This is a genomic window from Rhizobium sp. ZX09 (assembly GCF_017357485.1).
Taxonomy (GTDB): Bacteria; Pseudomonadota; Alphaproteobacteria; order Rhizobiales; family Rhizobiaceae; genus Agrobacterium; species Agrobacterium pusense.
In genome coordinates this window covers 2137414-2193270 of sequence record NZ_CP031363.1, presented here as the reverse complement: position 1 = coordinate 2193270, position 55857 = coordinate 2137414, and the positions used below count along the sequence as shown (strand labels likewise).

Here is a 55857-nt window from a genome sequence, read left to right as displayed (position 1 = left end):
ATGACACCTGACGTTTCCTTGTCCAGCCGGTGTACGATGCCCGGGCGCTTGACGCCGCCAATGCCGGAGAGGCTGTCGCCGCAATGATGAATGAGGGCGTTGACCAGCGTTCCTGTCCAGTTGCCGGCGCCGGGATGCACGACGAGGCCGGCGGGCTTGACGAGCACGATCAGGTCTTCATCCTCATATTCCACGTTGAGGGGAATGTCCTCGCCCTTGGGTTCCGGGTCTTCCGGCTCGGGCATGACGATCTCGATACGGTCGCCGGGATGCACCTTCTTTTTCGGCTCGGTCACCGGCTTGCCGTTGAGGGAAACCGCGCCCTGTTCGATCAGCGCCTTCAGGCGGCTGCGGGAGAAGTCGCTGCCCACTTCGCCCGCCAGCCAGGAATCGAGGCGGCCTTCGGCGTCTTCCCCGGCAATCAGGACTTTCCTTGCGTCTCCGCCTTGTTTAAAGGGGTCGTTCATTCTTATTTTTCCGATCCATCAGCATTTCAGGGAACCCGATGACGCAGATCGAGCAAGACGAACAGGAAGACAAGCCGCTTGATCCGGCCATGGAAAAAGTTCGCCGCAAGATGATCCGTTTGCAGATCGTGTCGGGCTCCGTGATGTTTATCAGCCTTATGGCTGTCTTCGGTGCGGTTGTCTACAAGGCGATGGGGCCGTCGAAGGCCGTTCAGACGCAGACGGAAGCGCCGAACCTCGCCGTTCCCACTGGTAGTGGCCCGATGGCCGTCACCGCCAGCCTGCCGCAGGGCTTCACGATCGACAATGTCAGCTATTCCGGCGGTGACATGCTGTTTTACGGCCGGCTGGCCAACGGCACGCGCAAGGCGCTGGTCTTCAACGTCGCCAGCGGCCGGTTCCTGGCCGACGTGACTGTTGATGGCCAGTGAGGTCAATAACCTGCTGGATGGCCGGGCGCTGATTCCGGTCGATGACCCGGCCGATCCGCGCATTGCCGCCTTTCGCGATATTCGCGAGCGTGATCTCACCGGCCGGCAGGGGCGTTTCATCGCCGAAGGCACGGTGGTGCTGCGCATGCTGGCCGCCGCTCACAAGGCGGGTGGGGCCTTTGCGGCGGAGAGCATCCTGATTCTGCGCAACCGGCTTTCCGGCGTTGCGGATATTCTTTCCGATTTCCCCGAAGATGTGCCCGTTTATGTGGCCGAAGCGCCGGTACTGGATGGTATCGTCGGTTTCCACCTGCATCGCGGCATTCTGGCGCTCGGGCGGCGGGTGCGCGATGATGGCCTGGAAGAGATGACGGCAGCACTTCCCGCGTCCTCCCTGGTGCTCGTTGGCTGCGGTATTTCCAACCACGATAATCTCGGCGCGATGTTTCGCAACGCCGCAGCCTTTTATGCCGATGCGGTGCTGCTGGACGAGACGTGCTGCGACCCGCTCTATCGCAAGGCGCTGCGGGTTTCCGTGGGGTCGGTGCTGTCAGTCCCCTATCATCGCGGCGGCGGGGCAGTGGAGATGCTGGAGCGGCTCGCGGCAGCCGGTTTTGCGATCTGGAGCCTTTCGCCCGGTGGCGAGACCGAAATCCGCGATATTCCCCGCGCTGAACGCATGGCGCTCGTCATCGGCACGGAAGGCGAGGGGTTGCCGCAATCGGTGCTGTCGCGGTTTCATACGGCGCGGATTGCGCAGTCGCCGCAGCTGGATAGCTTGAATGCGGGGACGGCTTCGGGGCTGGCGCTTTATCAGATGGCGGGGGTGATCGGGCGAGTGTGAGGAGTGCTTAACGCCATCTTTGCGGATGAAGTTTACGCTTGCCTTGGTGAGTGGGGTTTACCCCCCTCTGTCCTGCCGGACATCTCCCCCACAAGGAGGGAGATCGGCAAGACGCGATATCGCCACTTCATTCTCTAACGTTGAGATGGGCAAAACCTTGCCGCATATCGATCTCCCCACCTGTGGGGGAGATGCCCGGCAGGGCAGAGGGGGGGTGAAGCGGCATACACAGAGTACCTAACGCTTCCGCTTCTCCATCACCACCTTCGCCCGCTTCGCAAGGCTCTCCCGCCCCGATGAGCCAGACGCCTTGGCCAGCAGCCCTGGAATAGGCGATGCCTCACCCTCCTGCGCGGCTGTCAGCGCGATCATTTCGGCAGCGATCCTCGCGATTTCGCGGCGGATGGGCTCGTCATTACCGGTACCGCGTACATTCAACAGGCGCTCGGTGAGCGCTGTGCCCTGATTGCGGATATCCTCGATTTCCTGTTCCAGACCTTCCGGTGCCAATGCGCCCGGCTGTGCGCTCGGCTCCTCCTGCGGGAAGGCGGGGGCGGCATCCTCTGGGGCTGCCGTCTGTTGTGCGTCCGTCTCGATGGTGGGCGCGGTTTCGAGCGTGGCGGCAGGGGCCGGCGCTGCGGCTTGCTGCCGCTCAACCGGCTTTTCGGCGGGAACGGCGGGGTTCGGCAGGCGGATGATCATGTCGTTGCTGCGGCCGCCGGTTGCGGCCAACTGTTCCTTAAGGCGCGCGACCTCCTGGTTGCGCAGGGTCAGCATCGTGTCAAGGTCGGCGTTTTTGGCGATGGTGCTGGCCAGTTGCTCCTCAAGCCTCGTTACCTTGCGGCTTTCGCGCGCCACGGCTTCCATCGCTTCCCGGTTGCGGCTGGCGATATCCTGAAGCTCGCGGGTGACGGTCTCGCCTTCCTTACGGAAGCGTGTGGCGCTTTGTTTGGCCTGTTCGGCTTCGAGATCGCGGGTGGCGGCGAGGATTTTCGAATCATCCAGTTCGCGCGTCAGGTTGGTGAGGCGGGCGGTGAGATCGGACATCTGGCTGGCGCGCTCATTGGCAGCCTGCTCCTGCTGCAGGAGGTTGGCCTGGATGATGCCGGCGCGCTCTTCGCTGGCGTCAAGTGCGGCGCGCAATTCGCCGATCTCCAGCGTCAGCTCTTCGATCTTCAGGGAAAAGCTGCGGTTCTGCTCGCCGAGGCGATAGGCATCGCTGGAAGCGGCCTCGTTGGCGAGGCGGAGCGAGGTGTTCTTTTCCCGCTCCGTTTCCAGTTCCTGGCGGACCTTGGCGTTTTCGGCGGCGTAGAGCGCGCGCGCCATGTCCTTCTGGGCGCGGACTTCCTGCGGGCTGATGGGCATTGTCGCGCGTATGCGGTTTTCCGTATAAGCGACGATGCGGCGGTGGATCGCAGGTGCGATCAACAGGGCCAGCAGGGTTGCGGTGAGAAAACCCAATCCGAAGAGAATGGCATATTCGATCACGCTTTACAGTCTCCGAAACTCAGATACGCGCGCATTCGGAAAGAGGGGCGCGAAAACACGTTACGCTATTATTGCAACCGTGGGGAGGGGTTTCCCTTTGGCAATTCGTGGGCGGGACCTTGCCGCTTGTTTCTTCTCCCCGAGGGGGAGAAGTCCGCGGCAGCGGTATGAGGGGGCGAGGGTTACGAGATACGGCAAGGTTGCCCGCTCATCCGACCCTTCAGGCCACCTTCTCCCCGGCGGGGAGAAGAAATCCGCCGCACCGTCTCGTCCTATCAACCCCTCTTATCAGAAGGGGTTCCAGGTCGGTTGCTGGGTGAGCTTCAGGTAACCGACATTGATGCCGAGGCGTGCGCCGATGCCCGTGCGGATGGGGGCGAGCGTGACTTCGCTGCTTTTCAGATAGGTCATGCCGACGCCGGCGACGATGAAAGCGGAGCCGCTGACGCCGCCGTAACGGCGATAGAGCGAATCAACCGAGGGCAGATTGTAGACCAGCATCATGGCGCGGGTGCCCTGGCCGCCGTAATCGAGGCCGAGCGACGGTCCCTGCCAGAAGACGGGGTGCTGGCCGGCATTCTTGGTGTAAAGCGTGCCCTCGCCATAGGTGAGGCCGGCAACGAAGGCGCCGGAGCCCTCCTGGCCGAGAATGTAACCGTTCGGAAGACCGTATTGCTGGAAGGCGCGCTCCACCACCTTGGCAAGGCCGCCGGTGGTTTCGCCGAAGAATCCGTGGCCTGCATCCACGACTTCCTGGAAAGAATATTGATCGCTGTTCTGGGCCGCGGCCGGTGCGACCCATATCAGCAGGCTCGCGAGGAGCGCGACGATCTTTCCCAGTCCGAGGCGTGCAATGGTGCGGGTTTTCTTAAGGCGCATCGTCATGTCCGTCCGTCTGTTTCGTTAGCGCGTCGGTTCGAAAATCCGAATCGGTTTTTCGAAAGGGCCGACGCGCAGAGTCAAAGTTCTACAGCATGTTTCGCGCATCCTGGCGGATACACGGGGCTCCAGTGTGGCCTGTTAAGGCATTTGGCATTTTGAAACCATCCTATTAACAATCGGTTTACCAAATATGGTGTCATTATGGCTTAACAATTTCCACACCGTCCGCGCCTCCCTTGCGCAGGAGAGAATTTTATGACCAGCAAACTCAATATCACGCTGTCCGGTCCCGATCTGGCGGCTCTTCTGTGCAGCCGTGTGTGCCATGATGTGATTTCTCCTGTCGGCGCCATCAATAACGGCCTCGAACTGCTGGACGAGGGCGGCACGGATGACGATGCGCTCGATCTCATCCGCACGTCAGCCCTTAACGCATCCGTGCGGCTGAAGTTCGCCCGCCTTGCTTTCGGTGCTTCCGGTTCCGCCGGCGCGTCGATCGATACCGGCGAGGCCGAAAAGGCCGCCAAGGATTTTGCAGAGGCCGAAAAGAAGGCGGAAGTCAGCTGGAACGGCCCGCGCGCCATCGTTGCCAAGAACCGCGTCAAGCTGCTGCTCAACCTCTTCCTCGTGGCCTATGGCGCGATACCGCGCGGTGGCAATGTGGATGTGCTGCTTGAAAACCCCGATGGCGACGCCAAGTTCGAAATCACCGTCAAGGGCCGGATGATGCGCGTGCCGGGCAAGTTCGTGGAAATCTACGAGGGCAGGCTGGAAGAGGCGGTCGACGCCCATTCCGTTCAGCCCTATTACACGCTGCTTCTGGCCGAGGAGGCCAATATGACGGTGGAATACAAGGTGCATGACGATCGTATCGTCTTCACGGCAAAGACGATCGCGGCGTGATCGTTTCAATGCAACAGTGATGCCATCAGGGGTCGGGCCGGTTTTGCCAGCGCCCGGCCCTTTTTCGTTTCCAGGGGAGGTCTCATGATTCGTGTCGAAACCGCGCGTCTTTGTCTTCGGCCGCATGCCATCGAGGACGAAGCGCGTTATTGCGCTTTCTGGAGCGCGGCGGTTCAACCCATTCCGGGGGTGAACTCAATAGCGCCGCTCGATCCCGAACTCGCTTTCGCGCGGCTTTTGCGTTTCATCGGCCACTGGTCCGTCTTCGGTTTCGGGCCTTTCGTGGTCGAGGAAGTGTCCACGGGACGAATCGTTGGCGAGGTGGGTCTCGCCCATATGCGCCGCGGACATGGCGCGGATTTCGACACCGCACCGGAGGCCATGTGGAAGATCGACAGGGATCTGACGGGCAAGGGCGTGGCGAGCGAAGCCGTGCAGGCCGCGCTTGGCTGGTTCGACACGCAGGGCATATCGAACCGGATCGTGTGCATGATCGATCCGCTCAACGTACCCTCCCTCGCAATCGCCACCCGCTTCGGCTTCCGCCCTTTCCGGGAGACGACCTTCCGGGAAAGCCCCGTGCGGCTTTTCGAGCGGGTCGTTCAGACCAACTGATTTGGGTCAATCAGCCCTGATTTCCCCGCAAATGGCGATAGACCAGATCGGACGGCAGCGGGCGCGGCGCGACAGGGTCCAGCAGCCCGCCGATTCGCTCCGCAACGGCGGCGGATTGGCGGTTGCCTGCGCCGACATAGCTGACGAGGGTTGGAAGCTTCAGCGTATCGAAGGCCCAGTCCCGCAGCGCCGTTGCGGCTTCCGCAGCATAACCCCTGCCTTCATGACCGTCGTAAAGCAGCCAGCCCAGTTCCTTCTCGGGATAGAGGGGGCCGTGATTGATGCCGACCTGACCGATGCATTCGCCGCTCTCGGCGAGATCGATCATCAGCGCGCCGTGACCGAAGAACGACCACAATGCCCTGTCCTGACAGAACATGGCCCATGCGGCGGCAAGATCATGCGGTCCGGCGACGCCGGTGGAGCGCGGTGACGCCATGAAATCACGATAGGCCGGGAAATCCTCCAGTCGCGGTGGGCGAAGGTTAAGGCGATTTGTCACGAGGGTGGGGATTGTGTCCGTCATTTATTGTCCTCTCGCGCCTCCGCCTGAGCGGGACGCCGTTGCCGACCTGCCGCGACCCGCAGTCAACAAAAAACCCGCCGTTTCCAGCGGGTCTTTTAAAACAGCCCTGTTCCAGCAGGAATCAGGCGGTTTCGAGATATTCCGTCGAGCCATCCGGCTCGCGCAGAACATAACCGCGGCCCCAGACGGTTTCGATGTAGTTCGCGCCGCCGGCGGCGTTTGCCAGCTTCTTGCGCAGCTTGCAGATGAAGACGTCGATGATCTTCAGTTCCGGCTCGTCCATGCCGCCATAAAGGTGGTTCAGGAACATTTCCTTGGTCAGCGTCGTGCCCTTGCGCAGCGAAAGCAGCTCAAGCATCTGATATTCCTTGCCGGTCAGGTGAACGCGCTGGCCGCCCACTTCAACCGTCTTGGCATCGAGATTGACGATCAGCTCGCCGGTGGAGATGACCGACTGCGCATGGCCCTTGGAACGGCGGACGATTGCGTGAATGCGGGCAACAAGCTCGTCCTTGTGGAACGGCTTCGTCATGTAATCGTCTGCGCCAAAGCCGAGGCCGCGAACCTTGTCCTCAATGCCGGCCATGCCGGACAGGATGAGGATCGGCGTCTTGACCTTGGAAAGCCGAAGCGTTCTCAGCACCTCGTAACCCGACATGTCGGGGAGGTTAAGGTCGAGAAGAATAATGTCGTAGTCGTAAAGCTTGCCAAGGTCCACGCCTTCCTCACCGAGGTCGGTCGTGTAAACGTTAAAGCTTTCCGACTTCAGCATCAGTTCAATGCTCTGCGCTGTCGCGCTGTCGTCTTCAATCAGTAGAACCCGCATAATTATCCCCTTTGCCGCCCGCGAACCGGTAAAACATTGCCTCGCGCGATGCGGATCCAGACGTTGCCTGATTTGCAGGCTGCCACCAAATGGTTAACAAATTCTAATTGCCTTTGGCAAGGTGTATCGAATTTATTAAGCAAACTAGGCATTTCGCTGTTTTTGCACGTGAATCCACCATCGCCAAAATTGAAGCTTAACGTGAGGATTTCCCGCTAAGTGATTCAATCGACTCTTACATCGTCTGGCCCATTTTTTTGGACCTGGCATTTACCGACCCTTAAATGATCGTGTTTATCATTAACGATGCCCGTAAACGAAAGGTTAACGGCGGCGGTTTTTTATTAACGCCGGGTAACTTTCGGGAATCATTCCGGCACAACGGGTTAACCCGGCCGGTTGAAAGGGCGGGTTAAACGGGCCGGTCGAAGGGGCATAGTGCCCTTTTTGATCCGGGTCTCGCTATCCATGGAGTATTGCGTATGAAGTCGCGTGACAGCCTGGTTCGCCTGAAGGAATTTCAGGTTAATGAAAAACGCAGGCAGCTTAACCAGCTGCAGCAGATGATGTCCGAATTCGAGCGGATGGCAAAGGAACTGGTGCATCAGATATCTCTGGAAGAGAGCAAGTCGGGCATTACCGATCCGACGCATTTCGCCTATCCGACCTTCGCCAAGGCCGCGCGCCAGCGGGCGGATAATCTTCAGGTTTCCATCCGGGAACTGAAGGCCCAGCAGGAGGCCGCCGAGGCATCGCTGGAAGAGGTGCAGGCCGAATATGAAAAGGCCGCCGCACTGGAAAACCGCGACGGAGCCATCCGCGCCCGCGCCTGACAGGTGGCGCAGAACTGACGAACCTCGTCCTCATTGACGGCTGCCGGTGGATCAGGAGGCGGCTTTCAATGACGGGACGACATGCTTTTTTCGAAAGGCCGCTCCATCAGGGCGGCCTTTTGTCTTGCTGCTTCGCCATCGCGCCACGATGGGGCGGCCGCCCCGATTTCGATTGTCCGGACATGCGGAAAGGCGTATTTTACAGGGGTTCCGACCGTGAGCCGGAGGCTTTTACGCGCACGCACCCGTGCGGGTGCGGGCGGCCATTGCAGGGAGGAAAAAATGGCCCGCCAATATATCGATTGCCGTGAATTTCCCAGTGACAGCAGATGCACCGTTGCCATTTCGGCCGATTCCCAGGAGGAGCTGATGGAGGCGGCCGTGCAGCATGCCGTGGCCGTGCACGGCGCAAAGGATACGCTCGAATTCCGGGAAGAGGTCCGCCGGAGCATGCATGCCGGGACCCCACCGTTGAAGGTGGCGTGACACGCATTTATGAAATGACGCGATATTTGGAACGGCTGTGAGGGATTAAGCGTAAGCCGCTTTTTTCTTCTCCCCGCCGGGGAGAAGTTCGCGGCAGCGGGACGAGGGGGCAAGTTCTCCGCATATTACTGGCGTTTCCCCCTCATCCGACCCTTCGGGCTACCTTCTCCCCGGCGGGGAGAAGAAATATGCCGCGACGCTTGCGACTTCTGCCCTCAGACAGAGGATAAAGCGCCCTTAGCCCTGGATAACATCGGCCCAGTCTGGATGGCGCAGGGTCTGGGCCTTGAAGAAGGGGCAGAGCGGAATGATCTTCCAGCCGCCCTTGCGGGCTTCATCGATGGCGTGGGCGGCAAGTGCCTGGCCGACGCCTTTGCCGCGAAGCGCATCGGGCACGCCGGTATGATCGATGATGATGAGGGAAGGGGAGGTGCGGGAATAGGTCATTTCCGCCGTATGGCCGTCGACGGTTGCGAGATATTCGCCGCGCGATCCGGTTTCGGTTGTCTTGATATCCATTATCTCTGCCTTCCCATTGCTGTTCGTATCTCCACTGTAGCGGCTTGCGCCCGAATTGAAACAGCGGGATAGCGAACGCAGCGGACACAAACCGGTGACAATCTCTCACCGTCAGCAGGCATGGTTCTGAATGAAAAATCCGAAATCAAACCGAAAGCCCCGTCGATAAACTGACGGGGCGTTTCGAAAATCCGGCGTTGGGCGCCTTTGGCGCGCCGGCGCACTTTCTCAGTGGCGGTATTGCTGAATGCGCGTGGTGCGCAGGCCGGCAAGGCCATGATCGGCAATCGAGGACTGCCAGGACAGGAATTCTTCAACGGTGAGCGTATAACGCTCGCAGGCCTCTTCGAGGCTCAACAGTCCACCGCGCACGGCGGCAACAACCTCTGCCTTTCTGCGAATGACCCAGCGCCGGGTATTGGCAGGCGGAAGATCCGCAATCGTCAGAGGGCTGCCATCGGGGCCGATGACATATTTAACTCGTGGGCGTATCATTTCGGTCATTGGACACTCTATACAAACTCAAGACCATATGACGGGAACTTTAGCCCCGTACCTTTAAAAATTGCCTAAGCAGCTCGTGACAATTTATTAAGAATTTGAACGGTTTCGCCTGATTTGTTCGAGTCGCCTTATTTTGTCGGGGAAAAATTTTTCCAAAAATCGCAATTTTTCTCTCTCATCGGTTGTCCAGATCAGATCCACGCAAGCGAAAGGCACGTTTTGCCGTTGCCCTGGGTCAATTCCACCGTTCCCTCATGGTGCAGCCGCAGGCGGTCGCCGGCATCGAGGCGAAGGAAGGCGGTTGCCGACTGCGACGCGCCTGAGTCTGACACATTGCCCGCGATGTCGAAATCGGCCGCCGTGCCGTTGATCAACAGCGTCACCCGGTGGCCGGAAGACGAGACCACGGCAAGCGTCAATATGGCCAGATAGAGGCCTTTCGCTGGCACCACCAGGTCGTGCCCACCACCACTCACCGCATCACCGAGCGCAAAGCCGCCCTCAGCGTGGGAGAGCACGGAAAAACCGGCGGCAGAGCCATTGGCCGGCTTCGTCGTGCCCGCCGGCAGGCCAGCGACGGCGAGCGGGCGGTTGGGCATCGAGACGCGACCATCGCCGCTGCAGACTATGGCGGTGTGCCATGAGGCGCCGTCCGTGCTGGCCTTGATCGAAAACCCGTCATTCCCCGCCAGGCCCATCTCTGCGCGGCCGCTCCAGCCGGACTGGAACAGCAATGAGGCTGTATCGGCCCGGCCCGCCTTGTTGATCGTCATGCGGTGGCTGCCGTCATCCTGCGCGTGGGTGAAAAGGCTGGCGGGGGAGGCGAGCACGAGCCGGTTGACGGCGTCGGCCTCCGTGCCGATTCCCATGCTTTCCAGCCGACCGGTGGCCGGCAGTGGCAGGTCACGCCAGCCGCCGTCGCGCAGGACGCGATATCTGCTTTCGGCCGAAAACCATGCCGCCCAGCCGGGCTGCGGTGTGATCGAGAGCCACGCGCCATCCTGCCGGAAGGCGAGCCTGCCGCCCTTGCCGGCCCAATCGCCGGTAGCGTCGGCGGAGAGGAGGAAACAATCTCCCTCGGCGGCGTTTTCGGGCGGTGCGGCAACCACAGCCTTGACGACCAGCTGCACGATCGCGTCGAGCCGTTGCAGCGCCTCGTTGTGGGTGACGTGTTTCTGCGCCTGCGAGGGGAGGATATAGGGAAGCTGAAGTCTCGCCGTCTGTTCGGTCATGATGTGCCTTCCGCGCTGCGGTGTTTCGTTGCGGGGGCATTGTGAGGTGGTGGCGTGGGGCGGGGATGAGCGGGGGTGAATTATTTTTTGGGGGGCCTTGGTGTGTGTGGCTTTACCCCCCTCTGCCCTGCCGGGCATCTCCCCCTCAAGGGGGAGATCGGCAGGAAGCGCTACCGCCACTTCATTCGCAAACGTTGAGATGGGGGGAGACCTATTCGCGAGTCGATCTCCCCCTTGAGGGGGAGATGCCCGGTAGGGCAGAGGGGGGTAAAGCCGCACACACCGAAGCTCACCAATGCCGCCCGTCGCAAGAGCCGCAGCAAAAGCCGAGCGCCCGTTACCCCGCGTGTTCCACCGCCATCGCCCCTTCGGCAATGAAATCCGGATTGGCCAGCGCATCCTCGCCATCGCCCTTCACCGCATAGGTTAGTGGAAGGCCCGAGCAGTCCAGCGTCTGGCCGCCGGCGGCGCGCAGCACGGCGTCGCCCGCCGCCGTGTCCCACATCATGGTGCGGCTGAAGCGCGGGTAGATATCGGCGGCACCCTCCGCCAGCATGCAGAATTTCAGCGACGAGCCGACAGAAATACAGTCCTTCAGTCCATGTTCGGCCACGAAGGCTTCCGTTCGTGCGGTGCAGTGCGAGCGGCTGATCAGCGCCACGGGGGAAGCGCCGCGCTGGCGGGCCCGGATGGGGTGGCGCGACAGGATGACGCCTTCGGCCGATATGGCGAGTTTTTCGGCGGCGTTGCCCTCGCCGGTCCACGCCTGTCCGCGACAGGGGGCGTAAACCACACCGGCCACCGGAACGCCGTTGCGGATGAGCGCGATGTTGACGGTGAAATCATCCTTGCCGGAAATGAACTCCTTGGTTCCATCCAGCGGATCGACAAGAAAGAATTCCGCTCCGGTTTCCGGAAGGATGCCACTCGACACGGCCTCTTCGGCAACCACCGGTATATCGGAAAAATGGGCGGCCAGGGCCGCAAGAATGATCGCTTCGGCACGCTGATCGGCTTCCGTCACCGGCGAGCAGTCATCCTTGTACGACACATGCGGGCCGGCACGGTGGACCGCCATGATGGCCTGCCCGGCGTCCAGCGCCGCTTTCGTCAATATGTCGATCATCTCTTTGCCAATTGAATCCCGTCTGCGGGATATCGCCGTTCCGATCTTCGCTACTCCTTTGCCCGCTGCCCGTCAAATAATGGCGTCGGACAATGCTAAAATAAGCATTCGACCGTCATTTTTTCAGCACTTCCTGCCAAAATCATGGCTCTTCTGATCGGGAAAGCGGCAGCTGGTGTGGAAATTCCAAATTTTGTGCAGGATCGCCCGTTTTTGACTTCACATTTTTAACGAACACGATATGCATTTTGAGGGTGGGGGTCTGCCTGCAAGGGCGCCCCTATAATTAACATAACGAGGCGTGGCCCATTTGAGGTCGTGCCCGGGGGAAAGACATGGAGTATTTTATCCAGCAGCTCATAAACGGGCTGACTCTTGGATCGATCTACGGCCTCATCGCTATCGGCTATACGATGGTTTACGGCATCATCGGCATGATCAACTTCGCCCATGGCGATATTTTCATGCTCGGCGGCTTCGCCGCGCTGATCGTTTTCCTGATCGTGACATCCTTTGTCGCCGGCATTCCGGTGGCGCTTCTTCTGCTTCTGATGATGGTCGTCGCCATGCTGATGACCGGCCTGTGGAACTGGGTGATCGAACGCGTCGCCTACCGCCCGCTCAGAGGCTCCTTCCGTCTTGCGCCGCTGATCACTGCCATCGGCATGTCGATCGCGCTGTCCAACTTCATTCAGGTCACGCAGGGTCCACGCAATAAGCCGATCCCGTCGCTGGTGACCGAAAGCTATCATTTCGGCGCCATCACCGTGTCGCTGAAGCAGCTGATCATCATGGTCGTCACCTCGGTGCTGCTCTTCGCCTTCTGGTACATCGTCAACAAGACCCCGCTCGGCCGGGCGCAGCGCGCCACCGAACAGGATCGCAAGATGGCGGCGCTGCTCGGCGTTGATGTCGACAAGACCATCTCCATCACCTTCATCATGGGTGCAGCACTCGCCGCGGTCGCCGGCACCATGTATCTGATGTATTATGGTGTTGCCTCTTTCAGCGACGGCTTCATTCCCGGCGTCAAGGCATTTACGGCAGCCGTTCTGGGCGGCATCGGCTCGCTGCCGGGCGCTGTTCTCGGTGGCCTACTGATCGGCCTGATCGAATCGCTGTGGTCGGCCTATTTCTCCATCGCCTACAAGGATGTCGCGGCTTTCGGCATCCTGGCTTTCGTGCTGATCTTCAAGCCGACCGGCATCCTTGGTCGCCCGGAAGTCGAGAAGGTGTGATCCCATGGCCAATATCGCTTCCGAAAACACCTCTTCCGGCCCCAGCCTGATGGCGACAGCCGTGAAGGAGGGCCTGATTGCGGGCGTCATCTCGTTCGGCATGTTCATTCTTTATGTCGGCATCGTCACCTATCAGGACATCAACAACCAGCTGATCTGGGGCACGCGCTGGGGCCTTCTGGCGATCTTCGTCGCCGTTGCCGCCATCGGCCGCTTCCTTATGGTCGGCTTTATCAAGCCGTCGCTGGATCGTCGCAAGCTGGCCAAGGCCAAGAGCGGCGTTCTGGAGATTTCCGAGGAAAAGGGCTTTTTCCACAAGCACTTTCTGAAGCTGGCGCTGGTTCTGCTGCTGCTTTATCCCGTTATCGCGGTGCAGCTCTTCGGTTTCCAGGGCTCGCTGAAATTCGTCGACAATTTCGGCATCCAGATCCTGATCTATGTGATGCTGGCCTGGGGTCTGAACATCGTCGTCGGCCTTGCCGGCCTGCTCGATCTCGGTTACGTCGCCTTTTATGCGGTGGGCGCCTATTCTTATGCGCTGCTCTCCAGCCAGTTCGGCCTGTCGTTTTGGGTGCTGCTGCCCGTTGCCGGCATTCTGGCAGGCTTCTGGGGCATCATCCTCGGCTTTCCGGTGCTGCGCCTGCGCGGCGACTATCTGGCAATCGTCACGCTCGCCTTCGGTGAAATCATCCGTCTCGTGCTGCTCAACTGGACGGATGTGACCAAGGGTACTTTCGGTATTTCCGGCATCGCCAAGGCGTCGATCTTCGGCATCTGGTCGTTCGATGTCGGCGCGCCGAACAATTTCGCCAAGGCGTTCGGCCTGTCGATGTCCTCGGCCTATTACAAGATCTTCCTGTTCTACGTGATTCTGCTGCTGTGCATGCTGACGGCCTATGTCACCATCCGCCTGCGCCGCATGCCCATCGGCCGGGCGTGGGAAGCGCTGCGTGAGGACGAGATCGCCTGCCGTTCGCTCGGCATCGATACGGTCATCACCAAGCTCACCGCTTTTGCAACGGGCGCAATGTTCGGCGGTTTTGCAGGTTCCTTCTTCGCCGCCCGTCAGGGGTTCGTTTCGCCGGAAAGCTTCGTGTTCCTCGAATCCGCCGTCATTCTCGCCATCGTCGTTCTCGGCGGCATGGGCTCGCTGACCGGCATTGCCATTGCGGCGCTCGTCATGGTCGGCGGCACCGAGCTTCTGCGCGAAATGGAGTTCCTGAAGCATGTCTTCGGGCCCGATTTCACGCCGGAACTCTATCGTATGCTGCTGTTCGGGCTTGCCATGGTCATCGTCATGCTGTTCAAGCCGCGCGGTTTCGTCGGCTCGCGTGAACCCACGGCTTTCCTTAAAGAACGCAAGGCCGTCTCCGGCAGCTTTACCAAGGAAGGTCACGGTTGATGGCTTCCGGAACAACAACAATGACACCCAATACCACTGGCGACACGATCCTCAAGGTCGAACATCTCTCGATGCGCTTTGGCGGCCTTATGGCCATCAACGACTTCTCCTTCGAGGCGAAGCGCGGCGAGATCACCGCGTTGATCGGCCCGAACGGTGCGGGCAAGACCACGGTCTTCAACTGCATCACCGGCTTCTACAAGCCCACCATGGGCATGATCACCATGCGCCAGCAGGATGGCGAGACGCATCTACTCGAGCGCCTGCCGGATTTCGAAATCACCAAGAAGGCAAAGGTGGCGCGCACCTTCCAGAACATCCGCCTGTTTTCGGGCCTGACCGTTCTGGAAAACCTGCTGGTGGCGCAGCACAATGCGCTGATGAAGGCCTCGGGTTACACGATCCTCGGCCTTCTCGGCCTGCCCGCATACCGGCGGGCGGTGGATGCTTCTATCGAAAAAGCCAAATACTGGCTGGAAAAGGCCGATCTGATCGATCGCGCCGACGATCCGGCGGGCGATCTGCCCTATGGCGCGCAGCGCCGCCTGGAAATCGCCCGCGCCATGTGCACGGGGCCGGAACTGCTTTGCCTCGATGAGCCGGCCGCCGGTCTCAATCCGAAGGAATCCCTGGCGCTCAACACGCTGCTGCGCGGCATCCGCGACGAGGGTACGTCGCTGCTCCTCATCGAGCACGACATGTCCGTGGTGATGCAGATTTCCGACCACGTGGTGGTTCTGGAATACGGTCAGAAGATTTCCGACGGCACGCCGGACCATGTGAAGAACGACCCGAAGGTCATCGCCGCCTATCTGGGTGTCGAGGATGATGAAGTGGAAGACGTGATTGCGGAAGAACTCGACGGAGGAGCGGCCTGATGTCCGGTGAACCGCTTCTGAAAGTCCAGGGTGTCGAAACCTATTATGGCAATATCCGGGCTCTGGCCGGTGTCGATGTCGAAGTGAAGAGGGGCGAAATCGTCAGCCTGATCGGCGCCAATGGCGCTGGCAAGTCGACGCTGATGATGACCATCTGCGGCAGCCCGCAGGCGCGCGCCGGCCAGGTGATCTTCGATGGCGAGGACATTACCCAGCTGCCGACCCATCTGATCGCCCGCAAGCGCATCGCCCAATCGCCCGAAGGCCGCCGGATTTTCCCGCGCATGACAGTGCTGGAAAACCTGCAGATGGGTGCCAATCTCGATAACCTGAAATATTTCAAGGAAGACGTCGAGAAGATCTTCGTGATGTTTCCGCGCCTGAAGGAGCGTCAGAGCCAGCGCGGCGGCACGCTTTCCGGCGGCGAGCAGCAGATGCTCTCCATCGGCCGCGCGCTGATGGCGCGTCCGAAGCTCCTGCTGCTGGACGAGCCTTCGCTGGGTCTCGCTCCGCTGATCGTCAAGGGCATTTTCGAGGCGATCAAGAAACTCAATCAGGAAGAGGGTCTGACCGTCTTCCTCGTGGAGCAGAACGCCTTCGCCGCGCTCAAGCTTTCCGACCGCGCTTATGTGATGGTCAACGGCAAGGTGACGATGAGCGGTTCGGGCAAGGAACTGCTCGCCGATCCGCAGGTACGCGCCGCCTATCTCGAAGGCGGACGGCACTGAAAGATTTTACTTGCGCCGGAAATTTTGCGGCGCAAGACTGCAAACGGCGGTCCGTCGTCCTTTTGGTCAAAACCTTAAGGATCCATGGCGGGGCGTAAACAATAAAATGCCCGGCGGCAAACGACGGGACGACAGACAAGGCAGGGCCTGGGTATTCAGCCCGGCACTGATGGGGAAAGAGATGCAGGGCCTTTTTTTCGAGACGGATAACGGCGTGCGGTATGTTCTGCGCGCGTTGGTTGTTCTTCTGGGTTTCTGGACGGCTTGGCGCACCGGCAAATCCGTTGCCGACGGCTGGGGTGGTTATACGCGGGTGGTGATCTACACGCTCGCGCTCGGCGTGGTGATGCGGTTTTTGCATCACGCGCTGTTCGATGGGCCGTTCATCAACGGCTTCTACTACGTGTTTGACGTCGTTCTTCTTCTGGTTTTTTCCAGCATCGGTTTCCGCATGCGCCGGACGAGCCAGATGGTCAATAATTACTATTGGCTCTACGACCGCACGTCGGCATTTTCCTATAAAAAGAAAAATTGACAGCCGGTATTTTCCGGGGTCACTAATACTCGGCAGAGTGGAACGTTTCCTGTTCGGTTAAGGTGGGTACTGAACAGGTCCTCGCAAACAACCCATCCAAAGGAACTGGGAGTAAAGTAATGAAGAAGTCTCTTCTTTCCGCTGTCGCGCTGACCGCCATGGTCGCGTTTGGCGGTTCGGCCTGGGCCGATGTCGTGATCGCCGTCGGCGCACCGCTGACCGGCCCGAACGCTGCTTTCGGCGCTCAGATCCAGAAGGGTGCCGAACAGGCTGCGAAAGACATCAATGCCGCCGGCGGCATTAATGGCGAGCAGATCAAGATCGTGCTGGGCGACGACGTATCCGACCCCAAGCAGGGTATTTCGGTCGCCAATAAATTCGTCGCTGACGGCGTGAAATTCGTTGTCGGTCACTTCAACTCCGGCGTTTCCATTCCGGCGTCCGAAGTTTACGCCGAAAACGGCATTCTCGAAATCACGCCTGCCGCGACCAACCCCGTGTTCACCGAGCGCGGTCTGTGGAACACGTTCCGCACCTGCGGCCGTGACGACCAGCAGGGCGGCATCGCCGGCAAGTATCTTGCCGATCATTTCAAGGACGCCAAGATCGCCATCATTCACGACAAGACGCCTTACGGTCAGGGCCTTGCCGATGAAACCAAGAAGGCAGCCAATGCCGCCGGCGTGAAGGAAGCCATGTACGAAGGCGTGAATGTCGGCGACAAGGACTTCTCGGCGCTGATCTCCAAGATGAAGGAAGCCGGCGTTTCCATCATCTACTGGGGCGGCCTGCACACCGAAGCCGGCCTCATCATCCGCCAGGCGGCTGACCAGGGCCTGAAGGCCAAGCTCGTCTCGGGCGACGGTATCGTATCGAACGAACTGGCTTCCATCGCCGGCGACGCCGTCGAAGGCACGCTCAACACCTTCGGTCCTGATCCGACACTGCGCCCTGAAAACAAGGAACTGGTAGAGAAGTTCAAGGCCGCCGGTTTCAACCCGGAAGCCTATACGCTCTACTCCTATGCAGCCCTGCAGGCGATCGCCGGCGCTGCCAAGGCAGCCGGTTCCGTGGAGCCTGAAAAGGTTGCCGAAGCGCTGAAGAAGGGTAGCTTCCCGACGGCGCTCGGCGAGATCTCCTTCGACGAGAAGGGTGACCCGAAGCTTCCTGGCTATGTCATGTACGAGTGGAAAAAGGGTCCGGACGGCAAGTTCACCTACATCCAGCAGGGCAGCTAAGCCTTTTGCGGCCCCCTATCGAAGCCCGGCATCGCTGCCGGGCTTTTCTTTTGCGCGACAGGAGCCACACTGGAGACAATAAGGCGAGAGACAAAACCTCCCGAAAACTGCAATGAGGGGTGGCAATGGCGATGAAACGGATGGTGTCTCCAATCCTTGGTCTTGCCATGCTGGCGGTTGTGCTCGGTGGCGTTCATCTCTTCAGCAAATCCCGGACGACGCAATTGTTCGGGGATATCATTCCGAGGGTCGAGACGCCGAAGTCGGTGGTGGCCCTGACGTTTGACGACGGGCCCTCGGTGCGTTTCACGCCTGAGGTCCTGGCGATCCTGAGGGAACACGGGATCAAAGCGACCTTTTTCCTGACGGGCAAGGAAACTGAAGAAAACCTGCCGCAGGCCCGCATGATCGTCAGCGATGGCCATCAGGTTGGAAACCACAGCTATACGCATTCCAACATGGCCTTGATGGGGTCCGCGCGGATCAGGGACGAGATCGAGCGCACCGATGCGGCCATTCGGACTGCGGGTCATAAAGGTGAGATCATGTTCCGCCCGCCCTATGGCAAGAAGCTGCTCGGCTTGCCATGGTATCTATACCGGCATGACCGGAAAACAATCATGTGGGATGTTGAGCCGGAATCCTATCCAGATATCGCCGAGGATGCAGCGGCTCTTGCGAAGCACGTTATCGAGCACACGGAAAACGGCTCGATCATCATCATGCATGTCATGTATCGCAGCCGCGAGACTTCACGGCAGGCCTTGCCGCTGATCATCGATGGACTGCGTCAGCGCGGGTTCGAGTTCGTGACCGTGTCGCAGCTGCTGGAAAATCGCTGAGACAGCTGCGCTCCGTCCAGCCGCTCCAAAATGAAGTCGGCACGCTCTTCGACGCCTGATTTCGGAAGGACGACGGTTTCATAGTCGAGAGCTTGATAATCCCTGACGAGGCGGTCGTATTCTGCCACGGCCGCGGCAAAATCATGCCGCCGCTCCGCGTCTGCCCGATAGATTTCCGGCCAGGGCGGGGTAAGGAAGACCAGCCTGTTATAGCGATGTTCGCGTTGCAGCGTTTCGATGACGGGGTCACCGCTGACCTCGCGTAGAGCCGAGGCGGCGTCGATCAGGCCGCGATCGAAGAAGACGGTGTCGTGCTCTGGCGCATGCTGACGGTCTTCAAGCGCCACAGCGATGGCGCGGCGCGCAAAGGCTTCGAGGTCTATCCACGGCAGAGCGTTGCCGCCATCGCGGGTTTCTTCGATGACGATGCGGCGGCCCGGTTCCTCCACGGTGGCGAAACCGCGCCGGGCGAGCTCGGCGAGAAGTGTGGATTTTCCGCCGCCGGAGCAACCGGAGAGGATGATGAAACGGTTCATGGGGGTGCGTTCCTGTATTGGGGTTCAGGGCAGGGGGTGGTGATTTTCTGGGAGAGGGTGCCGCGCGTTTCTTCTCCCCGCCGGGGAGAAGGTGGCCCGAAGGGCCGGATGAGGGGGCAAGCTCTCGGTCTTATCGCTACCCTCGCCCCCTCATCCCGCTGCCGCGGACTTCTCCCCGGCGGGGAGAAGAAACAAGGGGCTACCGCTCGTTCAACAAGCAGAATTTGCGTATTTGAGCGAGAATGTGTCGGAAGAGCCTACCATAATTTGGCGAGTCGTCACCCCTGATGCAGAATATGCGCCGCCTTGACCGCGGCAGAGGCGCGGTTCTCCACGCCGAGCTTCACGTAGATCTGTTCGAGATGCTTGTTCACCGTCCGGGCGGACAGGCCGAGAATATCGCCGATATCGCGGTTGGACTTGCCCTTGGCGATCCACAAAAGCACTTCCGACTCCCGCGTCGTCAGCGCGAAATGCTCTTTCAGAAGGTGGTCATCCGACTTTTCGTTGGCGGCGGTCAGGCGAAACAGATGCTCATCCGGGCCCATCGCGCCGAGGAAGGAGAGCTGCAAGGCCGGGCGTCCGGCCTGGGTGATCGTCAGCGGTGCATCGCGACCGGTTTCCGACGCCGCCCTTTCGCCAAGCCAGCGGCCGATATGGCTGACGACGATTTCCATGCCATCATCCCGGCCGGTCGCAGCGTTGACAAGCCGCGTTGCCTGGGGTGTTGACCAGTGGATGGCTCCATTGGCGCGCACGGCAAGCAGGTGTCGGCCGGCGGCGTCAAGCGCCACGCGCGCGCTTTGCGCGGAACGGGCATTGGAAAGATGCACGCGGATGCGGGCGCGCAGCTCATCGATATTGATCGGCTTGGTCAGATAATCGACGCCGCCGGAGTCCAGCGCCCGCACCACATGTTCGGTCTCGGTCAGTCCCGTCATGAAAATGACGGGCACCTGCGCTACCGCCGCATTGGCCTTCAGGCGGCGGCAGGTTTCGAAACCGTCCATGGTGGGCATGACGGCGTCAAGCAGGATGATATCGGGCGTGATGCGTTCGGCAATGTTGAGCGCGGCCTGTCCCGATGTGGCGATGAGGGCGGAAAAGCCGGACTGTTCGAGCGCGTCGGTCAGGAATCCCAGCGCTTCCGGGCTGTCATCCACCAGCAATACGATGTCTCTCGGGGCCGCCGCCTGAGCGCTCATGCCTTGAGGTCTCCCCTGTCACTGTCTTCGAACCGCTTGAGAAAATGCGCGTAACCGGCCAGATCGAAAGCCTGCACATAGGCGCCGAGCTCCTGCGTGAAGGGCAGGTTTTCCGTGTTACGGGCAAGATCGGCGAGTTTCGCTTCGATGCCGCGTATGTAGCCTATTTCGCCCAGCCGCTGCAAATCCTGGATGTGAATGGCGCCCGGATGGACGATCTCGGCAGGCGGCTGCGGCTCCGGCGCGGGGGGCAGATCGGTATCGTAAATCCATTTCAGCCCGAGATGCACGGCGAGCCTGTCGCAGAGGTGGCGGATATCGACCGGCTTGGCGATGGCGTCGTTGTGGTTGTCGTCGCCGGCACCCGCGATCGCACCATCGCCAATATTGGCCGAGAGCATGATGAGCGGCGCAGTCTGCCCCGCCTCGCGCAGCTTCGTCACCAGCTGCCAGCCGGTCATGCCGGGCATGGAAATATCGATGAGGAAAAGGTCTGGCTTCACGCCTTCGATGAGTGTGAGGCATTCCGGGCCACTTTGGGCGGTCAGCACCACGAAATCGAGAGGCGAGAGCACCTGCCGCATCAGCTCGCGATGATCCTCGTTGTCATCGACCACAACGATGGTGCGGCGTGGACCGGAATAGGAGCGGATGGTCTTTTCCTGCGCCGGCGCCGTGCTTGGCCGGTGCACGGCGGATAGCATGAGGCGCACGCGGAAGGTGGAGCCTTTGTCCTTTTCGCTGGAAACGGAAATCTCGCCGCCGAGCGTATTTGTCAGAAGCCTTGTGATGGTGAGGCCGAGGCCGAGGCCTGGCATCGGGCGCACGCTTTCGGCCTCGCCACGCTGGAAGGGTTCGTAGATGCGGGCGAGGTCTTTTTCGGCAATGCCGCGGCCGGTATCCGACACGGTGAAGCTCGCCACCTGGCTGCGATAACCGACATCGAAGGTGACGGCGCCATGATCGGTGAACTTGATGGCGTTGGAAAGCAGGTTCACGAGGATCTGGCGCAGCCGCTTTTCATCGGTTCGCACATATTGCGGCAGAGCCGGCGAGCGGTCGTGGCGGAATTCCAGCCCCTTGGCCTGCGCCTGCGGGCGGAACATATCGACGATCTGATCGAGGAAATCCTGAATGTTGATCTCGTTGGAATAGACCTGCAGGCGGCCCGCCTCGATCTTGGAAATATCGAGAAGCCCATCGATCAGACCCGAGAGGTGGTCGGCGGAGCGGCGGATGACCTTGATCGCCGATTGCCGGGGAGGGGGAATGGTCTCGTCGCGCTCGAGGATCTGGGCATAGCCGAGAACGGCATTCAGCGGCGTGCGTAGCTCGTGGCTGAGGCCGACGACATAACGGCTCTTGGCGCGGTTGGCGGCCTCAGCCGTTTCCTTGGCATCCTGGAGGGCGGCGTCGGTCTTCTTATGGGCGGCGATTTCCTTCAAGAGCAGCGTGTTCTGGCGGGAGGATTCCTCTTCCGCCACCACTCGGCTGTCATGGGCGAGAACCAGAAACCAGCAGACGATGCCGGCGATGACGGCGAAGACGAAAAACACGATGAGGATGGTGCGGTTTACCACATCTGCCGTTTCCGGCGAGGCGGTGCCGACCTGATGCGCGATCATGGCCAGAATGCCACCGATTGTGGTGACGGCAATCGCCGCCGCCATGCCGTAGCGCCCGAGGCGGGTGGCGAGTTTTGCCACAAGCTGTCTCGGCAGGAAGGTCTTGGCGACGGTGGCGACCTGATAGTTCAGCTTCGCCTTCGGCTTGCACATGTCGTGGCAGCGGCTGTCCAGCGAGCAGCAGAGCGAACAGATCGGCGCGGCATAGGCCGGGCACCAGGCCATGTCCTCAGGCTCGAAAGGGTGCTCGCAGATGGAGCAGGTGATACTGCTTTCCGTGCGCCATTGCTGGCGCGGCTTGCGGGCAAGGTAGAATTTGCCTTTGGTGCCCCAGGCAATCAGCGGCGAGGCGATGAAGGCGACGATGAGTGTGAGATAGGGCGCGAGCGAGGCGGCGAGCGGGCCGAAGGTGCCGAAATGCGCCATCAGCGCAATGGTGGCGGAAAGCGCCATGGAGCCGACGCCAACGGGATTAATGTCGTAGAGATGGGCGCGCTTGAACTCTATGCCCGGCGGGGCAAGGCCAAGCGGCTTGTTGATGAAGAGATCGGCCGAGATGGTGCAGAGCCACGCCATGGCGATGATGGAGAAGATGCCGAGCGTTTCCTCAAGCAGCCGGTAGATGCCGAGTTCCATCAAGAGCAGCGCAATGGCCACATTGAACACCAGCCAGACGACGCGGCCGGGGTGGCTGTGGGTGAGGCGGGAGAAAAAATTCGACCAAGCGAGCGACCCCGCATAGGCGTTCATGACGTTGATCTTCAGCTGCGAGACGACCACGAAGGCGACCATCAGCAGCATTGCCGCCGTCTGGTTTGGGATCATATAACCGAAGGCGGTGAGATACATTTGGGCAGGATCGGCGGCGCGGTCGACCGAAACGCCGGAGCTGAAGGTCAGCACGACAAGGAACGAGCCGGCCAAGAGCTTCGGTACGCCGACGACAACCCAGCCCGCACCGGCCAGAAAGACGGCGAGGCGGTGGCGCAGGCGGCTTTGGCCTTCGGCGGGGAGGAAGCGGAGAAAGTCCACCTGTTCGCCGATCTGCGACATCAAAGCCAGAATGACGGCCGAGGCTGCGCCGAATTCCACGAGATTGAAATCCGCGACGGTGCCGGGCGGGCCGGACGCATGGTGAATGCCGGCAAAGGCGCGCCAGAGATCGTATTTCTCCCAGTCCATCAAGGCGATGAAGATGAAGGGCAGGATGTTGAGGACGATCCAGAAGGGCTGGGTGACGATCTGGAAACGGCTGATAAGCCGCACGCCATGGGTGACGAGCGGAATGACCATGACGGCGGAGATGATGTAGCCGATCCAGAGCGGAATGCCGAGCGCCAGTTCCAGCGCGCCGGACATGATCGACGCCTCGATGGCAAAGAGCATGAAGGTGAAGGCGGCGTAAATCAGCGAGGTAATGGTGGAGCCGATGTAACCGAAGCTTGCGCCGCGTGTCAGCAGATCGATATCGACGCCGTGGCGGATGGCATAACGGCTGATCGGAAGGCCGACGGCGAGCATGGCGACGGCGGCGACAAGGATGGCGTAAAAAGCGTTGGTGGTGCCGTAGGAAAGCGTGATGGCCCCGCCGATGGCCTCAAGGGCGAGGAACGATATCGCGCCGATGGCGGTGTGGGAAATGCGGTTGGAGGAAAATTGCCGGGCGCTCTTGGCGGTGAAACGCAGCGCATAATCTTCCAGCGTCTGGTTGGCGACCCAGCGGTTATATTCGCGCCTGACGGGGATGATGCGTTGCCTTGCCGCCATGCCTATTGAGCGCCTTTCCGCCCGCGGCCTTTCACAGGCGCACCGACATGCCGCCATCCACCGTCAGCACATGGCCGTTGACGAAGGAGGCCGCGTCGCTGGCCAGAAACAGGGCCGCACCGGCAATCTCGTCCGGTCTGCCCCAGCGCTCCAGCGGTACGCGCAGCCTGGCAAAGGCCACCATCTCAGGATTTTCGGCAAGGGCGGCGTTGGTTTCGGTGGCGAACATGCCCGGCGCAATCGCGTTGCTGGTGATGCCGCGCGCGCCATATTCCACCGCGATGGCTCGCATCAGGCCCGTCAGCCCCTGCTTGGCGACAGGATAGATCGCATCGCCCGGCCGCACGATGTGGCCAAGAATGGAGGTGATGGTGATGATGCGGCCATAGGTCTTTGCCGCCATGGCTTCCGCCGCATCGCGCGACAGGGAAATGGAGGAGGTGAGGTCGGTGCGGATCAATTCCAGCACGTCCTCATCGCTGAACTCGGACAGCGGGCGGCGGTCGCGCGCGCCGACATTGTTGACGAGAATATCGAGGTGGCCGAGTTCGCTCATGATGCGGTGGACCAGCGCCGCCCCGGCTCTGGTATCGGCAATATCGAAGGCGGCATAATCCGCCTTTCCGCCCGCTTCGCGCAACGTGTCGACCGCCTGTTGCAACGTCTCGGCATTGCGGCCGGTCAGCCAGACATGGGCGCCAGCTTCGGCAAAGGCTTTGGCGATTTCAAAACCGAGGCCGCGGCCGCTGCCGGTGATGATGGCGGTGCGGTTCTTGAGGGAAAATTTGTCGAGAATGCCCATCGTTCACCTTTCTGCTCGAAAGCACATGGCCTGCTTTGAGGTACCGGGGCGAACCCTGTCCGGGTCAAGGAAGCGGCGATGCCATCGCTCAAAACCACGCAGATGCCTGCGCCGGGATGACTATGCCGCATATGGCGACGGGCGAAAGGTCACCTGTCCGCCTGGCCGTTTGGACAGAAAAATGGCGTCGCCCGGTTCGGGCGACGCCATCAATTCGATATCAGGCAGCAGCCGACTTTGCGAGCGGCACTTCCGCGATCGTCTTCAGAACGACGGAAGCGATCTGGTAGGGGCAGCCCTGCGAGTTCGGACGACGGTCTTCAAGGTAACCCTTGTAACCGTTGTTGACGAAGGAGTGCGGAACGCGGATCGACGCGCCACGGTCTGCCACGCCGTAGGAGAACTTGTTCCACGGAGCGGTTTCGTGCTTGCCGGTCAGGCGCAGATGGTTGTCCGGACCGTATACGTCGATGTGCTCTTTCCAGTTCTTGGCAAAAGCGGCCATGAGGGCTTCGAAATATTCCTTGCCGCCAACTTCACGCATGTACTTGGTGGAGAAGTTGCAGTGCATGCCCGAACCGTTCCAGTCGGTGTCGCCGAGCGGCTTGCAATGGAATTCGACGTCGATGCCATACTGTTCGCAAAGACGCAGCAGCAGGTAACGAGCGATCCAGATCTGGTCGGCGGCGCGCTTGGAGCCCTTGCCGAAAATCTGGAATTCCCACTGGCCCTTGGCCACTTCGGCGTTGATGCCTTCGTGGTTGATGCCGGCTTCGAGGCAGAGATCAAGGTGCTCTTCAACGATTTCGCGGGCAACCGAACCGACGTTCTTGAAGCCGACGCCCGTGTAATAAGGACCCTGCGGAGCGGGGTAGCCCTGTTCCGGGAAGCCGAGCGGGCGGCCGTCCTGGTAGAAGAAGTATTCCTGCTCGAAGCCGAACCATGCATCTTCGTCGTCGAGGATGGTTGCGCGGCTGTTCGACGGATGCGGGGTGACGCCATCGGGCATCATGACTTCGCACATGACGAGCGCACCGTTGGAGCGGGCCGGATCCGGGTAGATCGCGACGGGCTTCAGCACGCAATCGGAGGAGTGGCCTTCGGCCTGCTGCGTGGAGGAGCCATCAAAGCCCCAAAGCGGCAGCTGCTCGAGTGTCGGAAATTCATCGAATTCCTTGATCTGGGTCTTGCCGCGCAGGTTGGGGACCGGCTTGTATCCGTCCAGCCAGATGTACTCGAGTTTGAACTTAGTCATTACGAACCTCTCATAGGTAACAATGCGAAGCCTTGAGGCCTCCCGCGGCTTTCACCACCGGAAGCGCATTCGCGTTCAAGGGCTGACCCCTTAGATGCATGCCGCGTGCCAGATTCGCGATATCCGGCGATTTTTTCGAAAAATCTTTCAGGGGCCGTTGGCGCAGGGCCTCTGGATTTCCTGCAAACGGGCTTCTGTTGCGACGCAGCAGGGTAAATCACCCCTCAAGTTTCATCATTGAATCCTGATAGATAGCTGGCGCCCGGCAGTCCCGTGCGATGCTGCGATGCGGGAAATTCAATTGCGCGCGAGGGATTGGCATTTGCCCTAAAAACCAGCGCTTTCGGAATGGTTTTTCTTGTCGAAACCACTGTCTATGCCTATATTTTCCGCAACGTGATTTTTTTTTAATCAAAGGGAGCGAATCCGGCTTTCACGGGTTTGATTCCATGACCAAGTGCTTCGATGCAAACAGAGTGAGATGACCGAAATGGCGACTGGCTTTCATCGTGAGACGGCAACGATCTACCAATTCCCTGTTGGCGGGCGCGCTGGCGTCTCCAAGTTCCGCACTAATGGCTTGAGCGACCTCGAACGCGAGGCGAGAGAGCCGCATGTGGATTTCGGCTCCTGGTATCATGACGAGGCGATCCGGGACGAAGAGAGCGACCGCAAGCCGCATTCTTGATGTGAAACGTTGCCGCGCCTTTCTTCTCCCCGGCGGGGAGAAGAAACAAGCCGAGACCTCTCGGTCTACATAGGCCGCTCTGTCCGGTAGTTCCGTCTCCTGCACCTTTCGCCACCCCGCCTACGTCAATTGACGTATACGGTTTCGCGCTTACGAGATCGATAGTCCCTCCAGCAGCGGCCGAAGATGCCGCTGAGCCTCCACGAGAGGCCAACAAGGAGAGGGGTCCTTCCGATGATGTTCCGCAAGACGCTCAGTGCCGCGCTGCTTGGCGCAATCCTGTCCACCACCGCCTTCCACGGCGCCTTTGCTGCCGATGACACGATCAAGGTCGGTGTGCTGCATTCTCTTTCCGGTACGATGGCCATTTCAGAAACCACGCTGAAAGACGCCATGCTGATGCTCATCGATGAGCAGAACAAGAAGGGCGGCGTGCTCGGCAAGAAGCTCGAAGCCGTCGTGGTCGATCCGGCCTCCGACTGGCCGCTTTTCGCCGAAAAGGCCCGCCAGTTGATTTCGCAGGACAAGGTCGCCGCCGTTTTCGGCTGCTGGACGTCCTCCTCGCGCAAATCCGTTCTGCCTGTTTTCGAAGAGCTGAACTCGATCCTGTTCTACCCGGTTCAGTATGAGGGTGAAGAATCCTCGCGCAACATCTTCTACACGGGTGCCGCCCCCAACCAGCAGGCCATTCCGGCCGTCGATTACCTCGCCAATACCGAAGGCGTCGAGCGCTGGGTTCTGGCCGGCACGGACTATGTCTATCCGCAGACCACCAACAAGATCCTGAAGGCCTACCTGATGTCGAAGGGCGTCAAGGAAGAGGACATCATGATCAACTACACGCCGTTCGGTCATTCCGACTGGCAGACGATCGTGTCCGACATCAAGAAATTCGGCTCGGCCGGCAAGAAGACCGCCGTTGTTTCCACGATCAATGGTGACGCCAACGTGCCCTTCTACAAGGAACTGGCCAACCAGGGCATCAAGGCCGAAGACATTCCGGTCGTCGCCTTCTCGGTGGGTGAAGAAGAGCTCGCCGGTCTCGATACTGCGCCGCTGGTCGGCCACCTTGCCGCCTGGAACTACTTCCAGTCCGTCGATGCGCCAGTCAATGCCGAGTTCATCAAGACCTGGCATGCCTTCACCAAGAACGACAAGCGCGTGACCAACGACCCGATGGAAGCCGCCTATATCGGTTTCAACGCCTGGGTTAAGGCCGTGGAATCCGCCGGCACGACCGATACGGACAAGGTTCTCGACTCGATCATCGGCGTTTCCGTGCCGAACCTCTCTGGCGGTTACTCCACCGTCATGCCGAACCACCACATCACCAAGCCGGTGCTGATCGGTGAAATCCAGGCTGACGGCCAGTTCGAAATCGTGCAGCAGACGCCGCAGGTGGTGGGTGACGAATGGTCGGATTACCTGCCGGACTCGAAGGATCTGATCTCGGATTGGAGGAAGCCGATGTCCTGCGGCAACTTCAACGTGGCGACCGGCAAGTGTGGCGGCAAGGGTAGCTGATTGGTGGAGTTGGGTGCCGCCCTCTTTGGTGGGGGCGGGCCTATTTGGAAACTGAGCAAGGATTACCCCCCTCTGTCCTGCCGGACATCTCCCCCTCAAGGGGGAGATCAGCAAGGCGCTGTTTCGCCACTTCATTCTCAAACGTTGAGATGGCCGAGACCTTGCCGCAGATCGATCTCCCCCCTTGAGGGGGAGATGCCCGGCAGGGCAGAGGGGGGTAAGCCGCATATTCAGGTCGTGCCACACGCAATCGCAGAGTCGCAAACCGCTCCAAGGAACCCGACATGACGATCCGATCTTTTCTCGGAGCCATCTTCCTCTGGCTCACCATGGGGATCGCCGCCCAGTCCCTCGCGCAGAGCGACCCAAAGGCGCTGATCGACCAGCTCGGCACGGCTGATTTCAAGCAGGCCGAAGTGCTGATCGGGCAGATTGCCGCCACTGGCGATGCGCGCGTGGTTCCGGCGCTGGAGGCATTTGCGGCGGGTGATCTTTATGTGCGCAAGTCAGACAATCTCGTCTTCATGACCAAACCTGCCGGTTCCGATTTCACGCTGATCGACCCGCTGACGGGTGAAAGCGCCGGCTCGGCGCCGAAGGCGACCGTTACCAAGATCAGGGTGAACAATAATCTTCGCCGCGTCATCCGCGCCGCGATGGGCGGGCTGACGTTGCTCAGCCCGGAAAAATCCGTGCGGCTTGCAGCGGCTGACGCCGTCCTGAAAGCGCCAAGCGCTGAAAATCTCGAATTGCTGGAAGCGGCCATCGCCAAGGAAACCGATAATGAGGTGCGGACCCGGATGGAGGAGGCGCGGGCTGTCTCGCTGCTCTCCTCCGACCGCCCCCTTGAGGTCAAGAAAGAAGCGATCGCCACCATCAAGGCCCTTGGCGGGCGCGATGCGATCAGCATTCTGATGGCTGCGACGCCTTCGGTTGATCCGAGCCTGAAGCCGGATGTGGACGAGGCGATTTCCAGCATCGAGAGTTCCCTTGCCTTCTGGGATTACGCGCAGAATGTCTGGTACGGCCTGTCGCTCGGCTCTGTGCTGCTGCTCGCCGCCATCGGCCTTGCCATCACCTTCGGCGTCATGGGCATCATCAACATGGCGCACGGTGAAATGGTGATGATCGGTGCCTATTCCACCTTCATGGTGCAGGAGTTGATCCGCAGCCATTTCCCCGGCCTGTTCGACTGGTCACTGGCGATTGCCCTGCCGGCCGCCTTTCTGGTCACGGCCTGCGTCGGCCTCGTCATGGAACGCGGTGTCATCCGCTATCTCTATGGACGACCTCTGGAAACGCTGCTCGCCACCTGGGGCATCTCGCTGATCCTGCAACAGGGCGTGCGCTCCATCTTCGGCCCCACCAATCGGGAGGTCGGCAGCCCGAGCTGGATGTCCGGCTCCTTCAGCGTCGGTTATCTCAATTTCACCTGGAACCGGGTGTGGATCGTCTGTTTCTCGCTCTCCGTCTTCTTCGCGCTTCTGGTTCTCCTGAAGCGCTCGGCCTTCGGCCTGCAGATGCGCGCCGTCACCCAGAACCGCCGCATGGCGTCTTCCATGGGCATCCGCACGCCATGGGTGGATGCCTTCACCTTCGCGCTCGGTTCCGGTGTCGCCGGGCTTGCGGGCGTCGCGCTGTCGCAGATCGACAATGTCTCTCCCAATCTCGGCCAGAGCTACATCATCGACAGTTTCATGGTGGTGGTGTTCGGCGGGGTCGGCAATCTCTGGGGAACGCTGGTCGGCGCCCTGTCGCTCGGCGTGCTCAACAAGTTTCTTGAGCCGACGGTGGGCGCCGTGCTCGGCAAGATCCTCGTGCTCGTTCTCATCATTCTGTTCATCCAGAAGCGGCCGCGCGGTCTCTTCGCACTCAAGGGAAGGGCGATCGAAGCATGATTACCGGCTTCCTCCTGCGCGCGCTCGATCGCCGCATTTCCATCGCCATCGGCATTATTCTCGCGATCGCCGTTCTGGTTCCCGCCTCCAACCTGCTGCTGCCAGCCGACAACGCGTTCCGCATCCCGACCTATATCATGTCGATGCTCGGCAAATATCTGGCCTATGCGCTGCTGGCACTCGCGCTTGATCTGGTCTGGGGTTATTGCGGCATTCTCTCGCTCGGCCACGCCGCCTTCTTTGCGCTCGGCGGTTATGCCATGGGCATGTATCTGATGCGGCAGATCGGCACGCGCGGGGTCTATGGCCATCCGGTGCTGCCTGATTTCATGGTGTTCCTCAACTGGAAGGAATTGCCGTGGTTCTGGCACGGCTTCGACATGTTCTGGTTTGCGGCGCTGATGGTGCTCGTCGTGCCGGGGCTGCTCGCCTTCGTCTTCGGCTGGTTCGCCTTCCGCTCGCGCGTCAATGGCGTTTATCTCTCGATCATTACCCAGGCGATGACCTATGCGCTGCTGCTTGCCTTCTTCCGCAACGACATGGGTTTCGGCGGCAATAATGGCCTCACCGATTTCAAGGATATTCTTGGGTATTCCGTGCAGGCGGATGGCACCCGCGCCGTGCTGTTTGCCATGACGGCCGTGATGCTGGCGCTCTCGCTTTTGATCGCGTCGGGCATCGTCAATTCCAAGTTCGGCAAGGTGCTGGTGGGTGTGCGGGATGCCGAAAGCCGGGTGCGCTTTCTCGGTTTTAGGGTGGAAAACATCAAGCTCTTTACCTTCGTCGTTTCGGCGATGATGGCGGGGATTGCCGGTGCCCTGTTCGTGCCGCAGGTGGGCATCATCAATCCCGGCGAATTTTCGCCCGCCAACTCCATCGAAGTGGTGGTGTGGACGGCGGTCGGCGGGCGCGGCACGCTGATCGGGCCGATCATCGGCGCGGTGCTGGTCAATGGCGGCAAGAGCTATTTCACCGGTGCGTTCCCGGAGTTCTGGCTGTTTGCGCTCGGCGGTCTCTTCATCGCTGTCACGCTGTTCTTCCCCAAGGGCATCGTCGGTACCGTGCAGCATTATCTGGCCGGACGGCGGGAAAAGCGGGTTGCAAGCGCGGCGCGTGAGGCTGGCAACGACACCGCGGTTGCGCAACAGGCGGCGGAGTAAGCCCATGAACACGGTTTCTGAAAACAGAGCGAAAAGCCTGCTTTATCTCGATGGCGTTTCCGTTTCCTTCGATGGGTTCAGGGCGCTGAATTCCCTCTCCTTCGTGGTGGAGCCGGGCGAGCTTCGCGCCATCATCGGCCCGAATGGCGCTGGCAAAACGACGATGATGGATATCATCACCGGCAAGACGCGACCGGATACGGGCACGGTACTCTTTGAAGACAGTATCGATCTCACCAAAAAGGACGAGGCGGATATCGCCCAGCTCGGCATCGGCCGGAAATTCCAGAAGCCGACGGTGTTTGAAAGCCATACCGTGTGGGACAATCTGGAACTGGCGCTGAACCGCAAGCGCGGCGTGTTCGCAACCCTGTTCTATCGGCTGGCGGAGGAAGACAAGGCGCGTATCGAGGAAATCCTCGCCACCGTGCGGCTTGGCCACCGCCGCGGCGATCTCGCCGCCAATCTCTCGCATGGGCAGAAGCAGTGGCTGGAGATCGGCATGCTGCTGGCACAGGAGCCGAAGCTTCTCTTGGTGGATGAGCCGGTGGCGGGCATGACGGATGCAGAGACCGCTGAAACCGCGGTGCTGCTGAAAGAAATCGCCAAGACGCGTTCGGTGGTGGTGGTTGAGCACGATATGGGCTTCATCCGCGAGCTGGGGGTGAAGGTGACGTGCCTTGCGGAAGGCTCGGTGCTGGCTGAGGGGTCGATCGACTTCGTGTCGAGCGATCCGAAGGTGATCGAGAATTATCTGGGGCGGTGATGGTGGTGTTTGCGTTTGCCGTGACCGTACCCCCCTCTGCCCTGCCGGGCATCTCCCCCTCAAGGGGGGAGATCAGATGCCGCCCTCGCTCGTTCCTTTGCCACGATGCTATGGGGAAGAGTGTTCGCCACTTGCCAATCTCCCCCCTTGAGGGGGAGATGCCCGGCAGGGCAGAGGGGGGTAGCGCCGCCCACCATACCGTCATTGGAGTTTCACCATGCTGACAGTCGACAACATCAACCTCCATTACGGCGCAGCGCAGGCGCTGCGCGGCGTGTCGCTGAAGGCCGAGATGGGGAAGATCACCTGCGTTCTCGGCCGCAACGGCGTCGGCAAAAGTTCGCTGCTGCGGGCCGTGACCGGCCAGCAGGCCACCAGCGCCGGCACGATCCGTTTCGGCGATGCGGCGCTGGACGGGCTGGCACCTTACCAGCGGGCAAAACGCGGCGTCGGTTACGTGCCGCAGGGGCGGGAAATCTTTCCGTTGCTCAGCGTGCAGGAAAATCTGGAGAGCGGTTATGCGCCGCTGTCGCGCAAGGAGCGGTTCATCCCGGATGATATTTTCAGCCTGTTTCCCGTGCTGCAGACCATGCTGTCACGCCGCGGCGGCGATCTCTCCGGCGGGCAGCAGCAGCAGCTTGCCATCGGCCGGGCGCTGGTCACGCGGCCGAAAATCCTCGTTCTCGACGAACCGACCGAGGGCATCCAGCCGTCGATCATCAAGGATATCGGCCGGGCCATCAAATATCTGCGCGATTCCACCGGCATGGCGATTTTGCTGGTTGAGCAATATCTGGATTTCTGCCGCGAACTTGCCGATTACGTCTACATCATGGACCGCGGTGAAATCGTGCATCAAGGCCTCGCTGAAACGCTGGATATGCCGGAAGCGAGGCGGCATCTGACAGTATAAACCGAGACCAAAGCCTGTGCGCGCCGATCACGGCGTGCAAACGGGCGATTAATATTTTGAAAGCCTATGCGCCTCGACATGGCTTTCATGCGTAATTTTAGCATTTCATTGAATAACCGCCTGTGATATTGGCAGCGAAAATGCTGCATGCGAGACACAGGAAAAGTCTATTCGCACGCCGCGACAGTTGATCCCTTACATTCCACGCACGTCCGACGTATTGTCGGAAAACTGTGCCAATAAAGGCGTGTCAATGATTCAAGACTTTGCAGTGGGCCGGGCCTCCCGGTTGGTTCGTTCCGCACGCAGCCTGCTTCTTGGGCTGGCGATCAGCGCAGGCGCAGGAGCTGCAGCGTCGGCATCGACCTGCGGTCAGGGTATTGGCCCCGGCATGGAACCGGGTCGGCATGATTTTTCCATTCTCTCTAACGGGCAGAAACGCGACGGCGTCTATTTTGTTCCATCCGCCTATGATGGAAATAAGCCCCTGCCTGTCGTATTCGATTTCCACGGCTCCAACAGCAACCCGCACGGCCAGCTGAACCGCAGCGGCTGGGACAAGCTTGCTGAGCGTGATGGTCTTGTGGTCGTCGCGCTGGCGGGCAGTTTAAATGGCGAATTGCCGGGCACCCATGCCTGGAATGTTCCCGGCGTTACAACACGCCCCGGCGGGCTGGACGAGGTGAGCTTCATTCATGAAGCGATTGCCATGGTGAAGGGCAAGTTCTGCGTCGATGAGGAACGTTTTTACGGTTCCGGTTATTCCGGCGGCGGGCGCATGCTGTCGCAATTCATCTGCACCGGAGCCAAGGATTTTAATGCCGCCGGTTTTGTCGCGTCGCTGCGCGCGGGTTATCCGCTGGAGACCGAAGGCAAATGGGCACCGGATGTGGCAAGCTGCACACCGGCGCGGCCGATGTCGATCATCGCCTTTGCCGGGCTGAAGGATCCAGCCAATCCCTATCAGGGCGGCGGCAAATCCTATTGGCAATATAGCGGCGAGACGGCGCTGAAGCGCTGGGCCGAAATGGATGGTTGCAAGGGCGCCGCCAAAAGCAAGGTGGGCGAGAGCTTCACCGTCAATTCTTACGATGTCTGCAAGGCAGGCGCACGCATCCAGTCCTATGTCATCGAGAACTGGGACCATGCCTGGCCGCGCGCCACCATGAAGGCCGAGGTTCTGGCCGCAAACGCCGTTGTTACCCGCAAGCCGGGCGGCGAGCAGACACCGAAGGCGGAGCCCGCCGTGGAGCGCAAGATGCCCACAGGCGAAGTGACGCGGACTGTTGATGCAGCCGAGAGAATGTGGGATTTCTTCCGAAACACGGAAGGTCAGCTTGTCGTGGACGCCGTCGTCAAGAAGGATTGCGTCGCCAAGGCCAATCCCGCTTCCGCAACCGCTTCGGAGACCGCGTGCAGCAGCAACAGCAAGCCATCAGCCCTTCCGGTTGCGAAGACGCTCAACCTGTCCGGCAACAGCGCGCCCGTGGCAGAGGACGCATTGTAACGAAGGCAGTTGAAGGGCGCAGCCGGCTGGACGAATTGTTTCAGGAGGGCTGCGCCAAGATCCGTCTTCCGGAAACCTACTCGAACGAAGCAGAAGCCATTCTCATCAATTCCTCCGGTGGTTTGACCGGCGGAGACGAACTTGAATGGCAGGCCGTCGCCGGCGCCGGTACCTCGCTTGTGGTCACCACGCAGGCCTGCGAGAAGGTCTACAAGGCGTCGTCGGGCACAGCCACCGTGACCGCGCGTGTTTCCGCCGGGCCGGGTGCGAAGCTGCACTGGCTGCCGCAGGAAACGATCCTCTTCGACCGCGCGTCGCTGACGCGAAGGCTCGAAGCCGATCTCGACCAATCCTCAGAATTCATCGCCGTCGAAGCGGTGCTGCTTGGTCGTCAGGCCATGGGCGAGGCGATGACGCATGGGCTTTTTCGTGACCGCTGGCGCATTCGCCACGGCGGCAAGCTGGTGCATGCAGAAGAGTTGCTGCTTGCTGGCGAGGTGGCGGCGCTGACCGCGAGACCGGCGGTTCTGGCCGGGCAGGTTGCCTTTGCCACGCTGCTTTACATCGGGCCTCTGGCCGAGGCGCTTCTGCCTAAAATCCGGGCGATTGCCGGGGAAAGCGGCGGTGCCAGCGAGTGGCAGGGCAAGCTCGTCGTGCGCGTGTCCGCCGCTGATGGTTTCTCCTTGAGAAAATTGCTTTTTCCGATCATTTCGCTCTTGCGAAACGGCACGCCAGTGCCGAAAGTCTGGAATCTGTAAACCCCTCGGATCGTCTAGTGACAGGCGTTCTTCGGGGTCTGTCAAATGTCGGATCTGGTCTCCAGCAAACCTCGTTTGTGGAGCAGATGCCAAGCCGTGGGACGACGATGAACCTTAGCCCAAGAGAAAAAGACAAGCTGCTGATTTCCATGGCCGCCATGGTGGCGCGCCGCCGGCTGGAACGCGGCGTCAAGCTGAACTATCCCGAAGCGATTGCGCTGATTACCGATTTCGTGGTGGAGGGCGCACGCGATGGCCGCGCCGTGGCCGACCTGATGGAGGCGGGCGCGCATGTCATTTCCCGTGATCAGGTGATGGACGGCATTGCCGAGATGATCCACGATGTGCAGGTGGAAGCGACCTTCCCTGACGGCACCAAGCTGGTGACCGTTCACGAACCGATCCGGTGAGGTGACGTATGGCGCTGGAACTTCGGCCCAATTGCGAATGCTGTGACCGTGATCTAGCGCCCGACAGCGGGGACGCGATGATCTGCTCGTTCGAATGCACTTTCTGCGCTGATTGCGTGACCGGCGTGCTCAAGGGCGCGTGCCCGAATTGCGGTGGCGAACTGGTGCGAAGGCCCGTCCGCCCGGCGGGAAAGCTCATCAATAACCCGGCATCGACAAAACGGGTGCTGAAGGCGGAAGGCTGCGCAGCAGCCACGGCCGCATAAGAACGATAAGGGGAACACCGATGAAACCAGGCGAAATCATTGCCGCCGAAGGCACCATCGAACTCAATGCCGGCCAGCCGACCGTGACGATCGAAGTGGCCAATTCGGGCGACCGGCCGGTACAGGTGGGCAGCCACTACCATTTCTTCGAGACCAATGCGGGTCTCATTTTCGATCGCGAAAAGGCGCGCGGCATGCGTCTCGATATTCCGGCCGGCACGGCGGTGCGTTTCGAGCCTGGCCAGAAGCGGGAAGTGACGCTGGTGCCGCTTTCCGGCAAGCGGGAGGTTTATGGTTTCCGTCAACAGGTCATGGGGAGGTTATGAAATGGCGACGGCGCATTATCATGGAAGCTGCCAGTGCGGCAGCGTCAGCTTCGAGGTCGATGCCGATCTCGATCACACTGTTGTCTGCAATTGTTCGCGGTGCAAACGTCTGGGCTCCACGCTCGCCTTCGCGCCGCGTGACAAGTTCACGTTGCTTTCCGGCGAGGGCACGCTGAGTGAATATCTCTTCAACAAACACAGGATCCATCATTTTTTCTGCTCCACCTGCGGCATTGAAAGCTTTGCCTATGCCGATGGGCCTGACGGTACGCCGATGGTGGCGGTCAATGCCAATTGTCTCGATGGCGTCGATCCGCGGGCGCTGAAGCCGCAGGCTTATGACGGCGCGGCGGCCTGAGCGATGGCGATCAGCAAGAACAACCTCGTCATGACCGCTCTCATCTGCGTAACCGCCGGTATTTCCATGCCGGTTGCCGCGCAGGAGCCGAACTGCAAGGAACCGCAGACGCAGGCGGACATGACGATTTGCGCCGGCAAGGATTACGAAAAGGCCGACAAAGAGCTCAATGTCGCTTATCAGAAGCTGCGCAAGCTGCTCATCGAACGTGACAAGGCGGCGGATGCGGATGGAAAGGGTGCAACCGACGCGCTGGTGACAGCTCAGCGCGCATGGGTGGCGTTCCGTGACGCCAATTGCGCACTTGCCGGTTTTCAGGCGCGTGGCGGCTCAATGGAGCCGATGCTGATCTCTTCCTGCCTGGCCGAGACGAGCGGCAAGCGGGCGGAAGAACTGCGCCAACTCTCGGAAGGTTTCTGAACCCATGGCGCGGCGGATCACGATCGTCGGAAACGGGGAGCTGCCGCCAGGCGCGGCCCTGCTTATCGACCGGTCGGATATCGTCGTCCGTTTTAATGATTGCCGGTCTCTTGGGCTGGGCGGTACGCGCACCGATGTCGTGGCCGTGTGTAATACCGGGCGGCCGGGTCGCGAGATGACCGAGGGAAGCGAATGGCGCGAGAGCCATGGTGTGCGCCAAGCCGCCGCCATCTGGTCGGTGCGCGATCCTGCGAAATTTGCCGAAATGGAACCCGGCATCCGCGCAGCCTGGCCGGAACTCACTGATTTCTGCGCCGATTATACCGGCGAATTCGCGGCCATCGCACGAGCTGGCGGCAAAAGCCATGTCATTATTTCTCGCGGTGTGCATGAGAGGCTCGATACGGCGCTCGAAGCCTATAAGCCCGCACCATACGTCTGCCCCAGCACCGGCCTCGTTGCCATTGCCCATGTTCTTGAAAATGTCAGCGGCGATGATGACGAGGTGACGATTGCCGGTTTCAGCCACCAGGGCTGGAGCGGCCATCCCTTTACCGCCGAACAACAGCTGGTCGATGCCCTTGCGGGAACGGGCCGGCTGACACGATTTTCTCCCATACCGATTTTCTCCGCGTCCGAAGGAGCCTGAACCCATGCCATACAAGATTTCCCGCGCCGCCTATGCCGGCATGTTCGGCCCGACCGTTGGCGACAAGGTGCGTCTTGCTGATACCGAACTCTTCATCGAGATAGAGAAGGACCACACGACCTATGGCGAGGAAGTGAAATTCGGGGGTGGCAAGGTCATTCGCGACGGCATGGGCCAGAGCCAGGCGACGCGGGCAGAGGGCGCTGTCGATACCGTCATCACCAATGCCGTCATCGTTGACCATAGCGGCATCTACAAGGCAGATGTGGGCCTGAAGAACGGCCGCATTCACGCCATCGGCAAGGCCGGAAATCCCGATACGCAGCCCGGCGTGACGATCATCGTCGGTCCCTCGACGGAAGCAATTGCCGGCGAAGGCAAGATTCTGACGGCTGGCGGCATGGATGCGCATATCCATTACATCTGCCCGCAGCAGATCGAGGAAGCGCTGATGAGTGGTGTGACCTGCATGCTTGGCGGCGGCTCCGGCCCGGCGCACGGCACGCTTGCCACCACCTGCACCGGCGCATGGCATATCGAGCGGATGATCGAAAGCTTCGATGCTTTCCCGATGAACCTCGCGCTTGCGGGCAAGGGCAATGCCTCTCTGCCGGCTCCGCTGGAAGAAATGATCCTCGCCGGTGCCTCCTCGCTGAAGCTGCATGAGGACTGGGGCACGACGCCCGCCGCCATCGACAATTGCCTGACGGTGGCCGACGAATATGACGTGCAGGTGATGATCCATACCGACACGCTGAATGAAAGCGGTTTCGTGGAAGACACGGTTGCGGCTATCAGGGGCCGCACCATCCATGCTTTCCACACCGAAGGCGCCGGCGGCGGGCACGCGCCTGACATCATCAAGGTCTGCGGTAATCCCAACGTCATCCCGTCCTCGACCAACCCGACGCGGCCTTACACCGTCAATACGCTGGCGGAACATCTCGACATGCTGATGGTATGCCACCACCTGTCGCCGTCCATCCCCGAAGATATCGCCTTTGCCGAAAGCCGCATCCGCAAGGAAACCATTGCGGCGGAGGATATTCTCCACGATATCGGCGCGTTTTCGATCATTTCCTCCGATAGTCAGGCCATGGGCCGTGTCGGCGAGGTGGCAATCCGCACCTGGCAGACCGCTGACAAGATGAAGCGCCAGCGTGGCCGCCTGAAGGAAGAGACCGGCGAAAACGACAATTTCCGTGTTCGTCGTTACATCGCCAAATATACCATCAACCCGGCCATCGCCCAGGGTGTCAGCCACGAGATCGGCTCCATCGAAGTCGGCAAGCGTGCCGATCTGGTTCTTTGGAACCCGGCGTTTTTCGGCGTGAAGCCGGAAATGGTGCTGCTTGGCGGCTCGATCGCTGCCGCGCCAATGGGCGATCCTAATGCCTCCATCCCCACGCCGCAGCCGATGCATTACCGGCCGATGTTTGCCGCCTATGGCAAGCTGCGCACCAATTCCTCGGTGACCTTTGTCTCGCAGGCGTCGCTGGATGCCGGCCTTGCCCAGCGCCTTGGCGTCGCGAAGAAGCTGCTGCCGGTGAAGAATGTGCGCGGCGGCATTTCCAAGGCCTCGATGATCCACAATTCGCTGACGCCGCATATCGAGGTTGACCCCGAGACCTATGAAGTACGTGCGGATGGCGAGCTTCTGACCTGTGAACCGGCGACCGTGCTGCCGATGGCGCAGCGTTATTTCCTGTTCTGACGGCAGGCGCTCTTGAGACGCCTCACACGATGGATCGGCGGCGGCCTGCTGCTGCTCCTCCTGCTTCTTGTGCTGGGCACGGTTGCGCCGCGCCCGTTTTTTGCCGAGCAGGTGGGTGAAGGCGAAAAGAGCAGGGAAATCCTGCTCTTATCCAACCCGATCCACACCGATATCGCCCTGCCGGTTGATGACGATCTGCGGCGGGGCTTTGCCGCGTTGCAGGAGGGTGGGATTGCGGTCAATCATCCAGCTGCGGCCTATCTGGTGTTCGGCTGGGGCGGCCGCTCGTTTTACATTCAGACGCCCACCTGGGCCGATTTGAAACCGATGCCGGTTCTGCGCTCTTTCACGCTGGACAGCTCCGTCATGCATGTGGATGTGACAGGTGATTTTCCCGCTGATCTCGCCGGAGTGAAACGGCTTCGAATTTCCGAAGCGGGTTATCAGCGTCTCGTCGCGGGCATCCGGGCGAGTTTTGCCGGAAACGATGACGGTGTTAGTCTGGTACCCAGCGCTGGCTACGGCCTGACGGACGCTTTTTTCGAGGCGAATGGCCGGTTTAATGCACTCGCCGGCTGTAACACGTGGTCAGCCGCGATGTTGCGGGAAGCGGGCGTTCAAACCGGTTTGTGGACGCCCTTGCCGCCGCTGTTGCGCTGGTCGATAGACCTGCACAATTGATCCCCAGTTCCGTGCGGCATTTCGCGCATTTGGTGGCTGGAATCCCATTTTTATGCTGCACCGCAGCGCGTCTTGCGCTATGGAAACGGCAAAAGAATTCCGCGCGGATCGATCCCAAGCGATGCCTCGCAAAACGCCAGAACAGGAGACAAGACATGCTCGGCAAAAAAGTGCCCGCCGTAACCTTCCGCACGCGCGTTCGCGATGAGGCCGTTGGCGGCCCGAACCCCTTCCGTTGGCAGGACATGACCTCCGACGATTATTTCAAGGGCAAGAAGGTCGTCCTCTTTTCGCTGCCCGGCGCTTTCACGCCGACATGCTCGACCTACCAGCTTCCTGATTTCGAAAAGCTCGCACCCGAGTTCCGTGCGCTCGGCGTTGATGAAATCTATTGCCTGTCGGTCAATGATGCTTTCGTCATGAACGCCTGGGCCAAGGGTCAGAACCTCGAAAACGTCAAGGTCATCCCTGACGGTTCGGGCGAGTTCACCCGCAAGATGGGCATGCTGGTCGCCAAGGACAATCTCGGCTTCGGCATGCGCTCCTGGCGTTACGCCGCCGTCATCAACGATGGCGTCGTCGAGCAGTGGTTTGAGGAAGAAGGCTATTCGGACAATTGCGATAGCGACCCCTACGGCGTTTCCTCGCCGCAGAACATTCTGGAAAACCTGAAAAGCCGCGCTGCGGCCTGATTTTGGTTTTGTTGTTTGAGAAAGGCCCGGCAGCGATGCCGGGCTTTTGTTTTCCGAGGCATTGCCGCCCTGAAAACACACCTTGAAATCCCCCCGCCTATCCGTCAAAAATCAGAACCCCAAAGACTGTTTCTGAAACGGATCATCCCATGCTGCGCGTCACCTCCTATCACCCGGCCGGAACCCCTGCCGACGAGCCCTCCGGCTATGTCACGCTGGCGCATGACCAGCGGCATCTGCGCCGCAAGCTTCTGCATCTGCAGAATGACGAGATGGTGATGCTGGACCTGAAGGAAGCCGTGCTGTTTGCCCATGGCGACCTTTTGGTGGTCGAAAACGGCGATCTGATCGAGGTTCGTGCGGCGGATGAAAAGCTGTTCGAAATCAAGGCAAAGGACCGCCTTCACCTGATCGAGCTCGCCTGGCATCTGGGCAACCGGCATCTTTCAGCGCAGATCGAGGAGGAGCGTATTCTCATCCTGCGTGACCATGTCATTCGCGCCATGCTGGAAGGTCTGGGCGCCACAGTGCGCGAGGTGGAAGAGCCGTTTCAGCCGGCGCGCGGCGCTTATCACGCCCATGGCGGCCACTCGCATGGCCATGATCACGGGCACGGGCATGGCCACCACCATCATGATCACGGCTGAGGCGTGAGCGGGGAACGCGGCGTTGCCGCGCTGCTGCGCCTGATGGCCTGGATGTCGCCGGCGTTTCCTGTCGGCGGCTTTTCCTATTCGGGCGGGCTGGAAAAGGCGGTGGAGGACGGGCGTGTGCGTAATGCCGCCGGGTTGAGCGGCTGGGTGGAAACGCTTCTTCTCCATGGCAGCCTGTGGAACGACGCGGTTTTTCTGGCAGATGCCTGGCGATGCTCGCAGGATGCCGTAGCGCTCAGCGAAACCGCTGATCTTGGCCGCGCGCTCGCCGGTTCGGCGGAGCGTTATCGGGAGACCGTGCTTCTGGGGGACGCCTTCGTTTCCGCCGCCAGCGCATGGCCGCATGCGGTTCTGGAGCTGTTGCCGAAAGAGGCTCCCTATCCCGTCGCCATAGGCGCTGTGGCCGCGGGCCACGGCGTGCCGCTGCGCGAGACGCTTGCCGCCTTTCTGCATGCAGGTGTTTCACAGATCGTTTCTGCCGGTATCCGTCTCGGCGTCGCGGGCCAGAAAGATGGCGTTGCCATTCTCGCCGCAAGCGAGGCGGGGATTGCCGAGGTGGCGGCACGGGCCGTCCAATCCACGCTTGATGACCTCGGCAGCGCCACGATCATCGCCGATACAGCGGCGATGCGTCATGAAACACAGGGGACACGGCTTTTCCGTTCGTGAAAGCGACGGCAATCGATGGGGCGAGCGCATGCCACTTGTTTCTTCTCCCCACCGCGGAGAAGGTCGCGGCAGCGGGATGAGGGGGCTCCGGTAGAGATATACCGAGAGCCAGCCCCCTCACCGACCCTTCGGGCCACCTTCTCCCCGGCGGGGAGAAGAAACAAGTGGCATGATCCTTGCGTATATTTGAGCTGTTGAGTGGTTGTCGTAAGATTGGACCACAGCATAGTGAAGGGAACAGAGTGATGAAATCGGGTAATGGTCCGCTGCGCGTTGGGATTGGCGGGCCGGTGGGTTCCGGCAAGACGGCGCTGACGGAAAAGCTCTGCAAGGCGATGAGCGCCGATTATTCGGTCGCCGTCGTCACCAATGATATCTATACCAAGGAAGATGCCGAGGCACTGGTGCGCATGCAGGCGCTGCCTTCCGAAAGGATCGTCGGGGTGGAGACGGGCGGTTGCCCGCATACGGCCATTCGCGAAGATGCCACGATCAATCTGCAGGCGATTGCCGGGCTCAACCAGCGCTTTCCCGATCTCGACGTGGTTTTCATCGAATCCGGTGGCGATAACCTCGCGGCGACCTTTTCGCCTGATCTTGCCGATATCACCATCTATGTGATTTCCGTCTGCCAGGGCGAGGAAATTCCCCGTAAGGGCGGGCCGGGCATCACCCGTTCGGACCTGCTCGTCATCAACAAGAAGGACCTTGCGCCTTATGTTGGCGCGGATCTGACTGTCATGGACAGCGATGCGACGCGCATGCGCAACGCCATGCCCTTTGTTTTTACCGACATGAAACGGGGCGATGGCGTGGACCGCATCGTCGGTTTCCTGAAAGAGCAGGGCGGTCTCTGAATAATGACGATGCCCCGCCGTTTCGGCGCTTACGAAGTTTCCCGTTTTGTCGACGGTGTCTACAAGGCACCGGTCAGCCATCTCATTCACCGCCAGGGTGCCGAAGCGCTGGCTGCGGCCTTTGCCGGCCATCACGGCGAAACAGTGGATATGGACGTCAACTGCTTCACGCTTTCGGGACCTGAGGGCATCTGGCTGATCGATGCAGGCTGCGGCACGGCCTGGGGCGAGGCCTATGGCCATGCCCGTGCGGCTATGATTGCCGCCGGTATCCAGCCCGATGATGTCAGCCGTGTCATCCTCACCCATATTCACGGCGACCACGCACTCGGCCTTATCGATGGCGACCGGCCTTATTTTCCCAAGGCGGAGATATGGGTGCCGGAGGCCGATCTTGCCTTTTTCACCAATGCAGAGGCGCGAAAGACATTGCCGCCCGCCCGGCAGGGCGGTTTCGATCTGGCTGCCCGCCTGATCGATATTTGCGGCGCGATGTTGCGGCCGATCTCGGTGGGGATGGTTGCCGAGGACATAGAGGCAATCGCGGTGCCCGGTCATACGCCCGGACAGATGGCTTACCTCATAGGAAGAGACGATAAGCGCTTGATGTTATGGGGCGATGTGCTGCATGTCGGGGACATGCAGGCGGCCGATCCCGGAATTGCTTTTGTCTATGATATCGATTCCGAACTCGCCCACGCGACGCGTCTCGAAGCGTTGTCGGCGGCGGCTGACCATGGTTGGCTGGTGTCCGGCGGCCATCTCGGCGGCTTTTTTACGGTCGAGCGGCGGGGCGACAGTTTCGGTTTTATACCGCAGCCTGGATGACTTCCGTGCAATACACCGAAGGGCGGAATGCCTGATGGGCCTCCCGCCCTTCGTCCTCTCCCCGTATTTTCAGATCTGTTTCAGCGCCGCCACGTCATTGACCTGGACGATGCGACCGCGCACCGTGACGCCCGACTTTTTCAGGGTGGAGAAGGCGCGGGAGAGGGCCTCCGGCGCAAGGCCGAGCTTGCCGGCGAGCAGGCTTTTCTGGAACGGCAACCGCAGCGAGAAGGATGTCGCGTCGCGCGGGCCCTGATTGATGAGGTAATGGGCGACACGCTGCGGTGCCGTCTGCAGGCGGTCATTGGCAACGCAGTCCATGGCGGCCAGCAGGCTGTTTGACAGGCAGCGCATGACGGCCTTGGCGATGGCCGGTTCCTGATCGATCAGGCTGCGCAGCCTGGTGAGTTCGAAACGCGCCACGGTGCAGCTTTCCGCCGCCTGCGCGCTGTAACGATAGGTGTCGCTACCGAAGATCAGGCATTCATTGAAGGTATCGCCGGGGCCGCTGACGCGCACGTCCGCTTCGCGCCCGTGCCTGTCCAGCCGGTAGAGCCTGACGTAACCCGACAGCACGCAATAGAAGTGCTGGGCCAGTTCGCCTTCCTTAAAAAGCACATGGCGGGCATTCACATTGGCAATGGTCGCCGCCTCCATCAGCTTCAGCGCCACCGCGTCATCCGCGATCCCGATCAAGGGCGCACGCAGCAGAATGTTCCTGTCCCTGTTGCTCAGCTTCACGGTCTTGTTCACGTCCATTCGGCTCCCGCTCAAACCTTTTGCCGGGCTGTCCGAAGCGATACGAAACCGGGGATGTTCCTTGCCCCTCACGCCCATCTGCACTGAACTCATCGCATTTTCCTCGACCGGCAATTCCCGATGCGAGGGAGACTAGCAGTTCAGGTGGAAAGCGAATTGATTTCGATCAAACGGGGGTGCGGCCGTTGTGAGGAAGGAAATGATGGGGCTGCTCATGCTTCCAATCACAAGGGAAATATGGAGCGAGCGCATGCGGCATATTTCTTCTCCCCGAGGGGGAGAAGTCCGCGGCAGCGGGATGAGGGGGCGAGGGTCGAGATATCAGGAGAGCTTGCCCCCTCATCCGACCCTTCGGGCCACCTTCTTCCCGGCGGGGAGAAGAAACGATCCGCGATGCCGTGCTCTCCCAAAGTATATGGAAACGCCGGGCACATGACCCGGCGTCTCAATCTTCAAGCTGCAGCACTCACTCGGCGGCAAGCGGCGGCAGTCGCAATATATTGCTGCCCTTGTCCGCGGCCTTGTCGCCGCTGCCCTTTTCCATACTGGCCACCCGTGCCTCCAGCGAGGAAAGCGCGAGGCTGTTTTCGCGGGCGATCTCCGAGAGTTTCTCGTTGGAGAGGGCCTCTTCCTCCTCTTCCTTCTTGCCGACGAAACGGCCGAAGAGGTGGGCAAGCAGGCGCGACAGGTCGTCCATGATCAGGAAGAAGGCCGGCACCACGATCAGCGACAGCACCGTGGAAACGATGATGCCGCCGATGACCGCAATCGCCATCGGTGCGCGGAACGAACCGCCTTCGCCGACGCCGAGCGCGGAGGGCAGCATGCCTGCCGACATGGCGATGGAGGTCATGATGATCGGGCGGGCGCGCTTACGGCCCGCCTCCACCATGGCATGCACCCGCTCCATGCCGTGACGGCGCATTTCGATGGCGAAATCCACCAGCAGGATGGCGTTCTTGGTCACGATGCCCATCAGCATCAGAATGCCGATGAGAACCGGCATGGAGAGCGCGTTCTGCGTGATGATGAGCGCGACTGCCACGCCGCCGATGGCAAGCGGCAGCGAGAACAGGATTGTGAAGGGCTGGATGACATCCTTGAACAGCAGGATGAGCACGACCAGCACCAGCATCAGGCCAAGCAGCATGGCGTTGACGAAGCCCTGCTGCATTTCGCCCTGCACCTTGGCGTCACCGCTTTCGGCAAGCCGAACGCTTGCCGGCAGGTTGGTTTCCGAAACGATGCGCTTGAACTCGGCCGTCGACGTATCGAGCGCCGTGCCGAAAGGCACATCCGAGCCGATGGAGACGACGCGGTTGCGGTCGTTGCGCTTGATCGAGCTCGGGCCTTCCGAGTAATCGATATCGGCCACGCTGTAGAGCGGCACCAGCGAACCGGAGGCGGTCTTGATCTTCAAGGCGCGGATGGTGGCGAGATCGCGGCGGGTATCGAGCGAAGCCTGCACGCGGATCGGGATCTGCCGGTCATCCAGCGAGATTTTCGTGAGCTGCGCATCGATATCACCGATGGTGGCGACACGCACGGTCTGCGAAATCTGCTGCGGCGTGATGCCCAGGCGGGCGATCTCATCCTTGCGCGGGCGGATCTGCAGTTCGGGACGGGGCAGAGCGCCTTCCGAACTGACATTGGCAAGGATGGGCGAAGCGCGCAGGCGGCTTTCGAGAATGCCCACGGCGTCGTTCAGATCCTTCTCGTTGGTTGAAAGGAAGTTGAAGGAAAGCTCGCGTTCCGCGCGGTCGTTCAGCTTGATGATGCGAACATCCGCAATGCCACGCACCTGCGCGAAAATATCCCGCTCGACATCCCATTGCGGACGTGTACGGCCCTTCTCCTCCAGCTTGGGAAGATATTGGCCGATGAGCGGAATGGAGCCGAGCCCCTTGTTGACGAGCGTTTTCAGCAGTGAGTGATCGATATGCTCAAGGATGACATTGACGGTGGCGCGGCGCAGCTCCAGGTCCCCCTTGGGCGAAGCACCACCGAGGATGAAGACGCTTTCCACGCCGTTGATGTCACGGATCGCCTGGTAGATCTGCGTCGTCGTGCGGTCGGTCTCATCCAGCGTCGCATTGGGCGGCAGTTCAACGGACAGGGTGACACGCGAGGCGTCATCAGGCGGCAGGAAGCTGCCGGGGACCTGGCTCAACAGCATCACTGAGGCGATGAGGAAGGCAATCGCTCCCAATAGCGTGAGATAACGCGCCCACCATTTCCGCGTGGTGGCGGTCACCATGCGCGTATAGGCCTTCATCAGCCTGCCGTCATTGTCGTGGTGATCGTCCATCGCGTCTTCGGCGCGCATCAGATAGGCCGCCATCAGGGGTGTGATGAGACGGGCCACTGCCAGCGAGAAGAATACCGAGAAGGCGACAGTGAGGCCGAACTGGATGAAGTACTGGCCCGGAATACCCGGCATGAACGAGACGGGCACAAAGACGGCGATGATGGTGAAGCTGGTCGCGATGACGGCAAGCCCGATTTCATCGGCTGCTTCGAGGGCCGCGCGATAGGGCGTCTTGCCCATCTTGATATGTCGGGCGATGTTCTCGATTTCCACGATGGCGTCGTCCACGAGAATACCCGTGGCGAGCGTAAGCGCGAGGAAGCTGACGAGGTTGAGCGAAAAGCCCATGATATCCATGATCCAGAAGGTCGGGATCGCGGAAAGCGGCAGCGCCACGGCGGCGATCAGTGTCGCGCGCCAGTTCCGGAGGAAGAGAAGGACCACGATAACGGCGAGGATCGCGCCTTCGATCAGCGTGTCGAGTGCGGCCTTGTAGTTGCCATAGGTGAAATAGACGGCGTCATCGACCATCTCAATCGAGACATCGGGGTGGTCCTTGCGGACCTGATCGAGACTTTGCGCGACGGTTTCGGCGACCGAAACCTCGCTCGCGCCCTTAGAGCGGAACACTGCAAAGGTGACGGCCGGATTGCCGTTGAAGCGCGAGAAGGATTTCTGCTCTTCATATGTGTCCGTAACCGTGCCGAGTTCGGAAAGCTTGACGAAGCGGCCGTTGGAAAGCGCAATCGTGGTGTTGGCAAGCTGGCTTACATCGCGTGTATCGCCCAGCGTGCGGATGGTCTGCTCGTTGCCGCCCACCTGGCCGCGGCCGGAGCCGAGGTCGATATTGGTGCCGCGCAGCTGGCTGTTCACCTCTGTCGCGGTGATGCCATAGGCATCGAGCTTTTCGGGGCTGAGCGAAACGCGCACCTCGCGGTCCGCGCCGCCGTAACGGTCGACCTTGCCGATGCCGGACTGGCCCTGCAGCGAGCGCTTGATCGTGTCATCCACGAACCAGGACAGTTCCTCCAGCGTCATGTTCGGCGAAGAGACGGCGAAGGTCTGGATCGCCTGTCCCTCGACGTCGATCTTGCTGACGACGGGCACTTCGATATCGGAGGGAAGATCGCTGCGGATCTTGTCGATGGCGTCCTTGGTGTCCTGAACCGCTTCTTCCGTCGGTTTTTCGATGCGGAACACGACCGTTGTCGTCGACTGGCCGTCGACAACGGTGGACTGAATTTCGTCGACGCCACTGATGGCGGCAACGGCGTCCTCGATCTCCTTCGTTACCTGCATCTCCAGTTCGGAGGGCGAAGCCCCGCTCTGGGTCACGGTGACGGCGACGACGGGCACGTCGATATTCGGGAAACGGGTGATCGGCAGCGTATTGAACGCCTGCATGCCGAGCATCATCAAAAGCGCGAAGCCGAGAAGCGGCGCAATCGGGTTACGGATTGACCATGCGGAGAAGTTCATTTCATTCCCTCAGTCAGTTGGACGCAGCCGTCTGGGCTTCCACCGGTCTTATCCGGTCACCATCACGCACGAATGCTCCAGCTTTCTCGACAACCTTGTCTCCAGCGGCAAGGCCGCTGACGATCTCGATGAATCCACCGTCTTCTATGCCGGTCTCGATCTTCACCTGCTTGACGACGTCGCCCTCCACCTTGCGGGTGGTCGAGCCTTCACGTCCTGAAGTGACAGCCGAGAGCGGCAAGGCAAGCGCGTTCGTCTCCTCGATCACGATCTCTGCGCTGGCATACATGCCCGATCGCGCCGGGCTGTTTTCCGGCAGCACCACATGCACGGAACCGAGGCGCGTCGTCGGATCGACGGTCGGCGAAACGAGGCGCACCTTGCCTTCTATTTTCGCTCTTCCGCCAGCAACCGTCAAATAGGCTTTCTGGCCGACTTTCACGTTTTGAATGTCGGTTTCGGAAAGATCGGCAACAAGTTCGATGGCGCCGTCCTTGATGACGGTGAAAAGCGGGTTTCCGGCGCCGCTGGCAATCGCGCCCACCTTGGCGTTCTTGGCTGAAACGATGCCGGCGACCGGGGTTTTCACGCCGGTGCGCGTGAGCTTGAGATCGATATCGGCGATCTGGGCGTCAACCACCTTGATGTCGGCTTCGCCGGCGGAAACGGCCTGCTTGGCCGCATCGAGGCGAGCCTGCGCCACCTGCGCGAGGGCTTCGGTCTTTTCCGTTTCGGAAATGGAGCCTGAACCGGTCTGGCTGAGCTTGGCGGCGCGGTCGCGCTGGCGAAGGGCGTCGGCCAGATTGGCCTGCGCCTCCAGCACCTGCGCCTTGGACTGGGTGACGGAAGCTTCGGCCTTGGCCTTGTTGGCTTCGAGCTGGCTCTTTTGCAGGACGAGGCTATCGGAGGACAGGACGGCCAGAACCGCATTCGCCGCCACCCGGTCGCCGATATCGGCGTTCAACGTGTCGATCGACAGGCCGTCGACCAGGGGCTGGACGTAGATTTCGTCCACCGGGCGGATTGTGCCTGTCGCGATAACACGGTCAACGAGGTCGCGCTTTGCGACATGCGCGACGATGATCGAGGGCACGTTCTGCTGTTTCACCGGCGCCTGCGCCTCTCCCTCCGCGGCTGCTGGAAGGGGAAGCGCCGTTGCGGACAGAAGAAGAAGGAAAAGAATGCGGTTAAACGTGACTTTATGCTGCATATGTCTTGGCTCGCGCAATATCCGCTCACATGTCCTGCAGGCTGCGGCCCGTATCTTAAAAGGTCATGCGATGGCGAATGTGAAACAAGGGATCACAATACTCCCTTTTCGATCCTCCCGATTCGAACGCCCCTCAACGCGAATCTCAAGCACCTTTGCCCTGTGCTTTTTCTACAAGATCAAATTTGGCAGTCTTGTGGGCGGGACTGTAATTCTTGTTGTCGTGCAAATCAATCCGCATAGCCACGAGGGTTGATATACATTTTTGTATAGGCAGAGGTGTTGTAATTGGTTTGATGGGTTACCATTGCGTGACGCGGCCTGGAATTCTGAGAACGCTTAATACGTCGTCATCCTCGGGCTTGACCCGGATCCAGGCACATCGCCGCAATCGAAATGTCGGTAAATCCTCGGGTCAAGCCCGAGCATGACGGAAGAGAGGTTGTCATTCAAGAAAATCGCGCGGTCAACGCCGCGCGATCCTATCTTCCCGCCCGCGCCTACTTCAACGCAGCGTCGGTAATTTCGGTCGTATATGCGCCCGAGGGCTCCTTGGTGATAACGGGGTCGGAGCCGCCGCCGAGCAGGGTCTTTACTGTTCGCTCGTAATCCGCCTTGTCGAGAGCGCCCTTCGAGCCGGCCGTCAGCTTTGCCACTTCGCCCATCATGCGCTTCTGGTGCTTTTCGGTCTGCGCGCCGGAGGCGTCGTTTTCGAGAACGATATCGGCGGCCTCGTCAGGGTTTTCCTCGGCCCATTTCCAGCCCTTCATGGAGGCACGGACGAATTTGACCATGTCCTCCTTGAACTTGGCGTCCTTCAGCTTGTCTTCGAGAACGTAGAGCCCGTCTTCCAGCGTCGCCACGCCTTCGTCTTCATATTTGAAGGTGACGAGGTCATCAGGCTTGATGCCGGCATCGAGGACCTGTCCATATTCATTATAGGTCATGGTGGAAATGCAGGCGGCCTGTTTCTGCAAAAGCGGATCGACGTTAAAGCCCTGTTTCAGCACGGTAACGCCATCGGCGCCGCCGGTGGTCGGAATTTTCAGGTGCGCCATCCACGACAGGAACGGATATTCATTGCCGAAGAACCAGACGCCCAGCGTCTTGCCCTTGAAATCATCAGGCTTCTTGATGCCGGTTTCTTTCAGGCAGGTCAGCATCATGCCCGATGATTTGAATGGCTGGGCGATATTGACCAGCGGCACGCCCTTTTCACGCGTGGCAAGCGCAGACGGCATCCAGTCGACGATGACGTCGGCCCCGCCGCCGGCCAGAACCTGCGCGGGCGCAATATCCGGGCCGCCGGGCTTTATGTCGACATCCAGGCCTTCGGCTTCATAAAAGCCCTTGTCCTTGGCGACGTAATATCCGGCGAACTGCGCCTGGGTGACCCATTTCAGCTGCAGGGTGATCTTGTCGGCGGCCTGAGCGCTAAATGCGGTCAGCAGTGACGCCCCGGCAAGAAGCATGGATGCAAGTTTCATTTTCATCGCTGTTCCCTTTTTCGTATTTACGTTCGTCCCCCACGGACGGACGGATGCCAGAAGGTGACGGCCCGTTCTGCGAGCGCCACAAGACCGTAAAAGCCCGAACCTGCGAGCGCCGCCACGGCAATCTCGGCCCAGACCATATCGACATTGCTGCGGCCCATTTCCGCCGAGATGCGGAACCCCATGCCGACGATGGGCGTGCCGAAGAATTCCGCGACGATGGCGCCGATCAGGGCGAGCGTGGAGTTGATCTTCAGCGCGTTGAAGATGAAGGGCCAGGCGGCGGGCAGGCGCAGTTTTATCAGTGTCGGCCACCAGCCGGCAGCATAGGTGCGCATCAGGTCGCGCTCCATGTGGCTGGCGGCGGCAAGCCCCTGCACCGTGTTCACCAGCATCGGGAAGAAGGTCATGATGACGACGACGGCGACTTTCGACTGCCAGTCGAACCCGAACCACATCACCATGATGGGTGCGACGCCGACGACCGGCAGGGCGGAGACGAAGTTGCCGATGGGCAGAAGCCCGCGTTGCAGGAAAGGCGAGCGGTCGATGAGGATGGCGACGACGAACCCGAGGCCGCAGCCAAGGACATAACCCGTCAGTACGGATTTGATGAAGGTCTGGCGGAAATCCGCCCAGAGAATCGGTAGAGAGCCGAGAAGACGGGCGAGAATGGCGCTCGGCGCCGGCAGCAGGATGGGCGGCACGGAAAATCCGCGGACCATCCCTTCCCAGAGAACCAGAATGGCAAGGCCGAACAGCAGCGGCACGGCGAGGCGGCTTATGCGTTTCGCGCTCTGGGAAATAAAGGCATGGCGTACCAGCCATTCGTTGAACGCCCAGGCGGCAAGCCAGAACAGGATAGCGCCGATAAACCAGCCGGGGTTGGTCATGGCCGTGCTCCCATTCGCTTGAGGACGGCGGCATGGGCGACGCCGATGATCGATACCAGAATGGCGGCGACACCGGCTGCCATGAACAGCGCCGCCCATATCTGTACCGTCTGGCCATAATAGGAACCGGAGAGCAGGCGCGCGCCGAGACCGGCGACGGCCCCTGTCGGTAGTTCTCCGACGATGGCGCCGACGAGCGCGATGGCGATGGCGATCTTCAGCGAGGTGAAGAGATAGGGCAGGGCGGCGGGCCAGCGCAGCTTCCAGAAGATCTGCGCTGGTGAGGCATTATAGGTGTGCATCAGGTCAAGCTGCAGGGTTTCGGGGCTTCTTAAGCCCTTCACCATGCCGACGACGATGGGGAAGAAAGAGAGATAGGTCGAGATCAGCGCCTTCGGCAGCAGTCCGGAAATGCCGATGGAGTTCAGGACAACGATGATCATCGGCGCGATGGCGAGAATGGGGATCGTCTGGCTGGCAATGATCCACGGCATGACGGAGCGGTCCATGGCGCGGTTATGGATGATCGCGACCGCCAGCAGGATTCCCAGCACCGCCCCGATGACGAAACCGAGCAGCGTGGCCGAAAGCGTGACGCCGGCGTGGTAGACGAGGCTGCGCTTGGAGGTGACGGCCTTGTTGACGGTGGTATCCCAGAGTTCCGCGATGATCTGATGCGGCGCGGGGAGGACCGGGCGCTCCTGCGCGAAGGTTTGCGGCAGGAGTTCGAGGAAGCCCGGCGTCTGGCCAGCGCGGGTGGCCTGGTCGCGGGCGAAGGGCATGTTGAGGTAGATGACGGCGAGGTGCCAGAGAATGAGGATGGCGAGGAGGATGGTGAGGATGGGGAGGACGCGGTGGCGGAGGAGGGTCATGGGGTTTTGCTCCGCTGCGTGCATTGAGGGTGATGGTTAGCGGTGACCTGTGGGTGAGGCTTACCCCCCTCTGCCCTGCCGGGCATCTCCCCCACAAGGGGGGAGATCGACTCGTGGCATGGTCGCGGCCATCTCAACGCCTGTGGAAAGAGCATTGGTAGCGCTCCTTGCCGATCTCCCTCCTTGTGGGGGAGATGTCCGGCAGGACAGAGGGGGGTAACACCTGCCGCAACGGCGTCTTTTCCAGCATCACCCCTCATAACCATGCCCCGCCTTCAACCCCTCACGCACCCGATGCGCGATAGCCAGAAACTCCGGCGTCTCGCGAATTTCCAGCGGCCTTTCCCGAGGCAAACTGGATTCGATCACATCGGTCACCCGGCCCGGCCGCGGCGACATCACGACGATCTTGGTCGAGAGATAAACGGCTTCCGGAATGGAATGGGTGACGAAGCAGATGGTCTTGCCGGTCGTATCCCAGAGTTTCAGCAGCTGTTCGTTCAGATGATCGCGAACGATCTCGTCCAGCGCGCCGAAGGGCTCGTCCATCAAAAGCAGGTCGGCATCGAAGGCGAGCGCACGGGCGATGGAGGCGCGCTGCTGCATGCCGCCGGAAAGCTGCCAGGGGTATTTCTTGCCGAAGCCGTTGAGGTTGACGAGGTCCATGGTGCGGTCGATGCGCTCGCGCTGCTCGGCCTTGCTGTAACCCATGATTTCGAGCGGCAGGGCGATGTTCTTTTCGATGCTGCGCCATGGATAGAGCGCGGCGGCCTGAAAGACGTAGCCGTAGGACCGGTCCTTGCGGGCATTTTCCGGCGTGGTGCCGTTGACGGTGATCTCACCCGACGTGTGTTTTTCGAGATCGGCGATGACCCGCAGAAAGGTCGTCTTGCCGCAGCCGGAAGGGCCGATGAAGGAGACGAAGTCGCCCTTTTTCACGTCGAGATCGACATTGGACAGCGCGTGAACCGGGCCGTCCCCCGTTTCGAAAGTGAGGCCCAGTTTTCTGGCGGAAACGACGGAATAGGAAGAGGCCTGGTTCATCGCGGCTTGGTTTCACTTTCCGTAAGTGCGGCGCGCGCCAGCGGCAGCATCTGGGTTTCCGTCAGTCTGGCGATGGTGACGCCGGGGGTGCGGTCGAGATCGAGCCAGCGGACTTCCTCGATTTCCGCCTGCGGGGTGACCTCGGAATGAAGCCTGGCGGTAAAGGCATGGGCGACGACATCAGCGCCCGGCTCATTGGCGGCTTCCTCGCGAAAGATGCCTTCATAACGCGCGGCATTTTCGGGCAGCGTCAGGCCGATTTCCTCGGCCAGCTCGCGGTGAAGCGCCTGTTCCGGCGTTTCGCCTGGATCGATCTTGCCGCCCGGCTGCATGAACTGCGTGGTGCCGCGCTTGCGCACCACGAGCATCTGCCGCTTCTCGTTGAGGAGAATGGCGGCGGCGATGAGGATTTCGCGTTTCGGCTCGCTCATGATCACACGCCCGATGCCGGAATGCCTGTGCGTTCCACCTTGCGTGGCGATACGAGCTCCTTCCAGGTGGAAAGCGCCTGGCTGACGGCCGGATAGGGATCGCGGGCGATGAACTGGCCGTGGCCGGGCTGTGTCTCGATGGTGCTTTCCTCAACGCTCACCAGCCCGCGCGAGAGCGTGTAGCGCGGCAGACCCTTCACCTTCTGCCCTTCGAACACGTTGTAATCGATGGCCGATTGCTGGTTTGCCGCACTGATGGTCTTTGTAAGCGCCGGGTCCCAGACGACGATATCGGCGTCGCTGCCGACGAGGATCGCGCCTTTTCTCGGATAGATGTTGAGGATCTTGGCGATGTTGGTGGAAGTGACGGCGACGAACTCGTTCATCGTCAGCCGGCCGGTTGCCACGCCATGGGTCCAGAGCAGCGGCATGCGATCTTCCAGCCCGCCGGTGCCGTTCGGTATCTTGCGGAAATCACCGAGGCCGAAACGTTTCTGATCTGTGGTGAAGGCACAATGGTCGGTCGCCACACATTGCAGCGAGCCGGAGGCGAGACCCGCCCAGAGGCTGTCCTGATGCTGACGGTTACGGAAGGGCGGCGACATGACGCGGCGGGCGGCGTGATCCCAGTCGGGATTGGCATATTCACTTTCGTCGAGGATCAGGTGCTGGATCAGCGGCTCGCCATAAACCCGCATGCCGTTTTGCCGGGCGCGGCGGATGGCTTCATGGGCCTGTTCGCAGGAGGTGTGGACGACGTAAAGCGGCGCACCGGCCATATCGGCGATGATGATGGCGCGGTTGGTCGCCTCGCCTTCGACGGAGGGCGGGCGGGAATAGGCGTGCGCTTCCGGCCCGACATTGCCTTCCGCCATCAGTTTTTCCTGCATCTGCGCGACGATATCGCCGTTTTCCGCGTGCACGAAGGGAATGGCGCCGAGCTCCGCGCAGCGCGAGAAGGAGGCGAACATCTCGTCGTCATTCACCATCAGCGCGCCTTTATAGGCCATGAAGTGCTTGAAGGAGTTGATGCCCTTTTCCTGAACCACCGTCTTCATCTCATCGAAGACCTGTTCGCCCCACCAGGTGACGGCCATGTGGAAGGAGTAATCGCAATTGGCGCGCGTCGCCTTGTTGTCCCAGCGTTGCAAGGCATCGAGAAGCGACTGCCCCGGCTCCGGCAGGCAGAAATCCACCACCATGGTCGTGCCGCCGGCCAGCGCCGCCCGCGTGCCGCTCTCGAAATCATCGGCGGAATAGGTGCCCATGAAGGGCATTTCCAGATGCACATGCGGATCGATGCCGCCGGGCATCACGTAACATCCGCTCGCATCCAGCACGGTGCCGCCGGTGAGATCAGGGCCGATCTCGGTGATTTTGCCATCCTCGATCTTCACATCTGCCTTGTAGGTGAGGTCGGCGGTGACGATGGTGCCGTTCTTGATGATGGTAGCGGTCATTCCACGATCTCCGCAGTCTCCAGCACGGCATGCAGCAACACGTCGCAGCCGGCCTTTGCCCATTCGGGTGAAATTTCTTCGGCCTCGTTGTGGGAAAGCCCGTCCACGCAGGGGCAGAAGATCATGGTGGAGGGAGCGACTCTGGCCGTCCAGCAGGCGTCGTGGCCGGCGCCGGAGATGATGTCCATGTGGCTGTAGCCCAGTCGTTCGGCGGCGGCGCGTACGCGCCCGACCAGTACGGGATCGAAGGTGACGGGGTCGAAATGGCCAATGGCTTCGATCGAGCAGCCGACGCCGAGTTCTTCGGCGATGGCGGGCACCTCGCGTTCGAAGATGGCGCGCATGCTGTCGAGCTTTGCCTGCGAGGGGGTTCTGAGGTCGATGGTGAAGACCACCTTGCCGGGCAGCACGTTGCGGGAATTGGGCGTGAAGATCATC

The 55857-nt window shown here is 60.7% G+C and carries 58 protein-coding genes (2 of these 58 cut by a window edge); 34 read left to right on the top strand and 24 right to left on the bottom strand.

Annotated features, from left to right (window positions below):
• Positions 1-467, bottom strand: the start of a protein-coding gene (locus tag BTN45_RS10970; RefSeq protein WP_113380773.1) for an RluA family pseudouridine synthase. 556 nt of this gene lie to the left of the window's left edge; 467 of the gene's 1023 nt are visible here — the first part of the coding sequence; the start codon lies at positions 465-467; its stop codon lies beyond the left edge, outside the window.
• Positions 468-505: 38 nt separating this feature from the next.
• Between BTN45_RS10970 and BTN45_RS10965 the strand changes: the two genes are divergently transcribed.
• Both BTN45_RS10965 and BTN45_RS10960 read left to right on the top strand, forming a co-directional pair.
• Positions 506-898, top strand: a complete 393-nt coding sequence (locus tag BTN45_RS10965) for a hypothetical protein (protein ID WP_004443384.1) — start codon at positions 506-508, stop codon at positions 896-898.
• A complete protein-coding gene (locus BTN45_RS10960; protein ID WP_035211701.1) occupies positions 888-1742 on the top strand; it encodes an RNA methyltransferase in 855 nt (284 codons plus the stop codon). Before BTN45_RS10965 ends, BTN45_RS10960 begins: the two co-directional genes overlap by 11 nt.
• 237 nt (positions 1743-1979) lie before the next feature.
• Here the strand turns inward: BTN45_RS10960 and BTN45_RS10955 are convergent, their stop codons facing one another.
• Complete coding sequence (locus BTN45_RS10955) at positions 1980-3230, bottom strand: hypothetical protein (protein ID WP_060942413.1); 1251 nt, start codon at positions 3228-3230, stop codon at positions 1980-1982.
• Positions 3231-3518: 288 nt separating this feature from the next.
• Positions 3519-4115, bottom strand: coding sequence for a DUF1134 domain-containing protein (locus BTN45_RS10950; RefSeq protein ID WP_004443378.1), 597 nt, complete (start codon positions 4113-4115; stop codon positions 3519-3521).
• A gap of 252 nt (positions 4116-4367) precedes the next feature.
• Between BTN45_RS10950 and BTN45_RS10945 the strand changes: the two genes are divergently transcribed.
• Both BTN45_RS10945 and BTN45_RS10940 read left to right on the top strand, forming a co-directional pair.
• A complete protein-coding gene (locus BTN45_RS10945) occupies positions 4368-5015 on the top strand; it encodes a histidine phosphotransferase family protein (RefSeq protein ID WP_004443377.1) in 648 nt (215 codons plus the stop codon).
• 84 nt (positions 5016-5099) lie between these two features.
• Positions 5100-5630: a GNAT family protein gene (locus BTN45_RS10940; RefSeq protein ID WP_207587723.1), complete on the top strand. Its 531-nt coding sequence runs from the start codon at positions 5100-5102 to the stop codon at positions 5628-5630.
• A 10-nt stretch (positions 5631-5640) separates the two neighbouring features.
• Here the strand turns inward: BTN45_RS10940 and BTN45_RS10935 are convergent, their stop codons facing one another.
• Both BTN45_RS10935 and ctrA read right to left on the bottom strand, forming a co-directional pair.
• Positions 5641-6156, bottom strand: coding sequence for a GNAT family N-acetyltransferase (locus tag BTN45_RS10935; protein WP_207587721.1), 516 nt, complete (start codon positions 6154-6156; stop codon positions 5641-5643).
• A gap of 121 nt (positions 6157-6277) precedes the next feature.
• Complete coding sequence (gene ctrA, locus BTN45_RS10930; RefSeq protein WP_004443365.1) at positions 6278-6982, bottom strand: cell cycle two-component system response regulator CtrA; 705 nt, start codon at positions 6980-6982, stop codon at positions 6278-6280.
• Between the two features lie 482 nt (positions 6983-7464).
• Between ctrA and BTN45_RS10925 the strand changes: the two genes are divergently transcribed.
• Both BTN45_RS10925 and BTN45_RS10920 read left to right on the top strand, forming a co-directional pair.
• Positions 7465-7815, top strand: a complete 351-nt coding sequence (locus BTN45_RS10925) for a flagellar export protein FliJ (RefSeq protein ID WP_003491821.1) — start codon at positions 7465-7467, stop codon at positions 7813-7815.
• Positions 7816-8097: 282 nt separating this feature from the next.
• A complete protein-coding gene (locus tag BTN45_RS10920; protein ID WP_004443364.1) occupies positions 8098-8301 on the top strand; it encodes a DUF1059 domain-containing protein in 204 nt (67 codons plus the stop codon).
• Between the two features lie 237 nt (positions 8302-8538).
• On the opposite strand, the gene BTN45_RS10915 is transcribed toward BTN45_RS10920, so the two are convergent.
• The 4 genes from BTN45_RS10915 to cysQ form a co-directional block, all read right to left on the bottom strand.
• Positions 8539-8820 carry a GNAT family N-acetyltransferase gene (locus tag BTN45_RS10915; RefSeq protein ID WP_004443362.1) on the bottom strand — a complete coding sequence of 94 codons (282 nt, stop codon included), beginning with the start codon at positions 8818-8820 and terminating at the stop codon, positions 8539-8541.
• A 228-nt stretch (positions 8821-9048) separates the two neighbouring features.
• The gene (locus BTN45_RS10910) at positions 9049-9324 is read right to left on the bottom strand and encodes a DUF1153 domain-containing protein (protein ID WP_003491799.1); all 276 of its coding nucleotides are present in this window, start codon (positions 9322-9324) and stop codon (positions 9049-9051) included.
• Between the two features lie 191 nt (positions 9325-9515).
• Positions 9516-10556, bottom strand: coding sequence for a DUF2793 domain-containing protein (locus tag BTN45_RS10905; protein WP_207587719.1), 1041 nt, complete (start codon positions 10554-10556; stop codon positions 9516-9518).
• A 337-nt stretch (positions 10557-10893) separates the two neighbouring features.
• Positions 10894-11682 (bottom strand): 3'(2'),5'-bisphosphate nucleotidase CysQ, encoded by a 789-nt coding sequence (gene cysQ, locus BTN45_RS10900; protein ID WP_207587717.1) that lies wholly within the window; start codon positions 11680-11682, stop codon positions 10894-10896.
• 335 nt (positions 11683-12017) lie between these two features.
• Here cysQ and BTN45_RS10895 point away from each other — a divergent pair, with 335 nt between their 5' ends.
• The 7 genes from BTN45_RS10895 (at position 12018) to BTN45_RS10865 (ending at position 18543) form a co-directional block, all read left to right on the top strand.
• Entirely contained in the window at positions 12018-12920 is a 903-nt protein-coding gene (locus BTN45_RS10895) for a branched-chain amino acid ABC transporter permease (protein ID WP_004443357.1), read from the top strand.
• Between the two features lie 4 nt (positions 12921-12924).
• The gene (gene livM, locus BTN45_RS10890; RefSeq protein ID WP_006700342.1) at positions 12925-14322 is read left to right on the top strand and encodes a high-affinity branched-chain amino acid ABC transporter permease LivM; all 1398 of its coding nucleotides are present in this window, start codon (positions 12925-12927) and stop codon (positions 14320-14322) included.
• Positions 14322-15200, top strand: coding sequence for an ABC transporter ATP-binding protein (locus tag BTN45_RS10885; protein ID WP_034498713.1), 879 nt, complete (start codon positions 14322-14324; stop codon positions 15198-15200). Before livM ends, BTN45_RS10885 begins: the two co-directional genes overlap by 1 nt.
• Positions 15200-15928, top strand: a complete 729-nt coding sequence (locus BTN45_RS10880) for an ABC transporter ATP-binding protein (RefSeq protein WP_004443349.1) — start codon at positions 15200-15202, stop codon at positions 15926-15928. Before BTN45_RS10885 ends, BTN45_RS10880 begins: the two co-directional genes overlap by 1 nt.
• A gap of 181 nt (positions 15929-16109) precedes the next feature.
• Positions 16110-16463 (top strand): DUF6867 family protein, encoded by a 354-nt coding sequence (locus tag BTN45_RS10875; RefSeq protein WP_004443347.1) that lies wholly within the window; start codon positions 16110-16112, stop codon positions 16461-16463.
• Positions 16464-16582: 119 nt separating this feature from the next.
• Positions 16583-17701 carry a branched-chain amino acid ABC transporter substrate-binding protein gene (locus BTN45_RS10870; protein WP_004443345.1) on the top strand — a complete coding sequence of 373 codons (1119 nt, stop codon included), beginning with the start codon at positions 16583-16585 and terminating at the stop codon, positions 17699-17701.
• A gap of 125 nt (positions 17702-17826) precedes the next feature.
• On the top strand, positions 17827-18543 hold the full coding sequence (locus BTN45_RS10865) for a polysaccharide deacetylase family protein (protein ID WP_207587715.1): 717 nt from the start codon (positions 17827-17829) through the stop codon (positions 18541-18543).
• Here BTN45_RS10865 and BTN45_RS10860 read toward each other — a convergent pair.
• The 5 genes from BTN45_RS10860 to BTN45_RS10840 all read right to left on the bottom strand — a co-directional run bounded on the left by BTN45_RS10860 (position 18492) and on the right by BTN45_RS10840 (position 25733).
• Positions 18492-19079 carry an AAA family ATPase gene (locus tag BTN45_RS10860; RefSeq protein ID WP_022556814.1) on the bottom strand — a complete coding sequence of 196 codons (588 nt, stop codon included), beginning with the start codon at positions 19077-19079 and terminating at the stop codon, positions 18492-18494. The genes BTN45_RS10865 and BTN45_RS10860 overlap by 52 nt on opposite strands.
• Positions 19080-19357: 278 nt before the next feature.
• Positions 19358-20284 (bottom strand): response regulator, encoded by a 927-nt coding sequence (locus tag BTN45_RS10855; RefSeq protein ID WP_004443339.1) that lies wholly within the window; start codon positions 20282-20284, stop codon positions 19358-19360.
• Positions 20281-23676 (bottom strand): ATP-binding protein, encoded by a 3396-nt coding sequence (locus BTN45_RS10850; RefSeq protein ID WP_207587699.1) that lies wholly within the window; start codon positions 23674-23676, stop codon positions 20281-20283. The genes BTN45_RS10855 and BTN45_RS10850 overlap by 4 nt, the downstream gene beginning before the upstream one ends.
• A gap of 31 nt (positions 23677-23707) precedes the next feature.
• A complete protein-coding gene (locus BTN45_RS10845) occupies positions 23708-24478 on the bottom strand; it encodes an SDR family oxidoreductase (RefSeq protein ID WP_207587697.1) in 771 nt (256 codons plus the stop codon).
• Positions 24479-24698: 220 nt separating this feature from the next.
• Entirely contained in the window at positions 24699-25733 is a 1035-nt protein-coding gene (locus BTN45_RS10840; protein WP_006700347.1) for a glutamine synthetase beta-grasp domain-containing protein, read from the bottom strand.
• A 481-nt stretch (positions 25734-26214) separates the two neighbouring features.
• Here BTN45_RS10840 and BTN45_RS10835 point away from each other — a divergent pair, with 481 nt between their 5' ends.
• The 21 genes from BTN45_RS10835 (at position 26215) to BTN45_RS10735 (ending at position 43470) form a co-directional block, all read left to right on the top strand.
• On the top strand, positions 26215-26421 hold the full coding sequence (locus BTN45_RS10835; RefSeq protein ID WP_006700348.1) for a DUF2735 domain-containing protein: 207 nt from the start codon (positions 26215-26217) through the stop codon (positions 26419-26421).
• A 234-nt stretch (positions 26422-26655) separates the two neighbouring features.
• A complete protein-coding gene (gene urtA, locus BTN45_RS10830) occupies positions 26656-27945 on the top strand; it encodes an urea ABC transporter substrate-binding protein (RefSeq protein ID WP_004443324.1) in 1290 nt (429 codons plus the stop codon).
• 284 nt (positions 27946-28229) lie between these two features.
• On the top strand, positions 28230-29843 hold the full coding sequence (gene urtB / locus BTN45_RS10825; protein WP_006699545.1) for an urea ABC transporter permease subunit UrtB: 1614 nt from the start codon (positions 28230-28232) through the stop codon (positions 29841-29843).
• The gene (gene urtC, locus BTN45_RS10820; RefSeq protein ID WP_207587695.1) at positions 29840-31003 is read left to right on the top strand and encodes an urea ABC transporter permease subunit UrtC; all 1164 of its coding nucleotides are present in this window, start codon (positions 29840-29842) and stop codon (positions 31001-31003) included. The genes urtB and urtC overlap by 4 nt, the downstream gene beginning before the upstream one ends.
• 4 nt (positions 31004-31007) lie before the next feature.
• On the top strand, positions 31008-31769 hold the full coding sequence (urtD, locus tag BTN45_RS10815; protein WP_207587693.1) for an urea ABC transporter ATP-binding protein UrtD: 762 nt from the start codon (positions 31008-31010) through the stop codon (positions 31767-31769).
• Positions 31770-31986: 217 nt separating this feature from the next.
• Positions 31987-32682 carry an urea ABC transporter ATP-binding subunit UrtE gene (urtE, locus tag BTN45_RS10810; protein WP_004443309.1) on the top strand — a complete coding sequence of 232 codons (696 nt, stop codon included), beginning with the start codon at positions 31987-31989 and terminating at the stop codon, positions 32680-32682.
• 253 nt (positions 32683-32935) lie between these two features.
• Entirely contained in the window at positions 32936-34189 is a 1254-nt protein-coding gene (locus BTN45_RS10805; protein ID WP_207587691.1) for a polyhydroxybutyrate depolymerase, read from the top strand.
• Complete coding sequence (locus BTN45_RS10800; protein WP_207587688.1) at positions 34096-34947, top strand: urease accessory protein UreD; 852 nt, start codon at positions 34096-34098, stop codon at positions 34945-34947. Before BTN45_RS10805 ends, BTN45_RS10800 begins: the two co-directional genes overlap by 94 nt.
• 107 nt (positions 34948-35054) lie before the next feature.
• The gene (locus tag BTN45_RS10795; protein ID WP_004443305.1) at positions 35055-35357 is read left to right on the top strand and encodes an urease subunit gamma; all 303 of its coding nucleotides are present in this window, start codon (positions 35055-35057) and stop codon (positions 35355-35357) included.
• A gap of 8 nt (positions 35358-35365) precedes the next feature.
• Positions 35366-35623 (top strand): DUF1272 domain-containing protein, encoded by a 258-nt coding sequence (locus BTN45_RS10790; protein WP_048902744.1) that lies wholly within the window; start codon positions 35366-35368, stop codon positions 35621-35623.
• A 20-nt stretch (positions 35624-35643) separates the two neighbouring features.
• Positions 35644-35949: an urease subunit beta gene (locus BTN45_RS10785; RefSeq protein ID WP_006699550.1), complete on the top strand. Its 306-nt coding sequence runs from the start codon at positions 35644-35646 to the stop codon at positions 35947-35949.
• Between the two features lies 1 nt (position 35950).
• Positions 35951-36307, top strand: coding sequence for a GFA family protein (locus BTN45_RS10780; protein WP_045532183.1), 357 nt, complete (start codon positions 35951-35953; stop codon positions 36305-36307).
• Positions 36308-36310: 3 nt separating this feature from the next.
• Positions 36311-36727 (top strand): lysozyme inhibitor LprI family protein, encoded by a 417-nt coding sequence (locus tag BTN45_RS10775; protein WP_082074323.1) that lies wholly within the window; start codon positions 36311-36313, stop codon positions 36725-36727.
• 4 nt (positions 36728-36731) lie between these two features.
• The gene (locus BTN45_RS10770) at positions 36732-37376 is read left to right on the top strand and encodes a Urease operon accessory protein (RefSeq protein WP_207587686.1); all 645 of its coding nucleotides are present in this window, start codon (positions 36732-36734) and stop codon (positions 37374-37376) included.
• A 4-nt stretch (positions 37377-37380) separates the two neighbouring features.
• Positions 37381-39090 carry an urease subunit alpha gene (ureC, locus tag BTN45_RS10765; protein ID WP_004443293.1) on the top strand — a complete coding sequence of 570 codons (1710 nt, stop codon included), beginning with the start codon at positions 37381-37383 and terminating at the stop codon, positions 39088-39090.
• A gap of 12 nt (positions 39091-39102) precedes the next feature.
• On the top strand, positions 39103-39771 hold the full coding sequence (locus BTN45_RS10760; protein WP_207587684.1) for a TIGR02117 family protein: 669 nt from the start codon (positions 39103-39105) through the stop codon (positions 39769-39771).
• Positions 39772-39926: 155 nt separating this feature from the next.
• Positions 39927-40463: a peroxiredoxin gene (locus tag BTN45_RS10755; RefSeq protein ID WP_006699556.1), complete on the top strand. Its 537-nt coding sequence runs from the start codon at positions 39927-39929 to the stop codon at positions 40461-40463.
• Between the two features lie 149 nt (positions 40464-40612).
• Positions 40613-41110: an urease accessory protein UreE gene (gene ureE / locus BTN45_RS10750; protein ID WP_004443285.1), complete on the top strand. Its 498-nt coding sequence runs from the start codon at positions 40613-40615 to the stop codon at positions 41108-41110.
• Between the two features lie 3 nt (positions 41111-41113).
• Positions 41114-41785: an urease accessory protein UreF gene (locus BTN45_RS10745; RefSeq protein WP_207587681.1), complete on the top strand. Its 672-nt coding sequence runs from the start codon at positions 41114-41116 to the stop codon at positions 41783-41785.
• Positions 41786-42030: 245 nt separating this feature from the next.
• Positions 42031-42642, top strand: coding sequence for an urease accessory protein UreG (gene ureG, locus BTN45_RS10740; protein WP_004443279.1), 612 nt, complete (start codon positions 42031-42033; stop codon positions 42640-42642).
• Between the two features lie 3 nt (positions 42643-42645).
• Positions 42646-43470: an MBL fold metallo-hydrolase gene (locus BTN45_RS10735; protein ID WP_207587679.1), complete on the top strand. Its 825-nt coding sequence runs from the start codon at positions 42646-42648 to the stop codon at positions 43468-43470.
• Positions 43471-43539: 69 nt separating this feature from the next.
• On the opposite strand, the gene BTN45_RS10730 is transcribed toward BTN45_RS10735, so the two are convergent.
• The 10 genes from BTN45_RS10730 to BTN45_RS10685 form a co-directional block, all read right to left on the bottom strand.
• Entirely contained in the window at positions 43540-44229 is a 690-nt protein-coding gene (locus BTN45_RS10730; RefSeq protein ID WP_004443275.1) for a Crp/Fnr family transcriptional regulator, read from the bottom strand.
• A 466-nt stretch (positions 44230-44695) separates the two neighbouring features.
• Positions 44696-48016 (bottom strand): efflux RND transporter permease subunit, encoded by a 3321-nt coding sequence (locus BTN45_RS10725; protein ID WP_004443274.1) that lies wholly within the window; start codon positions 48014-48016, stop codon positions 44696-44698.
• A gap of 13 nt (positions 48017-48029) precedes the next feature.
• Entirely contained in the window at positions 48030-49226 is a 1197-nt protein-coding gene (locus BTN45_RS10720; protein WP_006699561.1) for an efflux RND transporter periplasmic adaptor subunit, read from the bottom strand.
• A gap of 500 nt (positions 49227-49726) precedes the next feature.
• Complete coding sequence (locus BTN45_RS10715; protein ID WP_004443268.1) at positions 49727-50719, bottom strand: ABC transporter substrate-binding protein; 993 nt, start codon at positions 50717-50719, stop codon at positions 49727-49729.
• 20 nt (positions 50720-50739) lie between these two features.
• Positions 50740-51612 carry an ABC transporter permease gene (locus tag BTN45_RS10710; protein WP_207587677.1) on the bottom strand — a complete coding sequence of 291 codons (873 nt, stop codon included), beginning with the start codon at positions 51610-51612 and terminating at the stop codon, positions 50740-50742.
• Positions 51609-52484, bottom strand: a complete 876-nt coding sequence (locus BTN45_RS10705) for an ABC transporter permease (protein WP_207587675.1) — start codon at positions 52482-52484, stop codon at positions 51609-51611. Before BTN45_RS10705 ends, BTN45_RS10710 begins: the two co-directional genes overlap by 4 nt.
• A gap of 249 nt (positions 52485-52733) precedes the next feature.
• Positions 52734-53528: an ABC transporter ATP-binding protein gene (locus tag BTN45_RS10700; RefSeq protein ID WP_037091764.1), complete on the bottom strand. Its 795-nt coding sequence runs from the start codon at positions 53526-53528 to the stop codon at positions 52734-52736.
• Positions 53525-53959, bottom strand: coding sequence for an NUDIX domain-containing protein (locus BTN45_RS10695; protein WP_004443258.1), 435 nt, complete (start codon positions 53957-53959; stop codon positions 53525-53527). The genes BTN45_RS10700 and BTN45_RS10695 overlap by 4 nt, the downstream gene beginning before the upstream one ends.
• Before the next feature lie 2 nt (positions 53960-53961).
• On the bottom strand, positions 53962-55419 hold the full coding sequence (gene hydA, locus BTN45_RS10690; RefSeq protein WP_207587673.1) for a dihydropyrimidinase: 1458 nt from the start codon (positions 55417-55419) through the stop codon (positions 53962-53964).
• Positions 55416-55857, bottom strand: the 3' portion of a protein-coding gene (locus BTN45_RS10685) for a Zn-dependent hydrolase (RefSeq protein WP_207587671.1). The gene runs 806 nt beyond the window's last position; only the last 442 of its 1248 coding nucleotides appear in the window; the start codon falls outside the window, past its right edge; the stop codon is at positions 55416-55418. The genes hydA and BTN45_RS10685 overlap by 4 nt, the downstream gene beginning before the upstream one ends.

Excerpts from the sequence above, each read along its gene's own strand:
- BTN45_RS10805 (WP_207587691.1), top strand. The coding sequence starts at position 32,936 with ATGATTCAAGACTTTGCAGTGGGCCGGGCCTCCCGGTTGGTTCGTTCC.
- BTN45_RS10700 (WP_037091764.1), bottom strand. The coding sequence starts at position 53,528 with ATGAACCAGGCCTCTTCCTATTCCGTCGTTTCCGCCAGAAAACTGGGC.
- BTN45_RS10705 (WP_207587675.1), bottom strand. The coding sequence starts at position 52,484 with ATGACCCTCCTCCGCCACCGCGTCCTCCCCATCCTCACCATCCTCCTC.
- ureC (WP_004443293.1), top strand. The coding sequence starts at position 37,381 with ATGCCATACAAGATTTCCCGCGCCGCCTATGCCGGCATGTTCGGCCCG.
- BTN45_RS10960 (WP_035211701.1), top strand. The coding sequence starts at position 888 with ATGGCCAGTGAGGTCAATAACCTGCTGGATGGCCGGGCGCTGATTCCG.
- BTN45_RS10920 (WP_004443364.1), top strand. The coding sequence starts at position 8,098 with ATGGCCCGCCAATATATCGATTGCCGTGAATTTCCCAGTGACAGCAGA.
- BTN45_RS10735 (WP_207587679.1), top strand. The coding sequence starts at position 42,646 with ATGACGATGCCCCGCCGTTTCGGCGCTTACGAAGTTTCCCGTTTTGTC.
- BTN45_RS10875 (WP_004443347.1), top strand. The coding sequence starts at position 16,110 with ATGCAGGGCCTTTTTTTCGAGACGGATAACGGCGTGCGGTATGTTCTG.
- BTN45_RS10715 (WP_004443268.1), bottom strand. The coding sequence starts at position 50,719 with ATGAAAATGAAACTTGCATCCATGCTTCTTGCCGGGGCGTCACTGCTG.
- urtC (WP_207587695.1), top strand. The coding sequence starts at position 29,840 with ATGATTACCGGCTTCCTCCTGCGCGCGCTCGATCGCCGCATTTCCATC.
- BTN45_RS10870 (WP_004443345.1), top strand. The coding sequence starts at position 16,583 with ATGAAGAAGTCTCTTCTTTCCGCTGTCGCGCTGACCGCCATGGTCGCG.
- hydA (WP_207587673.1), bottom strand. The coding sequence starts at position 55,419 with ATGACCGCTACCATCATCAAGAACGGCACCATCGTCACCGCCGACCTC.
- BTN45_RS10865 (WP_207587715.1), top strand. The coding sequence starts at position 17,827 with ATGGCGATGAAACGGATGGTGTCTCCAATCCTTGGTCTTGCCATGCTG.
- BTN45_RS10965 (WP_004443384.1), top strand. The coding sequence starts at position 506 with ATGACGCAGATCGAGCAAGACGAACAGGAAGACAAGCCGCTTGATCCG.
- BTN45_RS10695 (WP_004443258.1), bottom strand. The coding sequence starts at position 53,959 with ATGAGCGAGCCGAAACGCGAAATCCTCATCGCCGCCGCCATTCTCCTC.
- BTN45_RS10905 (WP_207587719.1), bottom strand. The coding sequence starts at position 10,556 with ATGACCGAACAGACGGCGAGACTTCAGCTTCCCTATATCCTCCCCTCG.
- ureG (WP_004443279.1), top strand. The coding sequence starts at position 42,031 with ATGAAATCGGGTAATGGTCCGCTGCGCGTTGGGATTGGCGGGCCGGTG.
- BTN45_RS10835 (WP_006700348.1), top strand. The coding sequence starts at position 26,215 with ATGACCGAAATGGCGACTGGCTTTCATCGTGAGACGGCAACGATCTAC.
- urtB (WP_006699545.1), top strand. The coding sequence starts at position 28,230 with ATGACGATCCGATCTTTTCTCGGAGCCATCTTCCTCTGGCTCACCATG.
- urtD (WP_207587693.1), top strand. The coding sequence starts at position 31,008 with ATGAACACGGTTTCTGAAAACAGAGCGAAAAGCCTGCTTTATCTCGAT.
- urtE (WP_004443309.1), top strand. The coding sequence starts at position 31,987 with ATGCTGACAGTCGACAACATCAACCTCCATTACGGCGCAGCGCAGGCG.
- BTN45_RS10925 (WP_003491821.1), top strand. The coding sequence starts at position 7,465 with ATGAAGTCGCGTGACAGCCTGGTTCGCCTGAAGGAATTTCAGGTTAAT.
- BTN45_RS10725 (WP_004443274.1), bottom strand. The coding sequence starts at position 48,016 with ATGAACTTCTCCGCATGGTCAATCCGTAACCCGATTGCGCCGCTTCTC.
- BTN45_RS10895 (WP_004443357.1), top strand. The coding sequence starts at position 12,018 with ATGGAGTATTTTATCCAGCAGCTCATAAACGGGCTGACTCTTGGATCG.
- BTN45_RS10755 (WP_006699556.1), top strand. The coding sequence starts at position 39,927 with ATGCTCGGCAAAAAAGTGCCCGCCGTAACCTTCCGCACGCGCGTTCGC.
- BTN45_RS10940 (WP_207587723.1), top strand. The coding sequence starts at position 5,100 with ATGATTCGTGTCGAAACCGCGCGTCTTTGTCTTCGGCCGCATGCCATC.
- BTN45_RS10770 (WP_207587686.1), top strand. The coding sequence starts at position 36,732 with ATGGCGCGGCGGATCACGATCGTCGGAAACGGGGAGCTGCCGCCAGGC.
- BTN45_RS10790 (WP_048902744.1), top strand. The coding sequence starts at position 35,366 with ATGGCGCTGGAACTTCGGCCCAATTGCGAATGCTGTGACCGTGATCTA.
- BTN45_RS10935 (WP_207587721.1), bottom strand. The coding sequence starts at position 6,156 with ATGACGGACACAATCCCCACCCTCGTGACAAATCGCCTTAACCTTCGC.
- urtA (WP_004443324.1), top strand. The coding sequence starts at position 26,656 with ATGATGTTCCGCAAGACGCTCAGTGCCGCGCTGCTTGGCGCAATCCTG.
- BTN45_RS10780 (WP_045532183.1), top strand. The coding sequence starts at position 35,951 with ATGGCGACGGCGCATTATCATGGAAGCTGCCAGTGCGGCAGCGTCAGC.
- ctrA (WP_004443365.1), bottom strand. The coding sequence starts at position 6,982 with ATGCGGGTTCTACTGATTGAAGACGACAGCGCGACAGCGCAGAGCATT.
- BTN45_RS10860 (WP_022556814.1), bottom strand. The coding sequence starts at position 19,079 with ATGAACCGTTTCATCATCCTCTCCGGTTGCTCCGGCGGCGGAAAATCC.
- BTN45_RS10730 (WP_004443275.1), bottom strand. The coding sequence starts at position 44,229 with ATGGACGTGAACAAGACCGTGAAGCTGAGCAACAGGGACAGGAACATT.
- BTN45_RS10785 (WP_006699550.1), top strand. The coding sequence starts at position 35,644 with ATGAAACCAGGCGAAATCATTGCCGCCGAAGGCACCATCGAACTCAAT.
- livM (WP_006700342.1), top strand. The coding sequence starts at position 12,925 with ATGGCCAATATCGCTTCCGAAAACACCTCTTCCGGCCCCAGCCTGATG.
- BTN45_RS10710 (WP_207587677.1), bottom strand. The coding sequence starts at position 51,612 with ATGACCAACCCCGGCTGGTTTATCGGCGCTATCCTGTTCTGGCTTGCC.
- BTN45_RS10845 (WP_207587697.1), bottom strand. The coding sequence starts at position 24,478 with ATGGGCATTCTCGACAAATTTTCCCTCAAGAACCGCACCGCCATCATC.
- BTN45_RS10910 (WP_003491799.1), bottom strand. The coding sequence starts at position 9,324 with ATGACCGAAATGATACGCCCACGAGTTAAATATGTCATCGGCCCCGAT.
- BTN45_RS10945 (WP_004443377.1), top strand. The coding sequence starts at position 4,368 with ATGACCAGCAAACTCAATATCACGCTGTCCGGTCCCGATCTGGCGGCT.
- BTN45_RS10850 (WP_207587699.1), bottom strand. The coding sequence starts at position 23,676 with ATGGCGGCAAGGCAACGCATCATCCCCGTCAGGCGCGAATATAACCGC.
- BTN45_RS10795 (WP_004443305.1), top strand. The coding sequence starts at position 35,055 with ATGAACCTTAGCCCAAGAGAAAAAGACAAGCTGCTGATTTCCATGGCC.
- ureE (WP_004443285.1), top strand. The coding sequence starts at position 40,613 with ATGCTGCGCGTCACCTCCTATCACCCGGCCGGAACCCCTGCCGACGAG.
- BTN45_RS10915 (WP_004443362.1), bottom strand. The coding sequence starts at position 8,820 with ATGGATATCAAGACAACCGAAACCGGATCGCGCGGCGAATATCTCGCA.
- BTN45_RS10855 (WP_004443339.1), bottom strand. The coding sequence starts at position 20,284 with ATGAGCGCTCAGGCGGCGGCCCCGAGAGACATCGTATTGCTGGTGGAT.
- BTN45_RS10880 (WP_004443349.1), top strand. The coding sequence starts at position 15,200 with ATGTCCGGTGAACCGCTTCTGAAAGTCCAGGGTGTCGAAACCTATTAT.
- BTN45_RS10775 (WP_082074323.1), top strand. The coding sequence starts at position 36,311 with ATGGCGATCAGCAAGAACAACCTCGTCATGACCGCTCTCATCTGCGTA.
- cysQ (WP_207587717.1), bottom strand. The coding sequence starts at position 11,682 with ATGATCGACATATTGACGAAAGCGGCGCTGGACGCCGGGCAGGCCATC.
- BTN45_RS10720 (WP_006699561.1), bottom strand. The coding sequence starts at position 49,226 with ATGCAGCATAAAGTCACGTTTAACCGCATTCTTTTCCTTCTTCTTCTG.
- BTN45_RS10885 (WP_034498713.1), top strand. The coding sequence starts at position 14,322 with ATGGCTTCCGGAACAACAACAATGACACCCAATACCACTGGCGACACG.
- BTN45_RS10950 (WP_004443378.1), bottom strand. The coding sequence starts at position 4,115 with ATGACGATGCGCCTTAAGAAAACCCGCACCATTGCACGCCTCGGACTG.
- BTN45_RS10840 (WP_006700347.1), bottom strand. The coding sequence starts at position 25,733 with ATGACTAAGTTCAAACTCGAGTACATCTGGCTGGACGGATACAAGCCG.